Origin of the sequence: Acetobacter papayae (genome assembly GCF_047721125.1) — a bacterium.
Lineage (GTDB): Bacteria > Pseudomonadota > Alphaproteobacteria > Acetobacterales > Acetobacteraceae > Acetobacter > Acetobacter papayae.
Genome location: NZ_JBDNWF010000017.1, coordinates 1 through 48437, shown reverse-complemented (window position 1 = coordinate 48437; position 48437 = coordinate 1). Strand labels below are relative to the sequence as shown.

General features: G+C 59.9%; 39 protein-coding genes, 1 tRNA gene and 1 other RNA gene. 35 read left to right on the top strand and 6 right to left on the bottom strand.

What is annotated here, in order from left to right; genetic code table 11:
• The 4 genes from ABF757_RS07135 to ABF757_RS07120 form a co-directional block, all read left to right on the top strand.
• Positions 1 to 1708 (top strand): ShlB/FhaC/HecB family hemolysin secretion/activation protein (locus tag ABF757_RS07135; RefSeq protein WP_415481540.1); only part of this gene is annotated, 1708 nt, incomplete at its 5' end.
• A gap of 198 nt (positions 1709 to 1906) precedes the next feature.
• A complete protein-coding gene (locus tag ABF757_RS07130; RefSeq protein WP_415481539.1) occupies positions 1907 to 2473 on the top strand; it encodes a PAS domain-containing protein in 567 nt (188 codons plus the stop codon).
• A gap of 29 nt (positions 2474 to 2502) precedes the next feature.
• Complete coding sequence (locus ABF757_RS07125) at positions 2503 to 5922, top strand: CheR family methyltransferase (protein ID WP_415481538.1); 3420 nt, start codon at positions 2503 to 2505, stop codon at positions 5920 to 5922.
• On the top strand, positions 5919 to 6293 hold the full coding sequence (locus ABF757_RS07120; RefSeq protein WP_415481537.1) for a response regulator: 375 nt from the start codon (positions 5919 to 5921) through the stop codon (positions 6291 to 6293). Before ABF757_RS07125 ends, ABF757_RS07120 begins: the two co-directional genes overlap by 4 nt.
• 386 nt (positions 6294 to 6679) lie before the next feature.
• On the opposite strand, the gene ABF757_RS07115 is transcribed toward ABF757_RS07120, so the two are convergent.
• A tRNA-Ser gene (locus ABF757_RS07115) sits at positions 6680 to 6769 on the bottom strand.
• Between the two features lie 227 nt (positions 6770 to 6996).
• Here ABF757_RS07115 and rplU point away from each other — a divergent pair.
• From rplU to proB, 4 genes are all read left to right on the top strand, one after another.
• The gene (gene rplU / locus ABF757_RS07110) at positions 6997 to 7311 is read left to right on the top strand and encodes a 50S ribosomal protein L21 (RefSeq protein ID WP_025859892.1); all 315 of its coding nucleotides are present in this window, start codon (positions 6997 to 6999) and stop codon (positions 7309 to 7311) included.
• Between the two features lie 46 nt (positions 7312 to 7357).
• Positions 7358 to 7627, top strand: a complete 270-nt coding sequence (gene rpmA, locus ABF757_RS07105) for a 50S ribosomal protein L27 (RefSeq protein ID WP_025859891.1) — start codon at positions 7358 to 7360, stop codon at positions 7625 to 7627.
• Positions 7628 to 7731: 104 nt separating this feature from the next.
• Entirely contained in the window at positions 7732 to 8754 is a 1023-nt protein-coding gene (gene obgE / locus ABF757_RS07100) for a GTPase ObgE (RefSeq protein ID WP_415481536.1), read from the top strand.
• Between the two features lie 77 nt (positions 8755 to 8831).
• Complete coding sequence (proB, locus tag ABF757_RS07095) at positions 8832 to 9959, top strand: glutamate 5-kinase (RefSeq protein WP_415481535.1); 1128 nt, start codon at positions 8832 to 8834, stop codon at positions 9957 to 9959.
• Here proB and ABF757_RS07090 read toward each other — a convergent pair.
• Together ABF757_RS07090 and ABF757_RS07085 are read right to left on the bottom strand one after the other, a co-directional pair.
• Complete coding sequence (locus ABF757_RS07090; RefSeq protein WP_415481534.1) at positions 9928 to 10713, bottom strand: hypothetical protein; 786 nt, start codon at positions 10711 to 10713, stop codon at positions 9928 to 9930. The genes proB and ABF757_RS07090 overlap by 32 nt on opposite strands.
• Positions 10714 to 10740: 27 nt before the next feature.
• On the bottom strand, positions 10741 to 11013 hold the full coding sequence (locus tag ABF757_RS07085) for a DUF2312 domain-containing protein (protein WP_025859889.1): 273 nt from the start codon (positions 11011 to 11013) through the stop codon (positions 10741 to 10743).
• Positions 11014 to 11240: 227 nt separating this feature from the next.
• On the opposite strand from ABF757_RS07085, the gene zwf reads away from it, so the two are divergent.
• Positions 11241 to 12713 carry a glucose-6-phosphate dehydrogenase gene (gene zwf, locus ABF757_RS07080; RefSeq protein WP_415481533.1) on the top strand — a complete coding sequence of 491 codons (1473 nt, stop codon included), beginning with the start codon at positions 11241 to 11243 and terminating at the stop codon, positions 12711 to 12713.
• Positions 12710 to 13213 carry a hypothetical protein gene (locus tag ABF757_RS07075; protein ID WP_415481532.1) on the top strand — a complete coding sequence of 168 codons (504 nt, stop codon included), beginning with the start codon at positions 12710 to 12712 and terminating at the stop codon, positions 13211 to 13213. The genes zwf and ABF757_RS07075 overlap by 4 nt, the downstream gene beginning before the upstream one ends.
• 1 nt (position 13214) lies before the next feature.
• Here the strand turns inward: ABF757_RS07075 and ABF757_RS07070 are convergent, their stop codons facing one another.
• Complete coding sequence (locus tag ABF757_RS07070) at positions 13215 to 14054, bottom strand: alpha/beta hydrolase (protein WP_415481542.1); 840 nt, start codon at positions 14052 to 14054, stop codon at positions 13215 to 13217.
• A 338-nt stretch (positions 14055 to 14392) separates the two neighbouring features.
• Between ABF757_RS07070 and rnpB the strand changes: the two genes are divergently transcribed.
• From rnpB to ABF757_RS06955, 23 genes are all read left to right on the top strand, one after another.
• Positions 14393 to 14803: RNase P RNA component class A (rnpB, locus tag ABF757_RS07065), an RNA gene on the top strand.
• A 303-nt stretch (positions 14804 to 15106) separates the two neighbouring features.
• Positions 15107 to 15598, top strand: coding sequence for a division/cell wall cluster transcriptional repressor MraZ (gene mraZ / locus ABF757_RS07060; protein WP_025859887.1), 492 nt, complete (start codon positions 15107 to 15109; stop codon positions 15596 to 15598).
• Positions 15595 to 16611 carry a 16S rRNA (cytosine(1402)-N(4))-methyltransferase RsmH gene (rsmH, locus tag ABF757_RS07055; RefSeq protein ID WP_415481531.1) on the top strand — a complete coding sequence of 339 codons (1017 nt, stop codon included), beginning with the start codon at positions 15595 to 15597 and terminating at the stop codon, positions 16609 to 16611. Before mraZ ends, rsmH begins: the two co-directional genes overlap by 4 nt.
• 4 nt (positions 16612 to 16615) lie before the next feature.
• Entirely contained in the window at positions 16616 to 17590 is a 975-nt protein-coding gene (gene ftsL, locus ABF757_RS07050; RefSeq protein WP_415481530.1) for a cell division protein FtsL, read from the top strand.
• A gap of 46 nt (positions 17591 to 17636) precedes the next feature.
• Complete coding sequence (locus ABF757_RS07045) at positions 17637 to 19673, top strand: peptidoglycan D,D-transpeptidase FtsI family protein (protein ID WP_415481529.1); 2037 nt, start codon at positions 17637 to 17639, stop codon at positions 19671 to 19673.
• Positions 19670 to 21193, top strand: a complete 1524-nt coding sequence (locus tag ABF757_RS07040) for a UDP-N-acetylmuramoyl-L-alanyl-D-glutamate--2,6-diaminopimelate ligase (protein ID WP_415481528.1) — start codon at positions 19670 to 19672, stop codon at positions 21191 to 21193. Before ABF757_RS07045 ends, ABF757_RS07040 begins: the two co-directional genes overlap by 4 nt.
• The gene (locus ABF757_RS07035) at positions 21190 to 22620 is read left to right on the top strand and encodes a UDP-N-acetylmuramoyl-tripeptide--D-alanyl-D-alanine ligase (RefSeq protein WP_415481527.1); all 1431 of its coding nucleotides are present in this window, start codon (positions 21190 to 21192) and stop codon (positions 22618 to 22620) included. Before ABF757_RS07040 ends, ABF757_RS07035 begins: the two co-directional genes overlap by 4 nt.
• Positions 22620 to 23714: a phospho-N-acetylmuramoyl-pentapeptide-transferase gene (gene mraY, locus ABF757_RS07030; protein WP_415481526.1), complete on the top strand. Its 1095-nt coding sequence runs from the start codon at positions 22620 to 22622 to the stop codon at positions 23712 to 23714. The genes ABF757_RS07035 and mraY overlap by 1 nt, the downstream gene beginning before the upstream one ends.
• The gene (gene murD / locus ABF757_RS07025) at positions 23711 to 25117 is read left to right on the top strand and encodes a UDP-N-acetylmuramoyl-L-alanine--D-glutamate ligase (protein WP_415481525.1); all 1407 of its coding nucleotides are present in this window, start codon (positions 23711 to 23713) and stop codon (positions 25115 to 25117) included. Before mraY ends, murD begins: the two co-directional genes overlap by 4 nt.
• A complete protein-coding gene (locus ABF757_RS07020) occupies positions 25117 to 26280 on the top strand; it encodes an FtsW/RodA/SpoVE family cell cycle protein (RefSeq protein WP_415481523.1) in 1164 nt (387 codons plus the stop codon). The genes murD and ABF757_RS07020 overlap by 1 nt, the downstream gene beginning before the upstream one ends.
• Positions 26277 to 27440 (top strand): undecaprenyldiphospho-muramoylpentapeptide beta-N-acetylglucosaminyltransferase, encoded by a 1164-nt coding sequence (gene murG / locus ABF757_RS07015; protein WP_415481521.1) that lies wholly within the window; start codon positions 26277 to 26279, stop codon positions 27438 to 27440. Before ABF757_RS07020 ends, murG begins: the two co-directional genes overlap by 4 nt.
• The gene (gene murC, locus ABF757_RS07010; protein ID WP_415481519.1) at positions 27437 to 28870 is read left to right on the top strand and encodes a UDP-N-acetylmuramate--L-alanine ligase; all 1434 of its coding nucleotides are present in this window, start codon (positions 27437 to 27439) and stop codon (positions 28868 to 28870) included. The genes murG and murC overlap by 4 nt, the downstream gene beginning before the upstream one ends.
• Positions 28867 to 29805, top strand: coding sequence for a UDP-N-acetylmuramate dehydrogenase (murB, locus tag ABF757_RS07005; protein ID WP_415481518.1), 939 nt, complete (start codon positions 28867 to 28869; stop codon positions 29803 to 29805). The genes murC and murB overlap by 4 nt, the downstream gene beginning before the upstream one ends.
• Positions 29802 to 30743 carry a D-alanine--D-alanine ligase gene (locus tag ABF757_RS07000; protein WP_415481517.1) on the top strand — a complete coding sequence of 314 codons (942 nt, stop codon included), beginning with the start codon at positions 29802 to 29804 and terminating at the stop codon, positions 30741 to 30743. The genes murB and ABF757_RS07000 overlap by 4 nt, the downstream gene beginning before the upstream one ends.
• Positions 30740 to 31621, top strand: a complete 882-nt coding sequence (locus tag ABF757_RS06995; protein ID WP_415481516.1) for a cell division protein FtsQ/DivIB — start codon at positions 30740 to 30742, stop codon at positions 31619 to 31621. Before ABF757_RS07000 ends, ABF757_RS06995 begins: the two co-directional genes overlap by 4 nt.
• Positions 31622 to 31655: 34 nt before the next feature.
• The gene (gene ftsA / locus ABF757_RS06990) at positions 31656 to 33074 is read left to right on the top strand and encodes a cell division protein FtsA (protein WP_415481515.1); all 1419 of its coding nucleotides are present in this window, start codon (positions 31656 to 31658) and stop codon (positions 33072 to 33074) included.
• 102 nt (positions 33075 to 33176) lie between these two features.
• Positions 33177 to 34688: a cell division protein FtsZ gene (gene ftsZ, locus ABF757_RS06985; protein ID WP_415481514.1), complete on the top strand. Its 1512-nt coding sequence runs from the start codon at positions 33177 to 33179 to the stop codon at positions 34686 to 34688.
• A gap of 146 nt (positions 34689 to 34834) precedes the next feature.
• Positions 34835 to 35842, top strand: coding sequence for a UDP-3-O-acyl-N-acetylglucosamine deacetylase (gene lpxC / locus ABF757_RS06980; RefSeq protein ID WP_415481513.1), 1008 nt, complete (start codon positions 34835 to 34837; stop codon positions 35840 to 35842).
• A gap of 98 nt (positions 35843 to 35940) precedes the next feature.
• Positions 35941 to 36987, top strand: coding sequence for an outer membrane protein assembly factor BamD (locus ABF757_RS06975; protein ID WP_415481512.1), 1047 nt, complete (start codon positions 35941 to 35943; stop codon positions 36985 to 36987).
• 209 nt (positions 36988 to 37196) lie between these two features.
• A complete protein-coding gene (locus ABF757_RS06970; protein ID WP_415481541.1) occupies positions 37197 to 38957 on the top strand; it encodes a DNA repair protein RecN in 1761 nt (586 codons plus the stop codon).
• Positions 38954 to 41077 (top strand): NAD-dependent DNA ligase LigA, encoded by a 2124-nt coding sequence (gene ligA, locus ABF757_RS06965; protein ID WP_415481511.1) that lies wholly within the window; start codon positions 38954 to 38956, stop codon positions 41075 to 41077. The genes ABF757_RS06970 and ligA overlap by 4 nt, the downstream gene beginning before the upstream one ends.
• A 190-nt stretch (positions 41078 to 41267) precedes the next feature.
• On the top strand, positions 41268 to 43943 hold the full coding sequence (ppdK, locus tag ABF757_RS06960) for a pyruvate, phosphate dikinase (protein WP_415481510.1): 2676 nt from the start codon (positions 41268 to 41270) through the stop codon (positions 43941 to 43943).
• Between the two features lie 50 nt (positions 43944 to 43993).
• Positions 43994 to 44818 carry a pyruvate, water dikinase regulatory protein gene (locus ABF757_RS06955; protein ID WP_415481509.1) on the top strand — a complete coding sequence of 275 codons (825 nt, stop codon included), beginning with the start codon at positions 43994 to 43996 and terminating at the stop codon, positions 44816 to 44818.
• Between the two features lie 72 nt (positions 44819 to 44890).
• On the opposite strand, the gene ABF757_RS06950 is transcribed toward ABF757_RS06955, so the two are convergent.
• Positions 44891 to 45268, bottom strand: coding sequence for a hypothetical protein (locus ABF757_RS06950; RefSeq protein ID WP_025861273.1), 378 nt, complete (start codon positions 45266 to 45268; stop codon positions 44891 to 44893).
• Between the two features lie 306 nt (positions 45269 to 45574).
• On the opposite strand from ABF757_RS06950, the gene ABF757_RS06945 reads away from it, so the two are divergent.
• Positions 45575 to 46183, top strand: a complete 609-nt coding sequence (locus ABF757_RS06945) for an IMPACT family protein (protein WP_415481508.1) — start codon at positions 45575 to 45577, stop codon at positions 46181 to 46183.
• Between the two features lie 49 nt (positions 46184 to 46232).
• Here the strand turns inward: ABF757_RS06945 and ABF757_RS06940 are convergent, their stop codons facing one another.
• Positions 46233 to 46631 carry a hypothetical protein gene (locus ABF757_RS06940; protein WP_025861270.1) on the bottom strand — a complete coding sequence of 133 codons (399 nt, stop codon included), beginning with the start codon at positions 46629 to 46631 and terminating at the stop codon, positions 46233 to 46235.
• 283 nt (positions 46632 to 46914) lie between these two features.
• On the opposite strand from ABF757_RS06940, the gene ABF757_RS06935 reads away from it, so the two are divergent.
• The gene (locus ABF757_RS06935) at positions 46915 to 48294 is read left to right on the top strand and encodes a class II 3-deoxy-7-phosphoheptulonate synthase (RefSeq protein ID WP_025861269.1); all 1380 of its coding nucleotides are present in this window, start codon (positions 46915 to 46917) and stop codon (positions 48292 to 48294) included.
• The last annotated feature ends 143 nt before the right edge of the window (positions 48295 to 48437 follow it).

Below are 48437 nucleotides of genomic sequence, written 5' to 3'. Positions count from 1 at the left end.
GGCCTATAGCCGCCTTGCCCCCCGCCAGCCCGCACCGGCCCCGGCCCCCAACGACCTGACCCTGCCGGGCAAAGAGGCCCCGCCCCTGCCACAGTCCAATGCGGTCGTCATCCCTGCCCTCAAGGGGCTGGTGTTCATTCCCGACACGACCGCCCTCAAGGCCGCGGGCCTGCCCTCAGGCACCAAAGGTGTGCAGCATGCGGGCCTTCCCCTGCTCGATCAGGCCGCCTTCGGGCACGAGATGGCCGCCTATCTGGGCAAGCCCCTGCGTATGACGGACCTGAACACCATCGCGGCAAAGGTGGGCACGCTCTACAAGGCCGAGGGGCATCCGTTCGTTTATGTCTCCATCCCCCCGCAAAATATTGGCGGCGGTGTCGTGCAGATTATCGTGACGGAATACCGGCTGGGTGCGGTCAAAACCGCAGGCAATCACTGGTTTTCCGATAAACTGCTCCGGCAGGAAAGCGGGCTGGTGCCCGGCCAAACCCTCAGCCTGTCAGACGTGCAGGCCGGGCTGGGCTGGCTGAACAGCAATCCGTTCCGCACGGTCGATGCCCTGTTCGCGCCCGGCACGGCGCAGGGCACAACCGATGTCACACTACAAACAAAGGACCGCCTGCCCCTGCATGTCTATGGCTCCTACGACAATGCAGGCGTGCCCTCGCTCGGTTCTTCCGAATGGGCCGTGGGCGGCACATGGGGCAACGTAGCGGGGCTGGGGCAGATCCTCTCCTACCAGTTCACCCACAGTGTCAGCGACCGGTACAGCGGCCACGCCCTGAGCTGGACAGCCCCCCTGCCCTGGCATGACCGCATTCAGGTCTTTGGTTCCTATGCATGGGAAAAGCCCGATATGCGCTCCAGCGGCGCCTATCTGGGCGAGACCGGCCATAGCGGACAGGCCAGCCTGCGCTATATCCACGACCTGCCCGCCATCACCTTCGGCCCCCATACCCGCATGACCGAAGATGTGCAGATCGGCTTTGACTTCAAAACCACCAACAACACCCTCGAATTCGGTGGGCTGCGTGTGTTTGACAGCTTGGCCGAGGTCGATCAGTTCCCCATCATCTACAATGCCATGCTGAACGACCCGTATGGCCAGACCACATTCCAGAACCAGCTCGTACTCAGCCCCGGCGGTATGAGCGGGGCCAACCGCCGCCGCAATTTCGAAGCCCTCGTGCCCGGCTCGAACGACCAGTATGTGTATGACACGCTGAGCCTGAGCCGCACGACATGGCTGCCCGCCGGCCTGTCATGGATTTTGCAGGCCACCGGCCAACTGGCTAGCACCAACCTGATGTATAACAACCAGCTTGGCCTTGGCGGGCTTTACACCGCGCGCGGCTACTTTACCGATACCGCTCTGGGCAGCGAGGGGGTGAGTGTCACCAACGAAATCCGCTCACCGGCTTTCAGCCTCTCCAAGTTCATAGCCCCCGGCCTGCCTGTGCATGATACGGAACAGGTGGGGCTGTTCTATGATTACGGCCATGTCTCGCAGGTGAACCCCATCGCCCAGTCCGTGAACGAAGCGGATCTCTCCAGCATCGGTCTGGACCTGCATAGCGCTGTGGATCGCTATGTCAGCCTCATCTTCAATGTCGGCTGGCGCCTCCACGGCGTCTCCGCTATCCGTGAGCAAAATGGCTTCGGTAACAAGGGCGGCTTCGGAACGCTCTCTCTCACCGTCGGGTATTAAAAACAGATATAGGCCATTCACCAGACCACCACATGGTGAATGGCATTCTGCAACACCATTGCCTGCCCGCTACCTGCGCTATCCCGTTCCCTCATATTGACACATTATTAAAATGATGTGCTTTTTAGGAAAATCTTAATACCATTCTCTTAATGTGTTTGGTCGGAATGATTTTAAATTTCGGGGATTCATATCGCAATGAACTCTATCGCTGCTATTCCAGAAGAAATCATCAATTTATTTGATAAATCAAATGTTCCTCTATCATTAGCATCGGCCGGGAACGATAAACCGCTCATTGCCACCAATAAAAAATTCTGTGAATTAACCGGCTATGACAATAGCGAGATTATAGGAAAAAACTGTCGTTTTCTGCAAGGACACTACGACAATACCGAAGCACGAAAAAATATTCATCAGTTCCTTGATGGTAACTTCGGTCTTAGTATCAGGCAGCCATTGATTAATGTAAAAGCGGATGGCACGCCGTTTATTAACCTTCTTTATATGTCGCGGCTATGTGACGCCTCGGGAAACACCCGATTTATTCTGGCATCTCAGTTTGACATCAGCAATACACAAACAGAAAAACTCGCCCAATACGGTATAGCTTTAGGTGATAGTATAAAAAAAATCTCACCTATAGCCTATCAGGCAGGTATTATTCTTGAAGGTTCTATTGCCGCCATAGCCAATTCAACTGCCATGATTGCCCAAGCCAAGTTAACTTTAGCTGATCTACAATCTACCAGACATATTTTTTAATGCATCACTCTACCAACACATCGCCCCCTATGGGCATGGAAGACCGGCCACAAACTATCGTAGCTGTTGGCGCATCAGCAGGTGGCCTTGAAGCATTACGAGACATGCTGGCGGTTGCGACACCCCCAACTCATCTTGCTTTCGTCGTGGTACAGCATCTTGATCCAACCCACGAAAGCATGCTCGCACAGCTTCTTAACCGGACCACATTACTGGATGTGCTGCAGTGCGAAGGGGGAGAAGACATTCATGCCGACCGAGTGTACATTATCCCCCCGGGGCGAGGACTGGCAATTCATAACGGCAGGTTGCAGCTTACAGATTTTACACAACCGCGCGGGTTAAGGCGCCCGATTGACGATTTTTTTTCTTCTCTCGCGCGGGATCGTCAAACGAATGCAGCTTGCGTCATTCTCTCCGGAACCGGTGCAGATGGCTCCATGGGGCTGCGCGTTATCAAAGAAAACGGTGGCATATGTATTGCGCAGGAGCCATCAACAGCCCGATACGACGGCATGCCATCAGCCGCAATCAGCAGTGGGCTGGTTGACTTCATAAAGCCCCCTAACGAAATTATCGACTGCCTCAAGTCTTTTTTTGAACGTAAAAATTCAGACTCTCCAACACGCGACATTGCCCTTACACCTGATTATATTGATAGTATTTGCTCTATTTTAAAAAAAGCCGTCGGGCATGATTTCTCGCAATATAAACGCTCAACATTTATCCGTCGTGTTGAACGTAGAATGCATGTGCTCGAACTCAGCACAGTCGCTTCATATCTGGAGCAGATCCGAAATGACCAGAATGAATGTCAGGCGCTTTTTCGTGACCTGCTCATAAATGTTACGCGTTTTTTTAGAAACCCTGACATGTTCGATCTACTCAGGGAAAAGGTCATTGAACCCCTATTAAAAGAAAAGCAGGACGAACAGGAAATTCGTGTATGGGTTGCCGGTTGCTCCAGTGGAGAAGAAGCCTATACCTTAGGAATGATTTTCGCCAGTTCAGCAAAAAAGCTTGATGTAAAAAATAGTATTCAAATTTTTGCAACCGATATTGACGAGCAGATGCTTCAAATAGCCCGAGAAGGCATTTATCCAGCATCTGCCCTTATCGATATTCCAGACGAAATGGTCGATAGCTGGATTGTACTACACGGACAGTATTTCACCATCTCCAATACCATCAGAGATACAATCAGGTTCTCAAACCATAGTATAATAAGAGACCCGCCGTTCTCACGCATTAATCTGGTCTCATGCAGGAATCTTCTCATCTATTTTGATGATGCGCTGCAGCAGCAGGTTATGCCGCTCATACACTATGCCCTGTCGCCCGGAGGATATCTGTTTCTCGGGCCTTCAGAAACAATAGGACGATTTGAAAACCTCTTTACATCCATAGACCATCACGCGCGCATATTTGAACATAGCGGCATTACCACACGATATCCCCTCAATCTTCCATTGGCACCGCAAAGTTTCCCACGCCAAGCAATGGATGAACGAAAAGACCGGATCAACAACCATATTCATAAAGATGACGCCGCAATCCAGAAACTCGCGGAACGTTATGCACCACCTTCTATGGTTGTAGGAGACGATGGGACTGTTATCGCTGCCTATGGAAAACTCGGTCGGTATTTTGATTTCCCCGTAACCAGACAAGGGGGCACCAGCGCCTTTACACTGGCACGTTCAGGCCTGCGGGAAATCATAGGGCCCCTATTGCGTCAGGCACGGCATAAAAAAAGGGTTGTCATAGCGCGGCATATCCAGGTTGAAGGCGATTATGGCATTCAGCCTGTCGATATAACCTGCGATCCCTTGTCGAGTAACTCTTTCCTATTTGTTTTCAAGGATGCTGGTCCATTCGAAGCACTAACCGCTTCTGATGCAGATGAATTTGAACCCATCACTGACCATGTAGATATTCTTGAAGAAGAATTGCGCGTAACGCGCCATAAACTACGGGCTACAATTGAAGAACTAGAAACAGCAAATGAGGAATTAAAAAGCTCAAATGAAGAAATGATGTCTATGAATGAGGAACTACAATCAACAAATGAAGAACTTTCAACTGTCAATGATGAACTAAAAAACAAGGTCGATCAGCTAACCGTTGCCAATTCTGATGTGAAAAACTTTTTCGATTCAACAGAATTAGCCGTTATGGTTGTTGATAGTGACCTGAAAATTAGAAGTTTTACAGATTCCACAAAATCCATTTTCCCTCTCCAGAACAGCGATCGCGGACGCCTTTTATCAGATGTAGCGTGCAAATTGGACGATTTTCAATATTTGGATGATGCGTTCAACGTTGCACAAACAGGCCAAACATTACAGCGTAGAGTCCATACAAAGGACGGTAAAAAAACGTTTTCCATGCGGGTACTGCCCTATAAAACCAGCAATGGCGATATCAGTGGCGCCACCATAGTCATGACTGACATTACCGATGCATTAACGCTAGAACGGGCTTTGATAGTAGAGCAGGAACGTTTACGTGTTGCCGTTAATGCTGGCCGCATTGGAATATGGGAATATTGCCCCAGAACAAACAGCTTTCGTTTTGATAAAACACACCAGGAAATGCTGGGGCTTAGCAATATCAGTCAAATTAACTTTGAGGTCTGGCGGAATATCATTGCCTCAGATGACCGTGATCATTTTTCAAAAGCAATCAATTACTCCCTCGAATACAAAAGCAAACTGGAAGTTGGTTACAAAGTTATACTTTCAAACGGAGAAATAAAAAAACTAAAAAGCTACGCACAGATGTCCATGCGAGAAGATGACCGCTTGCTGGTTGGCGCAACAATAGACATCACGCCCGAACATACTTTAGCCGAAACGCGATCTATTCTTCTTCAGGAGATGAACCATCGCGTAAAGAATTTATTTGCGATTATCGCAAGTATGGTCACATTATCTGCCCGCTCGCATACGGACATCAATACATATGCACAAGACTTCCGAGACCGGATCATTGCTCTGGGGCGGGCACATTCACTCAGCATGCCCTCAGGCGACAGGGATGTGATTTCCCTGCATAAAATTGTTAAAACAATGATTGCTTCGCATGAAAGCAAAAAAAATAAAATTATAGTGCACGGACCGGAAGTCCTTTTACCTTCAAATGCGTTATCACCATTGGCTATGATTTTACATGAATGGACAACCAACGCATCAAAATATGGCGTTCTAGGATCCAAAGGTGGTGAACTTGAAATTTCGTGGCGGCTTAGCGCACAAAATCTCTCCTTGGTCTGGCATGAAAAAAACAACATGCAAGTTAAAGAGGAAGATAACGTTGGCTTTGGAACCACATTAATCAAATCCTCAGCCAAACAGCTAAGCGCTCACTTATTTAAAGAAATAAATGCTGAAAATTTCATTGTCTCAATTGAAATTCCACTTCAGAAAATCGAAGAGGCTGTTAAATGATCATGATCGTTGAAGATGAATTTCTGGTCGCACTCGACATTGAAGGAATAGTCTTGGATTGCGGACTGAGTCTGCATGGTTCATACGCCACAGTTAAAGAAGCGATTGACGCCAGCAAATCAACATTACCCTCCTGTGCAATTTTAGATGTACGTTTAGCTGATGGGGATGTTTTCCCTCTGGCTGATCATTTGAAATTCAATAAAATTCCAATTATTTTTCACTCAGCTCATGCGAATACTTCCGAACTCCTCAACCTCTATCCCGAAGCAAGAATATGTCAGAAACCAACATCGCAGGATGAATTAAGCATCAGCTTTACGCGATGCCACACGCAAGAGCTTTTAAAAATATTTTCTCATTGTGATTAGTCAATTTTTCGAAAAAAATCAACTTCTCGGCCAGATCGACACACCGCTAATCATTGACTTGGAAGGATCGGGAAACACGCGATTGAAGCCGAGTGGACAGCTCTGTAATCTGACTTCTTATACGATACCAGTGACCCTCCTTCCTTGAGAAGGTCAGCCCCGTCGCTTAGTTGTCCAAACCACAATACTTTCCGCTCTGCATTTAAGCGCAGAGAAAACCATCATCCAGAACCATCAAAGCCCGCTCGTTAAACCCCAAATTAGGGTAGACTCTACGCCTTCAATCAACGGTTCTTTGGCCCCTCAAAAGGGCGGCAATATCCATTCTGCGCATCACGCAGCGGGAAGGCAAAAATTTTTCTGTGAAATCAACCACTCAGGTTGCATGGCGGAGAGGGAGGGATTCGAACCCTCGGTACGATTGCTCGCACAACGGTTTTCGAGACCGCCCCGTTCGACCGCTCCGGCACCTCTCCGTAGGTCGGGCTTATACGCATGCTTTAGCCTTGCATGCAAGAGCCTGAGCGCATTTTCAGTTTCCTGTTGACGCTAGGGAGAAAATCCCCTTAAAAGCCCACCTTGATCCACAAAGATGGAACCATGCCGCGCCAAGCCGGACGGCCAAAGACGAAAAAGCGAGAAGGATATCGCGCCTGTGCCTTTGCACCGCGCGAATCAAGAGATCGGAAAGAGAGTAGAGTTCATGTTCGCAGTCATCCGCACCGGCGGCAAGCAGTACCGGGTTGAGCCCAACATGGTACTGAAAGTTGAAAAGCTGGAAGTCGAAGCTGGCGCCACCATTACTTTTGAAGACGTTCTGGCCGTTGGCGGCGAGAACGGCACCCAGATCGGCGCACCGACCGTCGCTGGCGCAAAGGTTACGGCCACCGTCATCGCTCAGGACCGCCTCAAGAAGGTCATTATCTTCAAGAAGCGCCGTCGGCAGAACAGCCGTCGTAAAAACGGTCACCGTCAGCCGGTAACTGTTCTGCGCATTCAGGAAATCAACGCCGCCTGATCCCGCAAGGGACAGGCTGGTTACGACCCACGGAGGAGTTTAGGTCATGGCACAAAAGAAAGCCGGCGGTTCATCCCGCAACGGGCGCGATAGCGCCGGGCGCCGCCTTGGCGTCAAGAAGTTTGGTGGCGAGCAGGTTATTGCGGGTAACATCATTATCCGTCAGCGTGGCACGAAGGTAAAGGCTGGCAGCAATGTTGGCGTTGGCCGCGACCACACCCTGTTTGCTCTGGTTGATGGCAACGTGCGCTTTGAGCGCCGTGCAGAAGGCCGGGTACACGTCTCTGTTGACGCGCTGCCGCTGGCCGCTGAATAAATAGAGCACGATTCTGGTCTGACCATTACCCGGTCAGGCTGGAACAGAAACAGGGCCGAACCGGAAGGGTCGGCCCTTTTTCGCGTCCGGGCTGGAGATTAGACATGAAATTCCTTGATCAAGCGAAAATCTATATCCGCTCGGGCGACGGCGGGGATGGCGTCACTGCTTTCCGCCGTGAGAAATATATTGAATTCGGCGGACCGGATGGCGGTAATGGCGGACGGGGTGGCGACATCATTTTTGAAGCCGTACCCAACCTCAACACGCTGATCGACTTCCGCTACACTCAGCATTTCCGTGCCCGCAAGGGTGGAAACGGCGCCGGTTCAGACCGGACGGGCGCTGCCGCCAGTGCGGTTGTCATTAAAGTGCCAATCGGCACCCAGATCATGGATGATGACCGCGTAACCATGCTGGCGGATCTGGACAAACCGGGCATGCGCATAACCCTATGCCGTGGCGGCGATGGCGGACACGGCAACGCGCATTATAAAACCAGCACCAACCGTGCGCCCCGCCGTTCGGACAAGGGCTGGCCCGGCGAAGAGCGCTGGGTATGGCTGCGCATGAAGCTGATTGCCGATGCTGGACTGGTGGGGCTGCCCAATGCCGGCAAGTCTACTTTCCTGTCTGTTGTTTCGGCCGCACGCCCCAAAATTGCGGATTATCCGTTTACCACACTGCATCCTCAACTCGGGGTTGTGCGTTTGTCCATGACGGAAGAATTCGTTCTGGCCGACATTCCGGGCCTGATTGAAGGTGCGCATGAAGGCACCGGGCTGGGTGACCGTTTTCTGGGCCATGTGGAACGCTGCGCAGTGCTGCTGCACCTGATTGATGGGGCCGCTGGCGATGTTGTGTCCGCCTGGCGCACGATCCGGCATGAACTCGCAGCCTATGGTGGCGGGCTGGATGAAAAACCCGAAATCATCGCGCTGAACAAAAACGACGCCATGACCCCACGCGAAGCCTCCGCCCGGCGCGCAGCCCTGCAAAAAGCCAGCGGTGCACCTGTGGTGCTGATTTCAGCCGCGACCCATCAGGGTGTGCCTGAACTTCTGCGCATGATGTTCGATGTCGTCACCCGTGCGCGCGAGGAAGCCCGGCAGACTCCTGACGACTGACTTCTGCCTCTAGTCCATGCCCCTTCCCTACCGGGCATGGACTACACCACAATACCGATCAAGCCCGGGAACCTCCAATGAGTGACGCCACCTGCCCCTCTCTCGCCCAAGCCAAGCGGCTGGTTATCAAGATCGGCAGCGCACTGGTTGTTGACCCTGAACAGGCGGCCCCCCGCCAGGCTTGGCTCGCCAGTGTGGCGGAAGATATCGCCATGCTGCGCCGACAGGGTACGGCTGTCAGCGTGGTTTCATCTGGCGCCATCGCTCTGGCGCGGCATAGTCTGGGCCTGACAAACGGCGCTTTGCGGCTGTCTGAAAAACAGGCTGCCGCAGCGGTAGGACAGATCAGGCTGGCACAGGCTTGGAGCAACGCCCTTTCTGCACAGGGGCTTACCGCCGCCCAGTTGCTCCTCACCCCGGATGATACCGAAGACCGCCGCCGCTACCTGAACGCCCGCGCAACGCTGACTACCCTGCTTGATCTGGGCTGTATTCCCGTCATCAATGAAAACGATACCATCGCCACAGCAGAAATCCGCTTTGGCGATAACGACAGGCTGGCCGCCCGCGTGGCGCAAATGACCGAAGCGGATCAGCTTGTTCTGCTTTCGGACATAGACGGCCTATATACTGCCGACCCCCGCACGGACCCCAATGCCCACCATCTGCCGGTCATTGAAAACCTGACTCCTGAAATTGAAGCCATGGGGGGCGAACCGCCACCGGGTTATTCCTCAGGCGGCATGCGCACCAAACTGCTTGCTGCGGGCATTGCCACACGCTCAGGCTGCGCTATGGCAATCGCTCTGGGCAAGACACTCAACCCCCTGCGCGCGCTCATGGATGGTGCCCGCTGCTCGTGGTTCCTGCCTCAGGCCAATGCCCATACCGCGCGCAAGCAGTGGATTGCTGGTAGCCTGAACCCGGTAGGCGAAATTGTGGTAGACCCCGGCGCGGAAAATGCCCTGCAACATGGCAGTTCACTACTGCCCGCAGGTGTAGTGGAGGTGCGCGGCGCATTCTCGCAAGGGGATCTGGTTGATGTGCTCAACACCGCAGGCCGGGTTCTGGCCCACGGGCTGGCGGCATATGACGCAGACGATGCCCGCCGCATAGCGGGCCATCAGTCTACGGAAGTAGCGGATATTCTGGGCCGTTCAGGCCGGGACGTGCTCATCCATCGTGATGATCTCGTCGTTCTCTGACAGGCCAGTTCAACACCGGTTCAGAGCGCTCCGGTCGATCATCTTCACGCAGGGGATACAGCGGGGTCATGCCCACGTTGTCTGCCCCTTTACTCCGCATATCGGAATATCTAGCCGTTTCCTGAGAAAAATCAGGCCGCCATGCAGGTTGGTTGGCATCTGGCGCGTGCTGACGACGCATGATCTGGGCCGCGGTTTCAGGCGCTGAATCGGCCTGAGCGCGCTCTGCCTCGTGCCACGGCATACGCTGTCCACGCCAGCCTTCCTGCCGGGGCGGTGCCACGGGCGTGGGCGCTGGCGGCGCACTCTGCCGCGGTTGATACGCATCCGACACCCGAGGCGTCTGCAATGCCACCAGAACAGGAGGCTCCCTGAGGGGCACATCCTTTGGCGGCACGTCTCTCATGCTGTTGCTGTGCGCACCCGTTTGCGCGGGCGGCGTATTGTCCTGCCGCCCTTCGTAAACAAACGCCGCAGGCACTTCCTCAACGATGACACCGGCGGGTGAGGCCACCCGGTCGGTATCGTCTCTCGGGGGGGCTGGAGTTGCCTGCACAACCGGCTCACGCAGGCTCTGCGCACGCAACTGCGCCTGAAGCTCCCCCACCTGTAGCGACAGTTCGGCCAGCCTGCCTTTCACCCCGAATACGGCAAAAGGCATCATCATGAACGCCAGTCCGAACAGGATACCCCCCGCCAGCATCAGCAACTGGCCCCAAAGGGGCATCCACTCGGGAAAGGAGAGTGATGTCATGGCAAGCCGATCCGTGCTTACGCGTGCTTACATACCCAGCGCGCGACGATAGATATCCAGAAGCGTTTCCTGTTCTTCCACTTCCGCTGGCTCCTGCCTGCGAATGCGGATGATCTGACGAATGACCTTTACATCAAACCCTGCGGATTTGGCTTCTGTAAAAATATCCTTGATATCGCCCGCGAGCGCCTTGCGCTCTTCTTCCAGGCGCTCGACCCGTTCGATAATGCTCCGCAGCCGATCCGCTGCAATGCCCCCTGCCGCCGGATCTTCATCACCGGAAAAATGTTCGCCGTCCATCAAGCAGCCCTCTCGTTTGCATCATGTCTTTCCGCGCCACAGACGCGCCACGAAGGCGCGGGCTTATCGCGGCACGGGCATGGGGTCAATGATCCCACACAAGGCCGCTCTTGCAAACGGGCAATGCCTCTCCCATAAGCACAGCAGTACTTTGCGCGTTCCTTCCCGAACAGCATCCGTCCCCCTCTGCGGCGGCCCACCCCGCCTGCCCTGCCGGAACTCTGCTTATGGCGCTCGTCAACCGCACGGAACCCTTCGATTACGTCATTTTCGGCGCAACCGGTGACCTGACACGCCGCAAGCTGCTGCCTGCCTTCCTGCGCAGGTTTCATGCCGGGGAGTTCGAGCAGGATGTGCGCCTGATCTGCGTTGCCCGCTCGGATTACACCACCGAGACATTTAGGGCGTATATTCTCGACCAGCTTCACAAATTCGCCCCTGACATGACGGCGGATCAGGATCTGCTCCACAGCTTTACCGGCCTACTGCATTATGTTCAGCTAGACGTAACGGCCCCCGAGGCAGACTGGCAAAGGCTGCATGATGCCCTGCCCGACCCTGAGCGGATACGCGTCTTCTATCTGGCCACAGCCCCCTCGCTCTATGCCCAGATCTGCACTGCACTGGCAGCCCAGAACCTGATCAGCCCACATGCCCGCGTGGTGCTGGAAAAACCCATTGGCACCAGCCTTGCCACCGCGCTCGAGGTCAATAGCGGCGTAGGGCGCTTCTTCCCTGAAGAATCGATTTACCGGATCGATCATTACCTTGGCAAAGAGGGCGTGCAGAACATTCTGGCCCTGCGCTTTGCCAACCCGGTGCTGGAAAAGCTCTGGTCGGCCGAGGCCATTGAACATGTGCAGATCACGGCAGCCGAAACCGTGGGCATTGGCGGGCGTGGCGGCTATTACGACGAGGCAGGTGCCCTGCGCGACATGGTGCAGAACCACCTGCTTCAGGTGCTCTGCATGGTGGCGATGGACGCCCCGGCCTCGCTCCGGGCGGATGATCTGCGCAATGAAAAACTCAAGGTTCTGAACGCCCTGCGTCCTATGACGCCGGATATGGTGCGCCAGAACGTCATTCGCGGGCAATACACCGCAGGACGGCTAAAAGGGCAGGATGTGCCCGGTTACGTGCAGGACCTCGATACGGGGCGGGCTAGCAATACGGAAAGTTTTGTGGCTATCCGTACGAAAATCCGCACAGCACGCTGGGGCAACACGCCTTTTTATCTGCGTACCGGCAAGCGGCTGGCCACAAAAACGACGGAAATTGTTATTCAGTTCCGCCCGCAGCCCTGGCCGATTTTCACCAATATGCCGTCTTCCGGCAGGCTGGTTATCCGTATCGACCCGCACGGAGAACTTGCACTGGTTCTAGGCGTACGCGACCCCGGTGCCGGGGGCCTGCGCGTTCGCAACGCAACGCTTGCCATGTCTTACGAGCATGAGTTTTCCATCTCGTATCAGGATTCTTACGAGCGCCTTCTGCTAGATGCCGTGCGGGGTGACCCCGCACTGTTTATCCGCCGCGATGAGGTCGAGGCTTCATGGAAATGGGTAGAACCAATCCTTGAAACCTGGCGGCAGGGCCTCACCCCCCTTGAACCCTACGCAGCAGGCGGCTGGGGGCCTCCCTCCACCCGCGCGCTGCTGGCGCGTGATGGCGCCCTATGGCACGAGGATATGCTGACATGACCACTCCTCCCCCCGCAAATACCACGCCTCCCTCTGGTCCAGACTGGCGAAAACTCCTCGGTAAACTGCTACCAAACAGATCGAACGGACCTACAGCCAAACGCACGCTGCGCCAGCATGCCCTGCGCCGGATTGCCTTTGTGCTGCCGCTCGCCCTGCTCATGATCGGGCTGAGCAAAAGCGGCCTGATGGACCGGGTCGTAGACCGCTATACTTTCCGCCCCGAAAGCTGGTTTGACGACACAGCGCTGATCCGTCACCTGCGGCTTGTGGTTACCCATAACGGCATGACGCATGACCGGCCGGAGTGCCTGCTGTTCATCGTCAACGGGAATGACGCCCCCACCGCCTCGCGGATGGATGTGATGGAAAAACATTCGGGGTCCTGCCCCGGCCCTAAGGGTGAACTGCCAAAGCTGTTCACTCTGCAGGTCAACCGGATGGAGCGCACCGTCATGTCTGACCAAAACTCTCCGGGGCAGTTCCACCCCATTCCCTAGTTTATCGCCTTTCCTGCGGCCTGAATGCGCGCCGCAGGGCTTTGCCTCCCAAGCGCAAAGCCGCCTTGCCGTAAGGCATGAAGGCGTAAAAATTTAAGAACGCATGCAGCGCGCCGGGGTAACAACGGTAGAACACCCGCCCCCCGGCCTGAATGAGCGCCTGTGCATAGGCTGCCCCTTCATCACGCAGCGGATCACATTCAGCCGTGATAATGACAGCGGGAGGCAGACCGGACAGGTCTGGGTGCTCTCCGGGGGCGAAGCGCGTATCATCCCAGTCTGGCTCAGCGCTGATATACTGATCCGCATACCATTCCATGGACCTGCGAGAGAGAAAATATCCGCTGCCATAGGTCTGATGTGAGGGAAACAGCCGCCGACCATACAAGGTCGGGTAATACAGAAGCTGCATGACCGGCTGTGGTGCAGCCCCGTTACGGGCCTCCTGCGCCACGACAGCCGCCAGATTCCCCCCTGCACTATCCCCTGCCACGGCCACCCCACCACCCCAGTATCGGGCGGAAAGAGCCGCCAGCCAGCGCAGGGCTGCCAGAGAATCCTCTACCGCCGCAGGAAAACGGTGCTCGGGAGCCAGCCGGTAATCCACCAGCAGAACGGCCGCCCCCGATGCGCGTGCGAGACGGCAGCACATGCCGTGATGCGAGTTGAGGCCACAATGCACAAACCCGCCGCCATGCAGGTACAGCACAGCCCCCCGCACGCGGCCACGCGGGATAAAAAGGCGCGCAGGCAAATCCCCCTCCGCCCCCGGCACGCTCAGCGCCACCACCCGGCGCAACGGAAGTGAGGACAAGGCCGTGGGAAAAGAGGGCGTATCCATGCCCCGGCGCAGAGCCTGAAGAAAATGCGCCTGCACATCCTGATGCGCGGCACTGTCCCGCGCCACCGTGCTTGCGCTGGCTGCGGGGCGGTGATTTTTCGCGGCCTGCGCACGGCGGTGTTTTCGCCATGCCAGCCAGTGGAGCAGAAGGCGCGAGGCCAGATTGGGCCGCACGGGCGGAGGCACCAATACCGGAGTGGCCGAAGACACACCGGACACGGGTTCGGAGGTTTGCTGCAACTCGGACATATGCAGAGCCTAACGTTTTTTCAGGCAAAAACCAGTATCCCGAGCCTGCCCCCTTGACCTGCGCTGCTTGCCGCCGCAGGGTGCGCGGGCCAGACGGTCGGACGGTCGCTGTGGCGTATGCAAATACGCGATGGAGGAAAGTCCGGGCTCCACGGGAGAACGGTGCCGGTTAACGACCGGCGAGGGTGACCTTAGGGAAAGTGCCACAGAAAACAGACCGCCTTCCGGGTCTGCCATGGGAAACCATGGGACAGACTGAAGGTAAGGGTGAAACGGTGCGGTAAGAGCGCACCGCTCCGATGGTAACAGAGGAGGCAGGGCAAACCCCACCGGGAGCAAGACCGAATAGGAGCGGCCGAAATCCGTATGGATTTCAGGGGTTCTCCCGCCCCGTCGCTCGGGTTGGTTGCGTGAGGCACGCCGCAAGGCGGGTCCCAGAGGAATGACCGTCCAGGCCCTTCGGGGCTAGACAGAACCCGGCTTACAGACCGTCTGGCATTTTCATTTTTTCCGACAGCGCCCGATACCGCGCGCCAGCCCTCCCCACAAAACTGAACAGAGCATGAACGTGCATGCACGGAATACGCGCGGCCTCTTTTTGAACACATTACCTGACAGTCCGGAAAATCAGACTAACAATACTTAATAAACGGCTGTTTTCCGGTGTTTTTTCTTCCTTTTTGATTTACTTCCCACGCTGTCCCATGCTATCCCACACAGGGCCATAAGGTGTGGCTCATCCGCCCTGCATGTCCCACGACACAGGCCCGGAAGTTATTGGTGAGGAAGGATTTCTGATCGCTGTGGGCGTCTTTCTCGGCACGCATGAGAATCGGTTTGACGCCAAGGGACGCGTCTCGATTCCTGCCGGGTTCCGCACCGTTCTCAGAAACCAACTGACGGAGGGCAATGCATTGATGATTCTCCGCCCGTCACACACCCTGCCCTGCATCGAGGCATGGCCCGCCACGGCTTTTTCCCGGCTGACAGAACCGCTCGACCGGCTGGACATGTTCTCCGATGAACATGACGACCTCGCCGCCGCCCTGTACGCCGATGCCTACCCCATGGACCCTGACCGTGAAGGACGGATTATCCTGCCCGATTTCCTGCGTGAGCATGCGGGGCTGGAGAACAGCCCCATGGTATCTTTCATGGGGCTAGGCCGTATTTTCCAGATCTGGGAGCCCGAGGCCGCCCGTCAGCGCCGTGCCGATGCCCGACAGAAATCACGCCGCGTCAGCATTCCGGCTGCTGGCAATGGCACCGCTGGGCGGGGAGAAGGCGCGGCATGAACGCTACCTCTCCCACGCTGGCCGCAACCCTGCTGCCACAGTCCGGGCATATACCCGTCATGCTGGCGGAAGTGCTGGAGTATCTGGTCCCCGCTGATGGCGAGGCCATGCTGGACTGCACTTTTGGTGGCGGTGGTTATACCCGCGCCATTCTGGGTGCTGCCGCCTGCTCCCTGTGGGCCATCGACCGCGACCCCGACGCCATCGCCCGTGGCAACGCCCTGCGCACGGCACTGGAAAACCACGGACAGGGTGAACGCCTGCACATGCTGCATGGTGGTTTTGGCGGTATGGCCGCTCTGGCACAGGCCGCACAGGCTCCGGCTTTCAACGGCATTGTCATGGATCTGGGAGTTTCCTCATTCCAGATTGATGAGGCCGAACGCGGGTTCTCGTTCCGGCATAACGGCCCGCTTGACATGCGCATGGAAAAATCCGGACGGAGCGCCGCCGATCTGGTCAATACGGCCACCGAGCAGGAACTGGCCGATATCATCCATTTCTATGGTGAGGAACGGCACGCCCGCCGTGTGGCCCGGGCTATTGTCACCGCCCGTGCGCAGGAGCCGTTCACCACCACGCTGCAACTGGCGGAGCTTGTGCGCGCCACCGTGCCGCATGACCGCTCGGGGCTGGATGGTGCAACCCGCACATTCCAAGGCCTGCGCATCGCGGTTAACGACGAGCTGGGCGAGATCGAACGCGGGCTGACACAGGCTCTGGAGCTTCTGGCCCCCGGCGGCCGTCTGGTTGTGGTGTCCTTCCATTCACTGGAAGACCGACTGGTCAAGCGGGCCTTCCAGCGTGCGACCGGGCGCGATGTGTCTTTCTCCCGTCATGACCCGCGCGCCGCCATGAGCCACGGCACCGAATCCGCATTCAAAACCCTGACAGGCAAGGCCGTTCGCCCCGGCGATACGGAATGCCGCATCAACCCCCGCGCACGCAGCGCCCGGCTGCGTGCGCTTATCAGGCGGCCAGACACCGCGCCATCTTCGGTCGTAGAGAGCTGATCCCATGCTACCCCGCCCCTTTACCTGCTGCTGTGCCGTTCTTGCGATCTCTTCGGGGTTCTTCCTGTACGCCAAGAAGCATCAGACAACCCTGCTGGACCAGAAGATTGCCGGGATCGTTCATGAAACCGAGCATGTGCGCGCCCAGACAGCCATGCTCCGCACGGAATGGACGCTGGAAAACCAGCCTGAACGGCTGACAGCGCTTGCCGCGCACCATGCCGCGTATCTGCGCATCATGGAGCCAACGCAGTTTGTCCGTATGGCGGATCTGAGCAACCGCCTGCCCGCACCGCTCAAGGAAAACGAAGCAGCGCCCACTCCTGTTGCCATGGCGGATACACCAGCCAGCCAGCCACGTGCGCTGCCCGCTGTACAGCCCAGCAGCGCAGTCCAGCATGTTCAGCCCGAACATGTGGAGCGTGTGAGCGTAGCCAGCAGCGCCGCACCGGCCGTTATCCCGGCAGCACGGCCCGTGCCTGAACGCCCGGTCATGACCGTAGCCAGTGCCGCACCGGTCAGCCACCCGGCTCCAGCCCCCGTGCAGCATGTCAGTGCTACCCCTGTAGCACCCGCACCCACCGCCCGTGTGCGCGTGGCTGACGCAGGTAACGGATCGTCCCTGCTGGCTGCCATTCAGGCCGCTGGCACGCACCATATACAGCCGGTTGAAACACCCCGCGCCACTGCACGGGCGGAAGCGGCGGAACAGGCTGATATGGATGTAAAACCCCGCATCCATGCTACCCCCGCAGCCCCGACCCGCGTGGTTGCGGCCCGCAGCACCACAACGGATGAACCCTCACCCATCCGCCATCCGCTGCCCGCTACTGTTGCCTCATGGCATCCGCATCTGCACCGGGCTGCGACATCAGGTGGCGGCTATATGGAAGCCCGGGCCAGTTCGGGATATATGGGGGGGTCTCTGCTGGGGCGTGGGGGCGACAGCCTGCCTCCGCCCGTCCCTGTCACGAACTGACCTGACCTGCTGATGTTCCTCGAACCGAAAGTATTTTCCGCCTGCCATGAAGCCGCCGCCCCATGAGCCCAACAGCGCGAGACCGGTAGGCACACCAGGAGACACCCTGCGCGCGCAGGCCCGCAGGGAACAGATGCACGCCCGGCTTCTGGGGGCGGCCAGCATTTTCTGCTTTCTGTTTACCGTAGTGGCGGGCAAGCTCACGCTTGCAACCATCATCCGGCCCATGGCACCGGAAAAACGCCAGATTGCACCACAGGTACCCGAAATCCCCAAGGTTGACCCCCGTGGCGCGCTTGCGGGAGATTTCTCCCTGCCACAGGTGCACCGTGCCCCTATTATGGACCGCAACGGGCAGACACTGGCGCTCTCGCTGCCCGTGGCCCAAGTTTACGCCAACCCGCAGGAACTGATCGACCCCGCCGATATCGCCAGCAGGCTCCATCGCATTCTGCCTGCGATGAACGAGGAAGAAACGGCCCGCAAGCTCGCCTCGCCCAAGCAGTTTGTCTATATCGCGCGCAATATTTCGCCCCAGCAGGAACTGGCCATCAACAACCTCGGCATTCCGGGTATTTACTTTGAGCCGGGCGAACAGCGGCACTACCCGCTAGGCCGCATGGCCGCCCAGATTCTGGGTGCCGTGGATATTGATGATCACGGCATTGCTGGCGTGGAGCGGCATTTTGACTCCCGCCTGCTCTCAGACCGTCGCCCCTTGCGCCTGTCTCTGGATATCCGCATCCAGTCCGCCGTGCGTGAAGAAGTGGCAACAGCCATGCAGACATATCAGGCCATCGGCGCGTGCGGCATTGTCATGGATGTCCGCACGGGTGAAATTATCGCCATGGTCAGCCTGCCCGACTACGATGCCAACGCCTTTGCCCACGCCACCAACGACGAGCGCTTTAACCGTGCTGTCACGGGGCTGTATGAGCCCGGCTCCACTTTCAAGCTCCAGACCGCCGCCATGGGGTTGGCCACCGGCACTATCCATGTCTGGGACCGTTTTTCTTCCATTCCGCTCAAAATCGGCCGGTTCACCATCCGCGATATGAAGAATGACCATTTTTCGCCGTGGCTGACGCTGCCCGAGGTCATGGCTTACTCCTCCAACCCGGCGGCAGCTCATATCGCACTGGATGTAGGGGGCAAACGTCAGGCCGAATGGCTGCGCGATATGGGGTTTTTCGCACCCGTGCCGGTAGAACTGCCTGAAGCCGCCCACCCGCTTGTACCGCACCAGTGGGGCCTCGCCACCACCATGACAGTAGGGTTCGGTCATGGCGTGGCCGAACCTCCGCTGGCGATCGTGCGCGGCACGGCGGCAACGGTTAACGGCGGCATTCTCGTCTCCCCCACCCTGCTGGACGCCGAAAGCCGTAATAGCGAGCAGACAGTCCCCCCGCAGGATGGACTGGCGACAGTAGCCACCCCGCTACAGCCCTCCGTGGCGCAAGCCGCTACAACCGATAGCGACACACCGGCCGAACCACAGGGGCCACGTGTGATGTCGCCCGAGGTTTCAGCCCTGCTGCGGCGCATTCTGCGGCTTGATGTTACGCAGGGCACGGGCCGCACAGCAGAATCTCCGGGGTATTTCGTGGGCGGAAAAACCGGCACGGCTGAAAAAATCGGCCCGCATGGCGGCTACCTCAAACATGTGAATATTTCAGCGTTTACAGGTATTTTCCCTATGAACGCGCCGCATTACGCGGTCTATGTCATGCTCGACAGCCCGCAGGCCACACCCCAGACCCATGGCTGGACAACAGCCGGCTGGAATGCCGCCCCCACGGTTTCGCATATTGTCTCGCGCATTGGCCCCATGCTCCAGATTTTTCCTGATACCGAGCATGCCGCCCAGATAGATGCTCAGTTGGCCATTTCCATGCAGCCTGCCGTACCACGCGGCGTGCGCCCTCTGGGGCCGGGGAACGACCCCGGGGACCCGCGCCTGTTGGAAAATACGGCACATAAATCGCGTGAGTTGCCCACAGCGCAAGATCAGAACACGGCTGCGGCCCGTAAGCACCTTGTGGCCGAGCGGCGCAAGGCCTCTCTGGAAAAAATGGACGAATGAGCCAGCCCCTTTCCCGTCTGATGGAAGCTGCCCATCTGCCATCCACAGCCCTTTGCGGCGCAGCACCTGAGGCCATCGCTGTCAGCACGGTAACAGCCGATAGCCGCGCCGTGCGCCCCGGCACGCTGTTCGCCGCCCTGCCCGGCACCCATGCCGATGGCCGCACTTTCATACCCGCCGCCGTGCAGGCCGGAGCCTGTGCTGTTCTTGCCCCCTCCGGCACCATGTGGCCACAGGGCACACCACCCTGCCCGGTCGTGGAATGCGAAAACCCCCGCCACGCACTGGCTCTTATGGCCACAGCCCTTGCGGGGCCGCAGCCTGCGCATCTGGCCGCCATAACCGGCACCAACGGTAAAACCAGTACGGCGGATTTCATGCGCCAGCTCTGGGCCTTGCAGGGTTTCAGTGCCTCGGCCATTGGCACGCTGGGGCTGACAGGCGCAAACCCCACGGATTTGACCCTTCCGCCTCTGACAACGCCTGACCCGGTCACGCTCGCCCATACGCTGGCCACGCTGGAACAAGCTGGTGTGCACCATGTCGCCCTTGAGGCCTCATCCCACGGGCTGGAACAGGGGCGGCTGGATGGCCTACACCTGAGTGCGGCAGGGTTTTCAAACCTCACACGTGATCATCTGGATTATCACGGCACGCTGGAGGCCTACCGGCAGGCCAAGCTGCACCTTCTGAACTCCATTCTTCCCCCCGGCGGGCTGGCTGTCGCCAATGCGGACATGGATAGCCCCACGCTGGACGCTATCAAAGATATTGCCCGCACCCGCACCCTGCGCCTGCGGCTTGTGGGCGAACGGGGTGATACCCTGCGCCTGCTTGAACACCGCGCCCTACCGCATGGTCAGGAACTGCGCCTGTCCTGTGCGGGGCATATCCACACGCTGACACTGGGTCTGCCCGGACGTTTTCAGGCGGATAACGCTCTGCTGGCCACCGCCCTCGCCGCCGAGGACGATGCCGCCCTGCCCACCCTGCTGGCGCTGCTGCCCCGGCTACAGGGGGTGCGCGGGCGCATGGAGCGTGCTGCCGTGCTGCCCAATGGGGCCAGCGCCTATGTGGATTACGCCCATACCCCCGATGCGCTGGCACGGCTGCTGGCCTCGCTGCGCCCGCATGCGCTGGGCAAGCTGGTTGTCGTTTTTGGCGCGGGCGGGGACAGGGATCGCGGCAAACGCCCGTTAATGGGGCAGGAAGCGGCGATCGGGGCCGATATTGCCATTATTACCGATGATAACCCCCGCACGGAAAACGCGGCCTCCATCCGCGCGGCTGTGCGCGCGGGCGCACCAGAAGCGCTTGAAATCGCAGACCGCCGCAGCGCCATAGCCGAAGCCCTGAGCCTGCTCGGGCCGGGCGATGTGCTGGTGGTGGCCGGCAAGGGCCATGAACAGGGGCAGATCGTGGGCAACACGGTTCTGCCCTTTGATGATGCCAGCGTCATCCGCGCCCTGACAGGGCAGGCGGACGCACCAACGGATAAAAAGGAAACGGGTCAGGTATGACGAGTCTGTGGACACGAGAGGAACTGGAACAGGCGACTGGAGGCCGCTTCATGCAGGCGGGACCAGCGCATGAACCTCCCGTACACAGCATCAGCGGTGTGTCCATCGACACGCGCAGCCTGCAACCGGGCGATCTGTTCATTGCCCTGATGGGCGATAACAGCGATGGCCACGCCCATATCCGCACCGCACTGGACAAGGGGGCCGCGGCTGTTCTGGCGCATGATGCCCCAGACGTGCCGGACCCGCGTATTTTGCTGGTGCCTGACACCATGAACGGCCTGCGCGCGCTGGCACAGGCCGCACGCGCACGCTTTACCGGCCGTGTGGTGGCAGTTACCGGCAGCGTAGGCAAAACGACCACAAAGGACATGCTCCGCCTGTGCCTGAGTGCCTGCGGCGCTACCCATGCGGCCGAAGCCTCCTACAACAATCACTGGGGTGTGCCGCTTACCCTCGCCCGCCTACCGCGTGACGCTGCTTTCTGCATCAGCGAAATTGGCATGAACCATCCGGGAGAAATCCTGCCTCTGGCAGCGCTGGTACGCCCAAACTGCGCCGTCATCACCACCATTGGCTCGGCGCATCTGGGGCATATGGGTAGTCTGGACGCCATTGCGCAGGAAAAGGCCTCGCTTCTACTCGCGTTGCCTAACGGTGCCATTGCCATCGTGCCGGACGATGCCCATGGTATGGCCCTGATCGAGCAGGCCGCCGGGCAAAGCCATGCCACGCTATGGCGCAGCGGGCTGAAAGCCGACAGTGCTGCCCGGATTACCAGCCTGCAAACCGGGCCAGATGGTTCTGACTTTACGCTCCAGCTTGCCCACGGGCAGGCAGCCGATACCGTAGAGGTGCATCTGGCTGCACCCGGCACGCATCTTGTGCGCAACGCCGCCAGTGCGCTGGCAGCCTGCGCGGCTCTTGGGGCAGCCTTGGCACCCGCCGCAGCAGCCCTTGCCGCCTTCCGCCCCGGGCGCGGGCGCGGCGCGCTCAGCACCCTATGCGGCGGCACCATTACCCTGCTGGATGAAAGCTACAATGCGTCCAGCGCTTCTGTGCGAGCCGCACTGGACGTGCTACGGCACATCCCCGCCCGACGCCGCATTGCCATACTGGGTGACATGCGTGAACTGGGCGATTTTTCCACCTCCGAACATGGCGCGCTGGCGGAACCGGCCGCCATGTCCGCTGATCTTGTCTTTTGTTGCGGACCGCATATGAAAACTCTTTTCGAGGCCCTGCCCTCAGCCCGGCAGGGTGCCTGGGCACAAACCGCCGCCACTCTTGCCCCGCTGGCGCGCGCCGCCCTGCGCGCGGGGGATGCTGTTCTGGTCAAGGGCAGTCTGGGCAGCCGTATGCGCGATATCATGACCGAACTGGAAGCCATGCCCGCGCACGCCCCTACGACCGAAGGGGCCGCCTGATGCTTTACATGCTGGTTTCGCATGCGATCCATGACGGGCATATCACCCTGCTCAACCTGCTGCGCTATATCTCCTTTCGCGCCGGTTGCGCCTGCCTGACCGCTCTGGGCGTCAGCCTGATGCTGGGCCGCCCCTTCATTGCCATGCTGCGCCGTATCCAGCGCGGCGGGCAGCCTATCCGCGCACTTGGGCCGGAGCGGCATCTGGTGGAAAAAGCAGGCACCCCCACCATGGGCGGCGTGCTGATCCTGACCGCGCTGAGCATTTCCATGCTGCTCTGGGGCAATCTGGAAAACGGGTTCGTGTGGGCGGTATGGCTGACCACGCTGGGTTTTGGGGCCATTGGCTTTGCGGATGATTACCGCAAGCTGGCCCGCCGCAATACCGATGGCCTGTCCAAAAAAGCACGGCTGGGTGGCGAGTTCACTCTCTCGCTCCTGTGTGGGCTGTGGCTGCAATATCTTATGCCGCCGGAACTGGCTGGCCAGCTTGCCTTTCCTTTCGCCAAAGATTTTCTGCTGCCGCTCGGCCCACTTTACCCGGTCTTTGCCATGGTGGTCATTACCGGCTTTGGCAATGCTGTGAATTTTACCGACGGGCTGGACGGGCTGGCCATTGGCCCCGTGGTAACGGCGGCACTTGTTTTTGCCATTCTGTCCTATCTGGTAGGCAACCACGTTTTTGCGGACTATCTTCAGGTACATGCAGTGCCGGGCACGGGGGAACTGACCGTGTTCTGCGCCGCCCTTGTTGGGGCTGGTCTTGGTTTTCTGTGGTTTAACGCACCGCCCGCCGCCGTGTTCATGGGGGATACGGGCTCCCTGTCGCTCGGTGGCGCACTCGGCTCGCTCGCTGTCGCCATCAAGCATGAGCTGGTGCTGTGCATTGTCGGAGGGCTGTTCGTTGCGGAAACACTATCCGTCATCATTCAGGTGGGCTGGTACAAACGCACCGGACGGCGGGTGTTCCTGATGGCGCCAATCCATCATCACTTTGAAAAGAAGGGATGGACGGAACCCACCATCGTTATCCGGTTCTGGATCATTTCCATTATTCTGGGCCTGTGCGGTCTGGCGACGCTGAAACTGCGATGAACGGTTTCCCTCCCACCCTGTTCGCCGGGCAGCGTTTTGCCGTGCTCGGGCTTGGCCGCAACGGCCTGCCAGCAGTTATGGCGCTGGCAGGGTGTGGTGCGCATGTACAGGCGTGGGATGACGGCGCCACTACCCGGCAGGCACTGGACGAACAGGCCGAACGCGCAGGCCTTTCCAACACCATTACCATCGCCCCGTTTGACACGCTTGCGGGGTTTGATGCGCTGGTGCTCTCGCCGGGTATTGCCCATATTCTGCCGCAGCCTCACCCCGTAGCTGCCATGGCCATTGCAGCAGGTATTCCCGTGCTGTCAGATGCAGAGCTGCTCTACCGCGCCGTGCGCAAGGCAGGCAGCAAGGCGCGCTTTGTCGGCATTACCGGCACCAACGGCAAATCCACCACCACAACACTGGTGGCCCATATTCTGGCTGAAGCCAACGTGCCGGTGGCAGCAGGCGGCAACCTTGGCCCTGCGGCACTGGCCCTGCCTCTTCTGCCCGATAACGGCATTTACGTGCTGGAAATGTCTTCCTACATGCTGGAACGGCTGGGCAGCCTGCACTTTGACGTGGCCTGCCTGCTGAACCTCACCCCCGATCACCTTGACCGCCATGGCGACATGGCCGGTTATATCCGGGCCAAGGCGCATGTTTTCGACCATCAGACAGAGCATGACCTCGCACTGATTGGCATGGATGACGAGCCCAGCCGCATTCTGGCCCAGACCCTGCGCAGCGGCCCCGCACGCTGCGAAACCGTATCAGGCACGCAGGCCGGGTGCACATGGTCAGGCCATGACGGCGCGCTCTGGCATGACGGGATACGCTGCGCGACACCCGGCCCGGCCCTGCCCGGCAGCCATAATGCCCAGAACGCGGCCGCCGCTATGGCCGTGGCCCATTTTCTGGGCGTGGATGATACCCGCTCGGCAGCCGCACTGCTCAGCTTCACCGGCCTGCCCCACCGGCAGAAACTCATCACCACCCGCGAAGGGGTGGCCTTTGTGGATGACAGCAAGGCCACCAATGCCGACGCTAGCGCGCGCGCACTCAGCTGCTACGACCATCTGATCTGGATTGCCGGGGGCGTTGCCAAGGCTGGCGGGATTGAACCCCTTGCCCCCCTGTTCGGGCGTATCCGCCATGCCTTCCTGATCGGGCAGGATGCCGAGGTGCTGGCCCAGACACTCAGCGCACAAGGTGTGGCATATACACTGTGCGGCACGCTGGAGCGGGCCGTGCCAGAATCCTACGCCATGGCACAAGCGACACAGACCCCCGTTGTCCTGCTCTCGCCCGCCTGCGCGAGCTTTGACCAGTTTTCGGGGTTTGAGGAGCGTGGCCAGCGCTTTGCCATGCTGGCGCAGGCCGCAGACCTGACCACCCCACAGGACACACCATAATGTCCGGTAGCTCCCGCCTTGATGATTCACCCTTCGCACGGTGGTGGCGCAACGTGGATCGCACCACGCTGATCTGCGCCTTCATTCTCATCGGGTTCGGCTATATTCTCATGCTGGCGGCCAGCCCGGCGGTGGCGGTGCGTATCGGCGCATCACGCAACATGTTCATTCTCAAGCAGGTGGTGTTCCTGAGCATTGCGGGGCTGATTGTCTTCAGCATCTCCACCCTGCAACGCAGAACGGTGCTGCTGCTTTCGGCCATTGGTGGCGGGCTGATGCTCGGGGCAACCATGCTCACCCTTGTCCATGGTATAGAAATCAAGGGCGCACGGCGCTGGATTGCCCTGCCGCTGATGTCGCTCCAGCCCTCCGAGTTTCTCAAACCCTGTTTTGCGGTGATTACCGGCTGGCTGCTCACCCGCCCGCACCGTATAGGCCCCCTACCGGGGGCAGCCATTGCGGGCGGGCTTTACTTGCTGATTGCTCTGCTGCTGAAATCCCAGCCTGATATCGGCATGCTGAGCGTTATTACCGCCGTGTTCCTTGCCCAGCTTTTCGTCAACGGGCTGCCTCTCGCGCTGGTAGGTGCGGGTGTTGGCCTCATGATGGGTGGCGGGGTGGCAGCCTTTTTTGTTTTCCCGCATGTCCGCTCACGCGTGGAACGCTTCCTGCACCCCGATGTAGGCGATCATTACCAGATCGACACCGCCATGCGTGCCTTTGGCAATGGCGGCCTGCTGGGTCGCGGCCCAGGTGAAGGCCGGGTGAAAGACCTGCTGCCCGACGCCCATGCCGATTTTGTATTTGCCGTGGCAGGCGAGGAATATGGTCTGGTCGTGTGCCTGCTCATTATCATGGTGTTTGCCATGATTGTCATCCGTACCCTGCTACGCCTGATGCGTGAGAACGATCCCTTTGTCATTGTCGCCACGGCGGGGCTGGTAACGGGGTTCGGGCTTCAAGCCTTCGTCAACATGGCTTCCTCCTTGCATCTTATCCCCACCAAGGGCATGACACTGCCATTCATTTCCTATGGTGGCTCATCCGCCATGTCCGTAGCGCTGGCTATTGGAATGGTGCTGGCACTCACCCGCCATCAGGCGGGTGACATACGCACCGATGGCGGGTTTGTGTCCACACTCAGACACTGGCGATCAGCATGAAGTCCTGCACTCCGCGCACCATTGTCATTGCCGCTGGCGGCACAGGCGGTCATTTTTTCCCGGCCGAAGCGCTGGCCGAAATTCTGGCCGAGCGCGGCCATACCCTTGTGCTCATGACCGATGCCCGTGCGGGCAAGCGCGATAGCGGGGTATTTGCAACAGCGCGGCAGTATATCCTGCCCGGAGCCGGGGTTGCGGGGCGCGGCCCGTTACGCGCCCTACGCGCGGGGCTGACCCTGCTGCTGGGCGCATGGCGCGCGCGTGCGCTCATGCGTGAAATCAACCCCGATGTGGTTGTCGGCTTTGGCGGTTATCCCTCCGTGCCGCCGCTGCTGGGGGCACGCATGATGGGCCGCCACCACCCTGCCCTTGTCATTCACGAAGGCAATGCCGTGCTGGGCAAGGCCAATGCCGCCCTTGCCCGCTTTGCCGATGTGATTGCCACGTCCTTTCCCTCGGTTGCGCGCCTGCCACTAGGGTATAAAACCGTGCTGACCGGCATGCCCGTGCGCCCCGCCATTGCGGCACTGGCGGGTGAAGGCTGGACAGCCCCTACTGACCGCATTGCCCTGCTGGTATGGGGCGGATCGCTTGGTGCGCGCGTTTTTTCCGATGTCGTGCCCGCCGCCGTAGCGCTCCTGCCCGAAGCCCTGCGTGCGCGGCTGGTTGTGACCCAGCAGGCACGGGCAGATGATATTCCCACCGTGCGGGCTGCCTATGAGCAGGCGGGCGTTACTGCCCGTGTCGAATCCTTTCTTCATGACGTGCCAGACCTCCTGCGCGCGGCCCATCTGGTTATCGGGCGGGCGGGCGGTTCTTCCGTTGCGGAAATAACCACCGCCGGTCGACCCGCCATTCTGGTGCCGCTCCCTATCGCTGCCAGTGACGAGCAGACCGAAAACGCCCGCGCCATGACGGATGCCGAAGCAGGCTGGATGCTCCGTCAGGCCGATTTCACCCCCCGCGCCCTGTCGGCTCTTCTGGGCGAGTTGCTTGATGCTGGCAGTGGCTTTGCCAGCCTGAGCGACGCCGCTGCCCAATCCGCGACACTGGCCCGCCCTGATGCCGCCAGACTTTTGGCCAATGTAGTAGAAGAATGTCTGCACACTTTTCCCTCCTCCACCCAAACACCCTCCAGCGAGAAGAAGCCCAGCCCATGAGAGCGCTGCCCCTGAGCATCGGCACCATTCATTTTGTCGGTATCGGCGGTATTGGCATGTCCGGCATTGCCGAGGTGCTGCGCCTGCTGGGCTATTCCGTGCAGGGCTCCGACATTGCTGAAAACGCCAATGTCAAACGCCTGCGCGCAGCGGGTATTCCCGTGGCGGTGGGGCACAGCGCCGAAAATCTGGGTAGCGCTCAGGTTGTGGTCATTTCCACCGCAGTAGGGCGCGACAACCCCGAGGTCATGGCCGCCCGCGCGCGGCTGATCCCGGTTGTGCGCCGGGCTGAAATGCTGGCCGAACTCATGCGCCTGCGCTGGGCCATTGCGGTTGGCGGCACGCATGGCAAAACCACCACCACATCGCTCATCGCCGCCGTGCTGGAGGCCGCCCGCCTCGACCCCACCGTCATCAATGGTGGTATTATCGAGGCCTACGGCACCAATACCCGCATGGGCAAAGGTGACTGGATGGTGGTGGAAGCCGATGAAAGCGATGGCTCTTTCCTGCGCCTGCCTTCGGTTATTTCGGTCGTGACCAACATGGACCCCGAGCACCTTGACCACTGGGGCAGTGCCGAGGCCATGGAAGCCGGTTACGACCAGTTTGTTTCCAACGTGCCGTTTTACGGCTTTGCCGTGTTGTGCATCGACCACCCTGCCGTGCAGCAGATGATCCCCCGCCTGTCAGACCACCGGGTTGTCACCTATGGGTTTTCACCACAGGCGGATGTGCGGGCCGAAAAACTGATTACCGACAAGCTGGGGGCGACGTTTGAAGTCACGCTGACAGACCGCGCCACCCGCCGCACCCGCAAGGCCGGGCCGTTCCGCCTGCCCATGCTGGGCGCGCATAACGTGCAGAATGCGCTGGCCGCCGTGGCCGTGGCCACGGAAATGGATATTAGCGACGATGTTATCCGCTCGGGGCTGGCCAGCTTCCGTGGGGTCAAGCGCCGCTTTACCCGCACGGGCGAAACCGGCGGCATTACCGTGATTGACGATTACGGCCACCACCCGGTTGAAATTGCCGCCGTGCTCAAGGCCGCGCGGCAAGCGGGGGCCAGCCGTGTCATTGCGGTCATGCAGCCGCACCGCTATTCGCGCCTGCAAATGCTGTTTGCGGATTTCTGCACCTGCATGAACGATGCCGATACCGTAATCGTGGCCGATGTTTACGCAGCGGGCGAAGAGCCTCTGCCCGATGTCAGCCGTGATCGGCTGATAGAAGGCCTGCGCGAACGCGGCCACCGCTCCGTGGTGCCGCTTTCCAGCCCCGAGCATCTGGCCGAGATGATCAACGCCATTGCCAAACCCGGCGACTACGTCGTGTGTCTGGGTGCAGGCACCATCACCAACTGGGCACAAGCCCTGCCCGCGCAGCTCGCAGCCCTCAAGGCCGAGCACAAGGGCGGTAGTGCGGCATGATGCCCACTCTGGATGAAATGGTGCGCCACACCTTTGCTCAGGCACAGGGGCGGCTGACCCCGCAGGCCCCGCTAGGTGCGCGCACGTGGTTTCGCGTGGGGGGCAATGCGGAGTGGCTTTACCAACCGGCGGATGCGCAGGATCTGGCCAGCATCATGCAGCGCCTGCCGCCTGAACTGCCCGTTACCACGCTGGGCGCCTGCTCGAACATCATTATCCGCGATGGTGGGATAGAAGGGCTGGTCATCCGCCTTGCCCGAGGCTTTGCTGCCATCGAGGTGGAAGAGGATGCATTGGTGGTGGGCAGTGCCTGTCTGGATGCCACCGTGGCCGAACAGGCCGCCTCTGCCGGGCTGGGCGGGCTGGAATTTCTCAGCGGCATTCCAGGCTCCATCGGCGGGGCCGTGCGCATGAACGCAGGCGCTTATGGCTGCGATATCGCCAGTGTGCTGCACTGGGCCGAAATCATTACCCGCGATGGCTCCCTACTGCGGCTGGACAATGCCGCCCTGCGGTTTGGCTACCGCCGCTCCGGCCTGCCGGAAGGGGCAACCGTAACCCGTGCACGCCTGCGCGCCACCCCCGCCAACCCGGCGGATATTAGCGCGCGCATAGCCGAAATCCGCACCTCGCGCGAAAGCACGCAGCCCGTTCGGGCCCGCACCGGGGGCTCCACCTTCCGCAACCCCGATCCGGCCGTTTCCTCGCGCAAAGCGTGGGAACTGGTCGATGCCGCAGGCTGCCGTGGCCTGCGCGTGGGCGAAGCACAGGTGAGCGAAAAACACTGCAACTTCCTGCTCAACCTTGGCCTCGCCACCGCCGCCGACCTTGAGGGTCTGGGCGAGGAGGTACGCAGCCGCGTTGCTCAGCATTGCGGTGTATCGCTCCAGTGGGAAATCAAGCGCCTCGGCAGGACAAAGGCTCCGCAACAATGACAACGCCCCGCCGTATTACCGTTCTCATGGGCGGCCTGTCCTCCGAGCGGGAGGTTAGTCTGGCCTCCGGGCAGGGTGTGGCCGAAGCGCTGGCCAGCCTTGGGGTCTATCAGGTCTCCACACTGGATGCAGGCACCGATCTGGCAACGCTGGTAGCCGCCCTAAACGCCCAGAAACCCGATGTCGTGTTCAACGCCCTGCATGGCCGTTTTGGCGAGGATGGCTGCATACAGGGCATACTGGACTGGATGGGGCTGGCCTATACGCATTCGGGCGTGCGCGCCTCGGCTACGGCCATGGACAAGGCCGCAGCGCGGGCAGTGTTTATTGCCGCAGGCCTGCCCGTGGCCGAAGGCATGGTGCTGGATGCGCAAACACTCGCACTGGCTGACCCCCTGCCTCCACCCTATGTGGTCAAACCAGTGAGTGAAGGCTCCTCCGTCGGGGTTTCCATTATCCGCGCAGGAGCGAACACGCGCGCCGCCATTGCCCGTGAATGGGCATACGGCCCTCAGATTCTGGCAGAAGCCTTCATCCCCGGGCGTGAAATTACCGTGGGTGTGCTGGGTGATCGCGCACTGACCGTTACCGACATTACCCCCTGTGGTGATGGTGAGGGTTTTTACGACTACACCGCCAAATACGCCGCGGGTGGCTCACGCCATGAACTGCCTGCGCGTATTGACCCGCAAACCGCCGAACAGGCCATGCGTATCGCAGTGGAAGCCCACCACGCCTTGGGCTGCTCTGGCGCATCGCGCGCGGATTTCCGGCTGGATGACACACAGCCCGGCACCCCCCGCCTTGTGCTGCTGGAGGTCAACACCCAGCCCGGCATGACCCCCACATCGCTCCTGCCAGAACAGGCCGCCTATTGCGGCATCAGCTATGCTGAACTCTGCGGCTGGCTTGTGGAACAGGCCGCCTGCCGTCGATGAGAACTGTCCCCCCGCCTGATCGTCCCTCGCGCCTGAAGCTGTTTTTACGGCGGCAAAAGCGCCTGCTGCGACCATTGATGGGGCTTGTTTTTATCGGCGCACTGGCTGGCGCCGGGTGGTATGCTTTGGGAATACCGGCCGTGCAGGAGCGCATTACGCCCCTGCGCGACCAGCTCATGGGCACCAATACCCTGCGGGTTACGGCCATCAATATCGCCGGGGCCAACCTGACAGATGAAAGCGTTATCCTGCAGGCCCTGAACACACGGGTGGGCGCGCCCATCCTCAATTTCAGCGTCTCGGGCGCGCGCGAGCGGCTGAATGCGCTACCGTTTGTCGATCATGCCAGCGTGGCGCGGCACCTCTCAGGCGAGATCGAAGTCACCCTTGTCGAGCGCCCGCCTTATGCGGTGTGGCAACATCAGGGGCATTTCGAACTCATAGACCGACAGGGCAAACCCGTACCCGGGCAGGATGGCAGCACCAAAGATGCCGCCGCGTTCACGCATCTGCCGCTGGTGGTGGGCGACGGTGCCAATATCGCGGCATCCGGGCTGATCGACACATTGTTGCAGGAACCCGAGGTGCGCAGCCGCGTTACAGCCGCTGTGCGGGTTAGCGACCGGCGCTGGAACCTGAGCCTGCGCGATGGCGCAACCGTACTCCTACCTGAAAGCGAGGAAGCCCCGGCCATTCACCGGCTGGCTGCTTTTCAGGCATCCACCCGCCTACTGGATCGTCCTGTCGTGCTGATTGATATGCGCCTGCCCGACCGACTGACCATCCGTGAGCTTCCCGCTCCCGCCCCGGCGGAAACTTCCAGCACCTCGAACACCGGCTCCTCCAGGGGCGCATTGCCCTCGCCTTCCGCCCATTGAGCCCTCACCAGCCCCGCCATGGAGACCCAACCTAATGACTGACCTGGTGCATAGCGCCCTCCCCACCACCGGCACGCCTCCACGCCGGGTTGAGAGCGGTCAGGCTCCGGGCACCAGCAACACGCGCGCGCCCCTGCCGCTGCCACCACCGGCTGACAAAAGCCGGCGCGCCCACGCTTGGCGCAGCGGCTATACGGCGGTGCTGGATATTGGCTCAAGCAAGATCACCTGCCTGATCGGTCGGGGTGAACCCAATGGTGCCCTGCGGGTAAGTGGTTATGGCTGGCGCAAATCCGAAGGGGTGAAAGGCGGCGCCATTACGGAACTGCGTGAGGCCGAAGCAGCCATTCGCGCTACCGTGGCACAGGCCGAAACCATGGCGGAACGCCCCATAGACCGGGTTGTGGTCAACCTCTCCTGCGGGCACCCGGCCAGCCGCCTGTTCAATGTCCGCTGGCCTATTGGCGGACGTGTGGTGACAGAAGCGGACATACGCCGCGTGGTAACAGAAGGACGCCTGCAGGCATCCGTGCAGGGCCGCGAGGTCATTCATACCCTGCCGATAGATTTTACCGTGGACGATACCGAGGGCGTGTCCGACCCGCGCGGGCATGTGTGCGAAACACTCAAGGCGCGCCTGCATATCATCGACGCCGCCACCACGGCGCTGCTCAACCTTGAAACCGTGCTGGCCAGAACAGAGCTGAAGGTGGAGGCACTGGTTTCCTCCCCCCTTGCCTCCGGCCTGTCCGTGCTGGATGCGGATGAGCGTGAACTGGGCACCACGGTTGTGGATATGGGTGGGGGTACCACATCCCTTGCCGTATTTGGTGACAGCCAGATTCTGCACACGGCGCAGATTGCGGTAGGGGGGCTGCATGTCACACGCGATATCGCGCGTGGGCTGAGCACGTCTTTAGAAAATGCGGAGCGCCTGAAAACCGTTTACGGCAGTGCTGATCTGTCCACCGATGTGGAGGATGAGTTGCTGACGGTAGAGCTACTGGGCAATGATGTGCCGCATTTCGAGCAGATATCGCGCGCGCAGCTTGGCCGCATCATCCGCCCGCGCATGGAAGAAACGCTGGAACTCGTGCGCGAAAAACTCGATGGCGCAGGCCTTGGCATGGCCGCCAGCGGGCGGATCGTGCTCACAGGTGGCGGCTCCCTGCTTGATGGTATTCGCCCGCTGGCCGAGCGTATTCTGGGAGCCCCGGTCAGTGTCGGGCGGCTGTCGGGTGCTGCCTTCACGCGCTCTGTCAGGCTGGGCCGCCCCAAGCAGATCATCAACCTGCCCGAAAACACCGCAGCCGCCGCAGGGTTTGCCACGGCAGCCGGTCTGCTGTTCTGGGCCGCAAGTGCTGAGCGTCCTTTTGGCGATGTTGAATTCCGCGATGCGCCACCCAGCGGTTTTTTACGCAAACTTGTTGCTTTTATTCGCGAGAGGGTTTGATCTCGCAACGCAAAGACTGATAGAGTCACATAAATTTTTCTTTCGGATCTTATCAGACCCGCCCGACCCAACCACCAACCCGTTGCCTCTCGGGAGATGCCCATGACACTCAACCTGACTGTCCCGCCCCAGACACATTCTGACTTCTCGCCGAAGATTACGGTTATCGGTGTCGGCGGCGGCGGGACGAACGCGGTTGACAACATGATCGCATCCAGCCTGCAGGGGGTGGAATTTGTTGTCGCCAATACCGATGCACAGAGCCTGACCCGCAGTCTGGCTGAAAACCGCATCCAGCTTGGCCCGCACCTTACCCACGGGCTGGGCGCTGGCGCCAAACCGGAAGTCGGCCGTGCGGCAGCAGAAGAAGCAGCTGATGAAATCGCCCGCCATCTTGACGGTGCCCATATGGTGTTCATCACCACCGGCATGGGTGGTGGCACCGGCACAGGGGCAGCTCCTGTCATTGCGCGTATGGCGCGTGAGCGGAACATTCTGACCATTGGCGTGGTTAGCAAGCCTTTTTCCTACGAAGGCAAGCGCCGTGCGCGCGTGGCCGATGAGGGAATCAAGGAACTCCAGCAGTATGTTGATACGCTGATCGTCATTCCCAACCAGAATCTTTTCCGCATCGCCAACGAGCGCACCACCCTGCGTGAAGCTTACAAACTGGCTGATGAGGTGCTGAACATGGGCGTGCGCGGCGTGACCGACCTGATGGTCGAGCGCGGCTACGTTAATCTGGACTTTGCCGATATTCGAAGTGTCATGGCCGAAATGGGCAAAGCCATGATGGGCACAGGCGAGGCCGAAGGTGAAAACCGTGCTGTGGAAGCCGCTGAAAAAGCGATTTCCAACCCGCTGCTGGAAGACACCTGCATGGACAGCGCCAAGGGCCTTCTGGTGAACGTGACCGGCGGCGAGGACATGACCTTCTTCGAAGCCGAAGAAGCGTTTAACCGCATCTGTCAGGAAGTGCCCGAAGATGCAAACATGATTTTCGGCACCGTCATTGATGACAAAATGAACGGCCGCGTGCGCGTTTCGGTTGTGGCTACTGGTATTGATGCCACGGTTGAGCGGCCGCATCTCGCGGTCAATAACGATGCCGCACCAGAGATGCAGGCCACCGGCACGGGGCCTGCCGTTGCAGCGCAGGCACCTCAGGCCTTCGCGCAGGCCGCTGCCCCCGCACAGGTTCAGCCTGCACAGCCTGCGGCCTATGCCGCCCCCGCCGCCAACACACCGGCACAGACAGCCGCGCCACAGGCTTTTCAGGCCGCACCGGCATCTGGCCCAGCCAGCGCTCCTGCCGCCAACAGCCTGCCGGGGCAGGCAAGCGCCCCCCGTCCGCAGGCGGCTCCCCCGGCATCGCGCCACGCCAACTTGTTCACCGAGCCACCGCGCACGGTCGAGCAGCCTGCGCATGACCCCAACGCACGTAGCCTGTTCGGTCGTGTTACGGGGGCCTTCCGCCGCAATCCGGCCCATGATGACCGGCAGGAACCCGCTGTGCAGAGCCACCCCACAATCAACCCTGCGGATCAGGTAAACGGCACACGCCCCGGTGAGCCCGAAACCGGACTAGAAATCCCCGCTTTCCTGCGCCGCTAAGCGCTCAGGCCTTTCGTTCCCTCATGGCAGGGCGCGAAAGGCCTGAAACACAACGCAATAATCAGTGACTCGCCTCAGCCGCAGGCAGGCTTTAAGCGTTATCGTAGACGTAACTGCCACCTGAAGCTATGAGGATGCCCGCAGCGATGGACACCCTGCTGAGGAACACTGAAGTGACCGCCGAACCTTCGGAAACGAAGCGTTCCCCCGCAGCGCGCCGTCAGGATAACACCGGACGCGGAACAGGCCGGACTTTCCAGCACACGCTCGGGCAGCCGATTTCAGCAATCGGCATTGGCCTGCATAGCGGCCAGAAAATCAGGCTTAGCCTCCTGCCCGCACCAATCGGCCATGGCATTGTCTTCCAGCGCACCGACCTGCCGCAGGCAACCGCCATTCCCGCGCATTACGACTGGGTGGTAGACACACGACTGAGCACCACGGTGGGTGAGGCCGCAAACCCTATCAACCGCATTGCGACAGTCGAACATCTGATGGCAGCCCTGCGTGGCTGCGATATCGATAATGCCCTAATTCTGGTCGATGGCCCCGAAATTCCGGCTTTTGATGGCTCGGCGCAGGATTTTGTTTTTCTGATCGACTGCGCGGGCAAGCAGGCCCAGACCGCCACACGGCGGATTGTGGAAGTTATCCGCCCCATCCGGGTCGAACAGGGCGAATCCTTCATGGAACTGCTCCCCAACCCTACTTCCGGGCTGGGGGCGGCTCTTGATCTTTCCCTGAGTATCGATTTTCCGGCTCAAGCCATCGGGCGACAGACCCTCTCGCTGGAACTGAGCCGCGCCAGCTTCCGCAACGAGTTGTCCCGCAGCCGCACCTTTACCCTCAAGACCGAAATCGACGCCCTGCACAGCATGGGGCTGGCTCTTGGCGGCTCGCTCGACAACGCGATTGTGGTTGATGGCGACAGTATCCTGAACCCCGCTGGCCTACGCTGCGCGGATGAATTCATCCGCCACAAGATGATGGATGCCGTGGGCGATCTTTCCATGCTCAACGGTGCGTTGCGAGCACGGGTACGCGGGCACCGCCCCGGCCATACGCTCAATAATCTGCTGCTGCGCCGCCTCTTTGCCGACCCGCAAGCTTGGCGGGATACAGCCGAGCGCCAACCAGCCGTCGCCGCCGCCTGAACGGTTATTTTGTGGTTGGGGCCTGACAAAGGCCCATCCTCGCTTTGCTTGCCGGGACACATGCTCTATAAGGTGTCGTCCTTAGGTGAAGAGCCGGTATGTCTGAAACATTTGTAAAATCGTTCACGACCCGTCATTTCCTGCCGCGCCTGCTGGCAACCTCACTCCTGAGCAGCCTTGCCGGGTGCGCGCTTCTCAACAGCCCAAAACCTGTTCCGACGAGCCCGAAGGTTTCTTCACCTGAAACGCTCTATAATAACGGAATAGACGCCCTGCAGGCCCGCCGCTTTTCGGTAGCAGCCAGCCAGTTCGAAACCCTGCAGCAGAACTACCCGTATTCCGGCTATATCGCCAATGCACAGCTTATGCAGGGCTATGCGTATTATCTGCAGAACAAATACCCTGAAGCCGTTCAGCAGCTTAACCGCTTCATCAGCCTGCATCCCACAAGCACCGATGCCGCCTATGCCTACTACCTGCGCGCCCTGTGCTTTTATGAGCAGATTGCCGATGTGCGGCGCGATCAGCAAGGCACGGTCGAATCCATGGACGCGCTTGAAGAAGTCGTGACCCGGTTTCCCCAGTCCAAATATGCGCGTGATGCCCAGCTCAAGATTGATTTGTGCCGCGACCATCTGGCAGGCAAGGAAATGCTGGTGGGCCGCTACTATCAGGTGCAGAAGAGTTACGAAGCCGCCATCAACCGCTATCAGCGCGTTGTGCAGGACTTTCAGACAACCAACCATGTTGCCGAAGCCCTCGAACGCATGGTGGAAGTTTATCTCGACCTTGGCCTTGTTGAGCAGGCCCGCAAATCCGCCGTGGTTCTGGGGTATAACTACCCCGGCAGCGAGTGGTACGCCTATGCTTACGACAAGCTCAAACACCACAAGCTGCTTGATGGTAAACTGCCCCTGCCCGGCAAACCCGCAGGATCGAGCCTCAAGCTCGATCAGGCAGAGCCGGGCACTGGCGTAGGCAAGAACAACGCGCCACCACCACCTGCTCTGGCTAGCGGGCAGAAAGCTGCTGCACAGCCCATGGCTATTCGCACGGCCCCCGTGGCACCGGTCAAGGCCGAGCCCGTCACGGAACAGCCCGCAGCGGATCAGGCTAAAAAATCCGGGACACAGGCACACCCCTAAGGGGTTTGGTTCTCCCTGTCGGCACAGGCCTGCTTCATCGGGCTGTGCCGACAAAAAATCCGGCTTTTCTGATTTTTCCCTTGAAACAAGAACATAGAGAGAACATACAGTCCTAACCCCTACGGCTTTCAGGCTGTAGCTGGGCTATGCTCAATGTCGCCCTGGCGTGCTGCCATGGCAGACAAGACTACCCAACGCCGGGTGATGTGATGCTGACAAGTCTTTCCATCAGGGACGTGGTTCTGATCGAAGCGCTGGATCTGTCATTTCATGACGGGTTCACCGCTCTTACGGGCGAGACCGGGGCGGGTAAATCCATTCTACTCGACAGCCTTGGTCTGGCTATGGGAGAGCGCGCGAATGCTGGGCTGGTGCGCGCAGGGGCTGCGGAGGCCCGGGTCAGTGCCTGTTTCGAAGCGCCTGCGGGCCATGCGGTATTTACCCTGCTGAGTGAGCAGGGCATGCCCGCAGATACAACAGACCCTATCGTGCTACGCCGGGTTATTTCGCGCGAGGGACGTTCTCGCGCATGGGTCAACGACCAGCCGGTCGGACTCGCGTTGCTACGTGGCATTGCCACCAGCCTGATAGAAATTCAGGGCCAGCATGAGCAGATGGGTCTGGCAGACCCCGCCACCCATCGCGGTTTGCTGGATGCCTCGAATATCCCCACTGCCCTGACCGATAGCGTATCCGCCGCCTTTGCCCTGTGGAAGGAACGCGCGGCAGAACTAGCCGCAGCCCAGCGCGCTCTGGACGAAGCCGCGCGGGAAGAGGAATGGCTGCGCCATACGGTAGATGAGCTGACAACACTGGCCCCCCAGCCGGATGAGGAAGAAAACCTCGCCCGGCAGCGCCACAGCCTGCAACAGGCAGAACGGCGGAATGAGGCCGTAGCCGCGGCTCTGGCAGAACTCACCCCACGCGACCGCCGTACCGCAGCACCCGCCACAGCCCTGCGCGCAGCCGGGCGCGCCCTGCACCGTTTGCTGCCCGCACCGGGCAACAACACTGCCCGGCAGGCAAACGAGCCCACTTCTGCCGAACAGGACAGCGCACTGGCAGAAGCGCAGGCGTCGGAAGCGCTGGCGACAGAGGCGCTCGCAGCACTTGAAAATGCCGAGAACGCTCTAGCTGAAGCCGAAAACCTGCTCTCCCGGCTTTCGGCTGAAACCGATGCAAACCCCCGCATGCTGGAAGAAACGGAAGAGCGCCTGTTCTCCCTACGCACCATGGCGCGCAAACATGGCGTGGCGGTCGATGCGCTGGCGGATCTTCTGGCCACACTCTCTGCCCGGCTGGCCGGTCTGGAAAGCGGGGTGCAGCACCTACATACCCTCAGGGAAGCCGTGGCCGCCGCACAGGCCGCTTACCAGACCCACGCAACAGCCCTGACAGCCGCACGCGAGCGGGCCGCACGCGCACTGGAGCAGGCGGTTTCCCGCGAGTTGAAACCTCTCCGGCTGGAAAAAGCGCGCTTTGTGGTGGAAATCCAGCCCCTGCCACAGGAACAATGGAGCCGACAGGGCATGGAGCAGGTTGCATTCCTGATTGCCGCCAACCCCGGCCAGCCAGCGGGCCCGCTGGCGCGCGTGGCCTCAGGTGGGGAGCTTTCGCGGCTGATGCTTGCCCTCAAGCTGGTGCTGGCGGGACAATCGGGTATCGGCACCCTGATTTTTGATGAAATCGATGCCGGGGTCGGCGGCGCTACGGCGGCGGCCATTGGTGAGCGCCTACGCAGGCTTGCGGGCAAGGTTCAGGTGTTGGCCGTCACGCATAGCCCACAGGTGGCCGCCAGTGCGCACGCCCATCTGCGGATTGGCAAAAAGACACAAAACGGGCAAACCGTCACACACGCAACACCGCTGAGCACGACAGAACGCACCGAAGAAATCGCGCGGATGCTCGCGGGCGACACCATAACCGATGCAGCCCGCGCCGCCGCGGCAAGCCTGCTGGGACAGACATGACAGAAACACCCGCCCAAACAGACCCGACGGAACTCGATACCGAAACCGCCCGTGCGGAACTGACCCAGCTTGCTGCCCAGATTGCGCACCACAACGAAGCCTATTACCGCGAAGCCGCCCCCGAAATTACCGATGCGCAGTACGATGCCCTGCGCCGCCGTTACGAGAGCGTTGCCGCAGCACACCCGCAGGCCGTGCCGGCAGAGAGCGCTGCACAAGCCGTAGGTGCCGCCCCTGACAGTGCTTTTGGCAAACACCTGCACCTTGTGCCCATGCTCTCTCTGGACAACGTGTTCGACAGGGCGGAATTCGAAGCTTTCGTCAGCCGCGCCGCACGGTTTCTCGGGCTTGATGGCGAGGCCGCGCAGGAGCTTGTGTTTGTTGCAGAGCCCAAGATCGATGGCCTATCCATCAGCCTGACCTATGAAAACGGCGTATTCACACGCGGCACCACACGGGGCGATGGTGCGGAAGGGGAAGACGTTACCGCCAACCTGCGCACCCTGCGCGATATTCCCGCCCGCTTGCCCGAGCCATATCCTGCGCTGATTGAAATCCGGGGCGAGGTTTTTCTCTCCAAGGAAGATTTTCTGAGCCTGAACACGGCACAGGAAGCCGCGAACAAGAGACTGTTCGCAAACCCACGCAACGCTGCTGCCGGTTCGCTCCGCCAGCTTGACCCCACGGTTACGGCATCGCGCCCGCTCTCCCTGTTCGCCTATGCGCTGGGCTACAGTTCCGAGCCGCTGGACACCAGCCACTGGGCGTATCTTCAACGCCTGAAAAACTGGGGCTTTCCGGTCAACCCGCTTTCGGAACAGGTCAAGGGCGCGGCTGAAGCCGAGAGTGTTTTTGAACGGATCAGCCAGAACCGGGCCTTGCTGGCCTATGACATCGATGGCGTGGTTTACAAGATAGACGACACCACCCTGCAGACCCGCCTTGGCTTTGCGGGCCGCGCGCCGCGCTGGGCCACAGCATGGAAATTCCCTGCCGAACAAGCCACCACGCTCCTGCGCGATATTGAAATTCAGGTTGGCCGTACTGGTGCGCTCACACCGGTTGCACATCTGGAACCCGTCAATGTCGGTGGGGTGCTTGTCACCCGCGCAAGCCTGCATAACGAGGATGAAATCACCCGCAAGGATGTGCGTGTCGGCGATACGGTGTTTATCCAGCGCGCGGGCGATGTCATTCCACAGATTCTCGGGGTAGCGCCCCCCGTCTCGCAAACTTTTGAACGACAGGCTCCTTTTGTTTTCCCCGATCACTGCCCTGCCTGTGGCGCTCTGGCCATTCGGCCGGAAGGGGAAGCCATCCGCCGCTGCACCGGCGGGCTGACCTGCCCCGCACAAGTGGTGGAGCGGTTGATCCATTTTGTCTCCCGTCAGGCTTTCGATATCGAAGGACTAGGGGAAAGAAGTATCCGCGAGTTTCACGAAGCGGGGCTTATCAGCACGCCGGTGGATATTTTCCACCTGCACACCCATGCTACTGAACTGACCCGCCGCGATGGCTGGGGTGAACAGTCCGTGGCGAACCTGCTGCGCGCCATTGAGGAACGCCAGCATATTACGCTCTCACGTTTTATCTACGCGCTGGGTATCCGCCGTGTGGGCGAAAGCAATGCCCGCCTGCTGGCGCGCCATTATGGTTCATGCACGAACTGGATCACCCAGATGCGCGCCGCTGCCCTGATCGGCTCGGATGAACGTCTTGAACTGGGTTCGATCACCGGTATTGGCAGTGCCATTGCCGATGAACTGGTGGCCTTCATGGCCGAGGCGCATAATCTGGAAACCCTGAACGCCCTGCAGGCCGTTCTGAACATTGCCGATGAAAGCCCGCAGACCAGTGGGGGCGCGCTGGCGGGCAAGACCATCGTGTTTACCGGCACATTGCTGACCATGACGCGGCCAGAGGCCAAAGCCACCGCCGAGAGAATGGGTGCCAAGGTTTCAGACACCGTTTCGCGCAAGACCGATCTTGTCATTACAGGCGAGAAAGCAGGTTCCAAAGCCCGAAAGGCTGCTGAGCTGGGTATAGAAACCATGGATGAAACCGAGTGGAATGCTTTCTGTGCCAGCCAAGGCACAGGCACGTCATCTGCCGAAATTTAAGGAAAACGGGGATTGCCCACAAACAGGAAGTGCGGCATGCTAGGGCGAGGCGAAAGGATAACTTTTCGCTGTTGAGAACCAAGAATAAAAATCTGTGCGCGGCTGACCTGTCGTCCTAAATTTTCTCTCATCTGCTTTCTGGTCGTCAGGCTGGCCCAATGACACTCCATCAACGAAGCGAACGGTAAAAATGACCAAGTGGATCTACAGTTTCGGCGCCGGCCAGAGCGAAGGCAACGCCGGAATGCGCAATCTTCTCGGCGGCAAGGGTGCCAACTTGGCGGAAATGGCCAATATCGGTCTTCCCGTGCCTCCTGGGTTTACCATTACCACTGAGGTCTGCACCGCCTTTTACGAAAACGGACGCAAATACCCCGGCGAGCTGGAATCGCAGCTTGAAGCCGCCATGGCCCAGATCGAAAGCGTCATGGGCCTGCGCTTTGGCGATGCCGAATCCCCGCTGCTGGTATCAGTCCGTTCGGGTGCGCGTGTTTCCATGCCGGGCATGATGGACACCGTTCTTAACCTGGGTCTGAACGACACCACGGTTGAAGGCCTTGTCCGCTCCTCTGGCGATGCCCGCTTCGCATGGGACAGCTACCGCCGCTTCATCCAGATGTACGGCTCCGTGGTTCTGGGCGTTTCCCACCACCGCTTTGAAGACCTGCTCGAACAGACCAAGCGCGCTGTCAGCAAGGAAGACGATACCGACCTGACCGCCGATGAGTGGAAGGAAGTCGTCAAGGGCTACAAGCAGATCGTGGAAAAGGAAACCGGCAACGCGTTCCCTGAAACCCCGAAAGACCAGCTCTGGGGCGCCATTGGCGCAGTGTTTGGTTCATGGATGAACCCGCGCGCCAACACCTACCGCAAGCTGCATGATATCCCGGCAAGCTGGGGTACAGCTGTTAACGTCCAGTCCATGGTGTTCGGCAACATGGGCAATGACTGCGCCACCGGCGTGTGCTTTACCCGTGACCCCTCCACGGGCGAAAACATTTTCTACGGCGAATACCTGATCAACGCTCAGGGCGAAGACGTGGTGGCCGGTATCCGCACGCCGCAGCCCATGGCCGAGTGTCGCTCGAGCGAAGGCCAGGTTTCCATGGAAAAGGCCCTGCCCGGCGCCTACCAGGAACTGCTGAAGGTTCGTGACCTGCTCGAACGCCATTACCGCGACATGCAGGACATCGAGTTCACGGTGCAGGCCAACAAACTGTACCTGCTCCAGACCCGCTCGGGCAAGCGCACCGCCGCCGCCGCCCTGCGCGTGGCCATCGATATGGCCAAGGAAGGCCTGATCACGCAGGAAGAAGCCATTACCCGCGTGCCGCCTGCCTCTCTCGACCAGCTTCTGCACCCGGTTCTTGACCCCAAGGCCGAACGCGTACTGCTGACCCGCGGCCTGCCCGCGAGCCCCGGTGCCGCGACCGGCGTGATCGCTTTCTCCGCCGAGGATGTGGAAGACCGCGCCGCCAAGGGTGAAGATGTCATTCTGGTGCGTATCGAAACCTCCCCCGAAGACGTGCATGGCATGCACGCTGCCCGTGGTGTTCTGACCACGCGCGGTGGCATGACCTCCCACGCCGCCGTTGTGGCGCGTGGCATGGGCCGTGTGTGCGTGGCCGGTGCTGGCAGCATTGCCGTGAACTACGAAGCCCAGACCATGATGGTTGACGGCCACACCCTCAAGGCTGGCGACTGGCTGACGCTGGATGGCGGTTCGGGCGCTGTTTACAAGGGCCGTGTTCCCACTATTCCGCCCACCCTGTCGGGCGACTTCGCAACGCTTATGGGCTGGGCTGACGATGTGCGCCGTCTGGGCGTGCGCGCCAACGCCGAAACCCCCGAAGATGCCGAAACCGCCCGCCGCTTCGGCGCGGAAGGTATTGGCCTGTGCCGCACCGAGCATATGTTCTTTGGCCCTGACCGCATTGGTCATGTCCGCCAGATGATCATGGCTGACAACGAAGCTGCACGCGCCAAGGCCATTGACGCACTGCTGCCGTTCCAGCGTGGGGATTTCAGCGAACTGTTCCGCATCATGGCGGGGCTGCCGGTAACGATCCGCCTGCTCGATCCGCCGCTGCACGAGTTCCTGCCGCATGGCGAAGCCGAACTGCAGGATGTGGCCAAGGCCCTTGGGCAGGATGTGGAAAGCCTGCGCGCTCGCCGCTCGGCCCTGTCGGAAGCCAACCCCATGCTGGGTCATCGCGGGTGCCGTCTGGGCATCAGCTACCCGGAAATCTACGCCATGCAGGTGCGCGCCATTGCTGAAGCCGCGCTCGACATTTCCGCTTCCGCGGGCAAGGCCGTCATTCCGGAAATCATGATCCCGCTGGTTGGTACCAAGGCTGAACTGGATCTGGTGCGCAAAGCCTGTGAGAGCGTGATTGCTGCTGTTCTGTCCGAACGCAAGGCAACACTCTCCTACAAGATCGGCACCATGATCGAACTGCCGCGCGCTGCCATCACGGCCGACCAGATTGCGCAGAGTGCCGACTTCTTCTCCTTCGGCACCAACGACCTGACCCAGACCACTCTGGGTCTGTCGCGTGACGATGCTGGCTCCTTCCTGCCGGAATATGTGGAAAAAGGCCTGCTGCCGCAGGACCCCTTCGTTTCCATTGATCGTGAAGGCGTAGGCGCTCTGGTGCGCATGGGCGTGGAAAAAGGCCGGGCCGCAAAGCCTGACCTGAAGCTGGGCATCTGCGGTGAACACGGTGGTGATCCGCTGTCGATTTCCTTCTTTGAGGAAGTCGGGCTGGATTACGTTTCCTGCTCTCCGTTCCGTGTGCCTGTCGCCCGGCTTGCGGCGGCCCAGTCCGCGCTTGCCAAGCAAAACAACAAGGCTGTCAAAGCCTGAAGAAAAAAATGGCCGCATCCCTTGGGTGCGGCCATTTTTAATGAGACGCCATGCAAAATACACTCACCCTGCATCTTGTCTCCGAGGCAACGGGCCAGACGCTGGATTCAGTCGCACGCGCCTGCATTGCCCAGTTTCCCAATACGGAGGTCAAGCTCCGCCACTGGAACCTGATCCGCACCCAGATCCAGCTCCGGCGCGTGCTGCGCAATATTGCAGCGGATCGCGGCCCGGTCATGTCCTCGCTAACAGACCCCACGCTGCAGGCTGACATGGAAGCTGGCTGCATCAGCCTGCAGGTGCGCCTGCTGGATGTGCTGGATAGTGCCCTGCACTTTCTGGCCGATGAAACCGGCCAGCAGGCCACGCGCCATCCGGGTGGCCAGTACATCATGGATGACAGCTATTACCAGCGGATTGAGGCCATGCATTATGTGCTGGCCCATGATGATGGACAGGAAACACGCGGGCTGAATGATGCCGATGTGATTCTTGTTGGCGTCTCACGCGTATCCAAAACCCCGACCTGCTTCTATCTGGCTAATAGAGGCATAAAGGCCGCCAACGTGCCGTTGGTTATGGGAATAGAACCGCCTACCCCGCTTTTTGAAACCACCAAACCGGTAATCGGGCTGACTATCGACCCGGAACGGCTCATTGAAATCCGGCGCAACCGTCTGACACAGATGATGCCAGACCGCAGGCCGATGGAAAGCGCTGCGGACTACGCCTATATTGATCTGGAAAAAGTGCAGGAAGAACTGCACTGGGCACGCAGGCTGTGCCGCCGCCATAACTGGCCGGTTATTGATGTAACCCGCCGCTCGATCGAGGAATCATCAGCCGCCATTCTGGAACTGATGGAAAGCCGTTAAGGCTGCTTCCTCAAGCCGGGTACATACCAGATATAACGCCCATGCCCCTTTTTGGTGGCATGGGCGTTTCTTTTACTGGTCCTGCATTTCTGCCGCACTCAGGCGTTGCACGCGCACGGCTACCCCCTGTGCATTGTAATAGATAACGCTACTACCCCTGCGCTGGGCATACCCATCTGGCCGACCATCCGGGGTCCAGAACAGCAGACGGTTGGCATCTGCCTGTTCAACAACCTTATCGCCCGGCGGGGTAAACTTGTATTTGCTGAAATCCTTGTGCGCACGCGGCAAGGGCGGTTTGCCCGCCAGCTTGTGCATATCCGGGCGGCTATGCCCATCAATATCGTCGCCCGGATCGTCTTCCGCATGGGCCGGGGCTCCCGCCAGACACAGCGCCAGAACGCCGAACCCGGCCAGAAGCGACCATTTTCCACGAAATAACGGCAGCATATCAGCCCGCCCTCCCCTGTTTTTCCACGGCCAGCCGTTGTCAGCCCTGCCGCAGCCCAGTTCTTTTCCTAAGCAGCGTATAGGCTGCGCTGTTCCTGCTTTCCTTCTAGCACGTCCCCGGCACACGGACAGGCACAAAGCAACACGGACCAACCTCAGCCTTTTGACTTTTCGTGCAAGTTGCGCGGACTGACACATCCCGTCATCAACAAAAAATGCTCAAAATAACGCCGCGCTATACTCCTTGTGCCTCGCCAGACAGCCGACCGCTTGCCGGAGCCATATCTCCCCCTGTATCGTGCAGCCATGACACAGATGCTGACCGGCTTTTTTTCACTGGAACGGGACATTAAAAAAAGCCGCTTCCTTGCCAGTGCGATGCCTGTCGCCAGTGTGGAGCAGGCAGAGGCATTCATTGCAGACATTGCCGCTGCCGGGCCGGACGCAACCCACCACTGCTGGGCATGGCAGATCGGGCCGCACTGTCGCTGCCATGATGCGGGAGAGCCCTCGGGGACCGCAGGCAAGCCCATTCTTCAGGTTGCCGTAGCGCAGAAAATAGACCGTGTGGCTATTGTGGTGTCGCGCTGGTTTGGCGGGATCAAACTGGGCGCTGGCGGGCTGGTGCGGGCCTATGCGGGCACAGCCGCCGAATGCCTGCGAGCAGCGCCCAAGGAAGAGCTGATCGAACGGGTGCGGCTAACATTCCACTGCCCGTTTTCACTCGTGGGCCTTATGCAGGCCCGCCTGCCCGAATGGGGTGCTGGCCTAGAAACCCCGATATTTGATGCCGAAGGGGCACGCTTTCTGCTCACCCTGCCTGCCACCAGCCGCGAAGATATCTGCGCACGCATTACAGACCTGACAAATGGACAAAGCGCCGTGCAGATTGTGGAGGAAGGCGTGCTTTCCTGACCCGTTCATATACAGGCAGGGAATAAGCCCGGCTAAGCCGGGCCTGTTTTCAGCGGGGGATAACCCACCCGCTACCTGTGGAATCACCCACCTGCCCGGTGCCGAACGGGCTGGAAGCCTGATAGGCCGAACCGTATTTACTAATATCAGCGCCGGTTACGGGATCACGCTGCACCTTGGCAAGCTGGTCAGGGTCATCACCATGCTGGAAATCCATGGACGGAGCATCCTGATAGCCGGGCGGCAGGTTGCGGTGCCCATGCACGGTTTTCTTTTCTGTATTGGTCCTCTGCCCGCTGCCCGTATCCATGGCGGCATTGCCTTCGGCAAAGGAAATGGAATCACCCGGCGTCAGTGCGGGGTCAGCCCATGCGGCACCTCCCGCCATCACAATACCGATACCGGCGGCGCACAGGGCGCTTACAACAGATTTACGCAGCAGTACCATCGCGCATCCCCAGCAAGACTTGATAATTAAGATGGCCAACCCAGCACCGCGCATCATGTCACGACACCTTATACCGTGACGGCATTATGACACATCCCGCCAAGATTCCAAATTACCTTAGCGCTTACCAACCGTGCGGACCGGGGCGGAATTTGCCTAATCCATGAGTTTTGGACATAAAGACACGCTTGGAGAATGCGCAAGGCCTGTCAGGCCGGGTTGTCATTCGCCTCTTTCTTCACCATCTCAACCATAATACCAGAATTGACAGGGAACTTTCGTTATGAGTGCAACACTCACCCAGCCCAACCCGACGTCTGCGCCATGGATGCCGGAAAGCTGGCGTTCGTTTCCTGTCAGGCAGATTCCCACCTATCCTGATGCGGCGGCCCTTGCCGCCGTGGAAGACCGCCTGAGCGCCTACCCGCCGCTGGTCTTTGCCGGAGAGGTGCGCCGCCTGCGCCAGCAGCTTGCGCTGGCAGGACAGGGCAAGGCCTTTGTGCTGCAGGGCGGCCCCTGCGCCGAGAGCTTCAGCGAATTCAAGGCCGATATCGTGCGCGACACTTTCCGCGTGCTGTTGCAGATGGCGGTGGTGCTGACCTTCGGCGCCAAGGTGCCGGTTATCAAGATGGGGCGTATGGCCGGGCAGTTCGCCAAGCCGCGTTCGGCTGATATGGAAACCATCAACGGTGTCAGCCTGCCTTCTTACCGGGGTGATATCATCAACGGGCCTGCCTTCACGCCTGAAGAGCGTATTCCCGACCCCGTGCGCATGGAAACCGGCTACTTCCAGTCTGCCGGCATCCAGAACCTGCTGCGTGCCTTCTCGCGCGGTGGCTATGCCAACCTGCATGAGGTGCATCGCTGGAATCTGGGCTTTGTCGAGCGTTCGCCGCTGGCCGGGCGTTACCGCGCCATGGCCGAACGCATTGGCGAAACGCTGGCCTTCATGCAGGCCTGCGGCATCAATGCTGAAAGCTCGGCTCAGGTGGATGAAACCGAGTTCTACACCTCGCATGAAGCGCTGCTGCTGCCGTACGAACAGGCCCTGACCCGTATCGATTCGACCTCGGGCGAATGGTATGACTGCTCGGCCCATTTTGTCTGGATTGGTGACCGCACGCGCCAGCCGGATGGCGCGCATGTGGAATTCCTGCGCGGGGTGCGTAACCCCATCGGCATCAAGGTCGGCCCCACCACCAGCGTGGATGACATCCGCCGTCTGACGGAAATCCTCAACCCCACGAACGAGGCCGGGCGCATTACCCTGATCTCGCGCATGGGTGCGGACAAGATCGAGCAGTTCCTGCCACCGATCATGCGCGCGGTTAAGGAAACCGGCCGTAGCGTGACATGGCTGAGCGACCCGATGCACGGCAACACGATCTCGACCCAGCAGAAAATGAAAACCCGTTCCTTCGATGCCATCGTGGGTGAACTCAAGGGCTTCTTTGCTGTCTGCGCTGCCGAGGGCGTCCCTGCTGGGGGCGTACATCTGGAAATGACCGGCCAGAACGTGACTGAATGCGTGGGCGGTGCCCATAAGCTGACGGAAGATGATCTGGCTGATCGTTATGAAACCTTCTGCGACCCGCGCCTGAACGCCGAACAGTCGCTGGAACTGGCCTTCCTGATCGCACAGGAACTGACCGGACGGGCGTAACAGCCCGGCCGCTTTTTCATAATCGTGACCGGGAACGACCTGGGGGCCGTTTGGGTCATGCGTCGTCTGCCTGCCTGAGCGGGCAGGCCACGCGCTGGCAGAAAGAGCACCACGGATGACATCCCCCACCAGTCAGCCCACCC

What these genes read in the sequence shown, in the direction of transcription:
- ABF757_RS07130 (WP_415481539.1), top strand. Translation starts at nt 1,907, where the DNA reads ATGAACTCTATCGCTGCTATTCCAGAAGAAATCATCAATTTATTTGAT.
- ABF757_RS07125 (WP_415481538.1), top strand. Translation starts at nt 2,503, where the DNA reads ATGGGCATGGAAGACCGGCCACAAACTATCGTAGCTGTTGGCGCATCA.
- ABF757_RS07120 (WP_415481537.1), top strand. Translation starts at nt 5,919, where the DNA reads ATGATCATGATCGTTGAAGATGAATTTCTGGTCGCACTCGACATTGAA.
- rplU (WP_025859892.1), top strand. Translation starts at nt 6,997, where the DNA reads ATGTTCGCAGTCATCCGCACCGGCGGCAAGCAGTACCGGGTTGAGCCC.
- rpmA (WP_025859891.1), top strand. Translation starts at nt 7,358, where the DNA reads ATGGCACAAAAGAAAGCCGGCGGTTCATCCCGCAACGGGCGCGATAGC.
- obgE (WP_415481536.1), top strand. Translation starts at nt 7,732, where the DNA reads ATGAAATTCCTTGATCAAGCGAAAATCTATATCCGCTCGGGCGACGGC.
- proB (WP_415481535.1), top strand. Translation starts at nt 8,832, where the DNA reads ATGAGTGACGCCACCTGCCCCTCTCTCGCCCAAGCCAAGCGGCTGGTT.
- ABF757_RS07090 (WP_415481534.1), bottom strand. Translation starts at nt 10,713, where the DNA reads ATGACATCACTCTCCTTTCCCGAGTGGATGCCCCTTTGGGGCCAGTTG.
- ABF757_RS07085 (WP_025859889.1), bottom strand. Translation starts at nt 11,013, where the DNA reads ATGGACGGCGAACATTTTTCCGGTGATGAAGATCCGGCGGCAGGGGGC.
- zwf (WP_415481533.1), top strand. Translation starts at nt 11,241, where the DNA reads ATGGCGCTCGTCAACCGCACGGAACCCTTCGATTACGTCATTTTCGGC.
- ABF757_RS07075 (WP_415481532.1), top strand. Translation starts at nt 12,710, where the DNA reads ATGACCACTCCTCCCCCCGCAAATACCACGCCTCCCTCTGGTCCAGAC.
- ABF757_RS07070 (WP_415481542.1), bottom strand. Translation starts at nt 14,054, where the DNA reads ATGGATACGCCCTCTTTTCCCACGGCCTTGTCCTCACTTCCGTTGCGC.
- rsmH (WP_415481531.1), top strand. Translation starts at nt 15,595, where the DNA reads ATGAACGCTACCTCTCCCACGCTGGCCGCAACCCTGCTGCCACAGTCC.
- ftsL (WP_415481530.1), top strand. Translation starts at nt 16,616, where the DNA reads ATGCTACCCCGCCCCTTTACCTGCTGCTGTGCCGTTCTTGCGATCTCT.
- ABF757_RS07045 (WP_415481529.1), top strand. Translation starts at nt 17,637, where the DNA reads ATGAAGCCGCCGCCCCATGAGCCCAACAGCGCGAGACCGGTAGGCACA.
- ABF757_RS07040 (WP_415481528.1), top strand. Translation starts at nt 19,670, where the DNA reads ATGAGCCAGCCCCTTTCCCGTCTGATGGAAGCTGCCCATCTGCCATCC.
- ABF757_RS07035 (WP_415481527.1), top strand. Translation starts at nt 21,190, where the DNA reads ATGACGAGTCTGTGGACACGAGAGGAACTGGAACAGGCGACTGGAGGC.
- mraY (WP_415481526.1), top strand. Translation starts at nt 22,620, where the DNA reads ATGCTTTACATGCTGGTTTCGCATGCGATCCATGACGGGCATATCACC.
- murD (WP_415481525.1), top strand. Translation starts at nt 23,711, where the DNA reads ATGAACGGTTTCCCTCCCACCCTGTTCGCCGGGCAGCGTTTTGCCGTG.
- ABF757_RS07020 (WP_415481523.1), top strand. Translation starts at nt 25,117, where the DNA reads ATGTCCGGTAGCTCCCGCCTTGATGATTCACCCTTCGCACGGTGGTGG.
- murG (WP_415481521.1), top strand. Translation starts at nt 26,277, where the DNA reads ATGAAGTCCTGCACTCCGCGCACCATTGTCATTGCCGCTGGCGGCACA.
- murC (WP_415481519.1), top strand. Translation starts at nt 27,437, where the DNA reads ATGAGAGCGCTGCCCCTGAGCATCGGCACCATTCATTTTGTCGGTATC.
- murB (WP_415481518.1), top strand. Translation starts at nt 28,867, where the DNA reads ATGATGCCCACTCTGGATGAAATGGTGCGCCACACCTTTGCTCAGGCA.
- ABF757_RS07000 (WP_415481517.1), top strand. Translation starts at nt 29,802, where the DNA reads ATGACAACGCCCCGCCGTATTACCGTTCTCATGGGCGGCCTGTCCTCC.
- ABF757_RS06995 (WP_415481516.1), top strand. Translation starts at nt 30,740, where the DNA reads ATGAGAACTGTCCCCCCGCCTGATCGTCCCTCGCGCCTGAAGCTGTTT.
- ftsA (WP_415481515.1), top strand. Translation starts at nt 31,656, where the DNA reads ATGACTGACCTGGTGCATAGCGCCCTCCCCACCACCGGCACGCCTCCA.
- ftsZ (WP_415481514.1), top strand. Translation starts at nt 33,177, where the DNA reads ATGACACTCAACCTGACTGTCCCGCCCCAGACACATTCTGACTTCTCG.
- lpxC (WP_415481513.1), top strand. Translation starts at nt 34,835, where the DNA reads ATGGACACCCTGCTGAGGAACACTGAAGTGACCGCCGAACCTTCGGAA.
- ABF757_RS06975 (WP_415481512.1), top strand. Translation starts at nt 35,941, where the DNA reads ATGTCTGAAACATTTGTAAAATCGTTCACGACCCGTCATTTCCTGCCG.
- ABF757_RS06970 (WP_415481541.1), top strand. Translation starts at nt 37,197, where the DNA reads ATGCTGACAAGTCTTTCCATCAGGGACGTGGTTCTGATCGAAGCGCTG.
- ligA (WP_415481511.1), top strand. Translation starts at nt 38,954, where the DNA reads ATGACAGAAACACCCGCCCAAACAGACCCGACGGAACTCGATACCGAA.
- ppdK (WP_415481510.1), top strand. Translation starts at nt 41,268, where the DNA reads ATGACCAAGTGGATCTACAGTTTCGGCGCCGGCCAGAGCGAAGGCAAC.
- ABF757_RS06955 (WP_415481509.1), top strand. Translation starts at nt 43,994, where the DNA reads ATGCAAAATACACTCACCCTGCATCTTGTCTCCGAGGCAACGGGCCAG.
- ABF757_RS06950 (WP_025861273.1), bottom strand. Translation starts at nt 45,268, where the DNA reads ATGCTGCCGTTATTTCGTGGAAAATGGTCGCTTCTGGCCGGGTTCGGC.
- ABF757_RS06945 (WP_415481508.1), top strand. Translation starts at nt 45,575, where the DNA reads ATGACACAGATGCTGACCGGCTTTTTTTCACTGGAACGGGACATTAAA.
- ABF757_RS06940 (WP_025861270.1), bottom strand. Translation starts at nt 46,631, where the DNA reads ATGGTACTGCTGCGTAAATCTGTTGTAAGCGCCCTGTGCGCCGCCGGT.
- ABF757_RS06935 (WP_025861269.1), top strand. Translation starts at nt 46,915, where the DNA reads ATGAGTGCAACACTCACCCAGCCCAACCCGACGTCTGCGCCATGGATG.